The sequence below is a fragment of the Actinokineospora guangxiensis genome (genome assembly GCF_042657845.1).
Classification (GTDB): Bacteria; Actinomycetota; Actinomycetes; order Mycobacteriales; family Pseudonocardiaceae; genus Actinokineospora; species Actinokineospora guangxiensis.
This window is the reverse complement of record NZ_JBHSKF010000013.1, coordinates 1-57,425: the sequence shown is the minus strand read 5'-3', so window position 1 is coordinate 57,425 and position 57,425 is coordinate 1. Positions and strand designations below refer to the sequence as shown.

Genomic DNA, 57,425 nt, shown 5'->3' with positions numbered 1-57,425 from the left:
CATGCCGTCGACGCTAGGGACGTCCACCGCGCCGGTCGTCGCCCTCGGACGGGATCTTCGCCTACCCCGCTGGGGGTAGCCGGGGATCAGCCCATGGGGTGGCGACCGCGGGCCGGTCCCGCCGCTAGGTTGGCCCGGTGCACGCCGAACCCCGGGCCATCCGCTTGGACGTGCTGCTGGCCGCGGTCCTCACCGCGCTGACCGTGATCACCGTCGACGGCCACGGCGACGGCAGGCACGGGATCGCCGTGCACGTGCTCGCCGCGCTCACCGTCGCCCCGGTCGCGCTGCGGCAGCTCGCCCCGGTGCCGGTGTCCGCAGTCGTCCTCGGTGCGATGGCGGCCTACGGCGTCGCGGCCGGCGGCGAGTTCCCCAACGCCGGGGTCGGCGCGCTGATCTGCGTGTTCACCGTCGCCACCATGCGTTCGCGCCTGGTGGCGGGGCTGGTGGCCGGGGCCGCCGCGCTCGTGGTGGTGTTCGTGTCCCTGCGGCTGGCGCCCGGGGTCGGGTGGTCGGAGGCGGTGCAGGCGGTCCTGGTCGTGTTGGGCGCGTGGGCGCTCGGCGAGGGGACCCGGCGCTGGGCCGAGCGCGCCCAGCGGATGGCCGAGCGGGCGGCGCGGGCGGCGGCCGACGAGCGGGTGCGCATCGCCCGCGAGCTGCACGACGTCGTGGCCCACCACATGGCCGTGATCTCGCTGCAGGCCGGGGTGGCTCGGTTCGTGCTGGACACCGACCTGGCGACGGCGCGGCAGGCGATCGACACCGTTGGCGACACCAGCCGCGAGGCGCTTGCCGAAATGCGCCGCCTGCTCGACGTCCTGCGCCTGGACCACGACGCGGTCCGCGCGCCGCAGCCCGGCCTCGCCGCGCTCGGCGACCTGGTGGAGCGCGCCCGCGGCGCGGGGCTGCGGGTCGAGGTCGCCGTCACCGGGCAGCGCCGCGACCTGCCGTCCGGGCCCGACCTGTGCGCCTACCGGGTCGCGCAGGAAGCGCTGACCAACGTGCTCAAGCACGCGGGCCCGGCCCGCGCCCGCATCGACCTGGAGTACGGCGAGCGCACCTTCGCGCTGCGGGTCACCGACGACGGCCGGGGTGGCCCGGCGACCGCCGCGCCGACCTCGCACGGCATCCGCGGGATGCGCGAGCGCGCCGAGCTCTACGGCGGCGCGCTCACCGCGGGCCCGCGGCCCGGCGGCGGCTTCGGCGTGGAACTGCGCCTGCCCGCGGGGGCGGCATGACGGCGATCCGCGTCCTCGTCGCCGACGACCAGCCGCTGATCCGGGCCGGTCTGGTCGCCCTGCTGACCGCCGCGCCCGGCTTCGAGGTCGTCGGCGAGGCCGCCGACGGCGCCCAGGCCGTGGCCTTGGCGGCCGAGACCGCGCCGGAGGTCGTCCTGATGGACATCCGCATGCCGGTCATGGACGGCATCGCCGCCACCCGCGCGATCCTGGCCGCCGCGGGCGAGGCCGCGCCGCGCGTCGTCGTGCTGACCACCTTCGACCTGCCCGAGTACGTCTACACGGCGCTGAGCGAGGGCGCGGCGGGCTTCCTGGTCAAGGACACCCCGCCGGAGCGCATCCTCTCCGCCGTGCGCACCATCGCCGCGGGCGACATCCTCATCGCCCCGCACATCACCCACCAGCTGATCGAGACCTACGCCCGCCACCACCGCGCCGACGCCCTCCCCGCGCGCGAGCTGGACGCGCTGACCGCCAGGGAGACCGAGGTGCTGCGCCTGGTCGGCAACGGCCTGACCAATGGCCAGATAGCGCAGCGCCTCGTCCTCAGCGAGGCCACGGTGAAGACGCACGTCAAGCGGGTGATGGGCAAGCTGGGTCTGTCCAGCCGCGCTCAGGCCGTGGTGGTGGCCTACGAGAGCGGTCTGATCGTGCCGATGTCGGGGCCGTCATAGCCCCTGGCGGTCGCCGAGCGTGGCCGCCGTCTGGTCGTGGCTGTCCACTGAGGATCGTAAGCGTCCATCCAGGTGACTCTCCCGGAAACCGCAAACACGGCGACGCGCTCCGGCGTAGTAGTCGCGTACGAGGTTCGCCTAGCCCTTGGGGAGAGCATGAGCAGAACCAGGAGAAGTCGTCTGACCATCGGGGTGGGGGTCACGTCCGTCGTCGCGGCGATGGTCGTTCCCGCCCCCGTCTCCGCCGCCGAGGCGGGGTCAGCGCCCGTGCGGGGGCACGGGTCCACCGTCACGCTGGTGACGGGGGATGTCGTCACCGTCGTCGGAAAGCGCGCCAGGGTCCGTCCCGCCGAGGGGCGCGAGGGCCTGCGCTTCCTCCAGCGCACCGACGCCGAGGGCGATGTGCACGTCATTCCGTCGGACGTGCTGCGCGACGTGGCCTCCGGCCGCGTCGACGGCAGGCTGTTCGATGTCTCGGGCCTGATCAAGGCCGGGTACGACGACCGGCGCAGCCGGGTCACGCCGCTGATCATCGTCCACGACGGCCCGAACGTGGCGGGCGCGTCGGGGCAGCGGGCGCTGCCCAGCATCGGGGCGGTGGCGCTCAAGGCCGACAAGTCGGTCCCGTTCCTGGCCGCGGCCCGCACCGCGGGGGTGGAGCGGATCTGGCTGGACGGGCCGGTCCGCGCCACCCTGGACCGCAGCGTCCCGCAGATCGGGGCGCCCGCGGCGTGGGCGGCCGGGCACACCGGAGCGGGCACCACCGTCGCCGTGCTCGACACCGGCGTCGACGCCACCCACCCCGACCTCGCCGGGGCCGTTGTCGGCGCGCAGGACTTCAGTGAGAGCGGCAACACCGACGACTTCCTCGGCCACGGCACGCACGTCGCCGCCACGGTCACCGGCGGCGGCAAGTACCAGGGCGTCGCGCCGGATGCCAAGCTGCTCAACGGGAAGGTGCTGGACGACCACGGCTTCGGGACCGAGTCCGGCATCATCGCCGGGATGGAGTGGGCCGCGGCCGAGGGCGCGGACGTCGTCAACCTGAGCCTCGGCTCCTCGATGCCCTCCGACGGAACCGACCCGATGTCCCAGGCGGTCAACCGGCTCACCGCGGAGACCGGCGCGCTGTTCGTCGTGGCCGCGGGCAACTCCGGTCCCACGTCGGGCTCCATCGGCAGCCCGGCCGCCGCCGACGCCGCGCTGACCGTCGGCGCGGTCGACCGGACCGACGCGCTCGCCGACTTCTCCTCGCGCGGCCCGCGCAAGGACGGCGGGGTCAAGCCCGACATCACCGCCCCCGGCGTGGACATCGTCGCCGCCAAGGCGGCCAACGGTGTCATCGGCGCCCCGGTGGGCGACAAGCACGTCGCGCTCTCCGGCACCTCGATGGCGTCCCCGCACGTCGCGGGCGCGGCGGCCATCCTGGCCGGTCAGCACCCGGACTGGTCGCCCGAGCAGATCAAGGCCGCGCTGATGGCCAGCGCGGCGGCCAACCCCGACCTGTCGGTCTACGAGCAGGGCGCGGGCCGGGTCGACGTGGCCGCGGCCATCGGGCAGCGGCTCACGACCTCCCCGCCGAGCGTCGCCTTCGGCACCGCCCGCTGGCCGCACGACGACGACCAGCCCATCAACCGCACCGTCACCTACCGCAACAGCGGTGACGCGCCGGTGACCCTCCAGGTGAGCGCCGATCTGCGCGACGCGGACGGCAACCCCGCGCCCGCGGGCCTGCTCACCGTCACGCCTGCCCAGGTCACGGTGCCCGCGGGCGGCGAGGCAGAGGTCGCGCTGACCGCGGTCACCAACCTCGACGCCCCCGACGGCCACTACTCCGGCGCGATCACCGCGACCGGCGGCGGCACCGAGGTGCGCACCCCGATCGGCCTCAACAAGGAGGTCGAGAGCTACGACGTCACGCTCACCCACCTCGGCGCGGACGGCAACCCGGCGGCGGACTACGTGAGCATGCTCGTCGGCCTGGACGAGCCCGGCGACTACAGCGGGTACGACCCGTCTGGCACGGTCGCTCTGCGCGTGCCGAAGGGCCGCTACGCGCTGTTCGCGTTCCTCATCACCGCCGCGACGGGGGACAGCCCGCAACTGCTGACCCTGGTCGGCGAGCCCGAGGTGGTGATCGACCGGGACGCCGCGCTCGTGGTGGACGCCCGCAACGGCAGGGAAGCCGAGATCGCGGTGGACCGGCCCGACGCGCGGGTGGGCTTCGGCCAGGCCTACATCGACGTGGAAACCGGGTCGGGCGGCATGGGGTTCGGGGTCTTCGGGCCCGGCTTCGACGGCATCACCTTCGTGCCCACCGCCCGCAAGACCCCCGGCAAGGCGACATTCGGGCTTGAGGCGCGACTGGCCCGGCCGAGCGGGGAGTACGAGTACGTCGGCAGCCCGTACCAGTACAACGTCGGCTGGACCGTTGACGGCGGCATCCCGGAAAGCCTGGCCAAACGCTTCACCGACCGCTCTCTGGTCAAGGTCAAGAGCTCGGCCGTGGGGACGGGCAACGGGTTCTTCGACCTCATGGCGGGCGGCAAGCTGCCGTACTCGGTCACCGAGTACTACAGCCCCGACATGCCGTGGTACAGCTACTTCGACGAAATGAGCGGTCCGAACGTACAGCTCCCGTACACCACGCAGAGCCTGGCGCGCCCGGAACCCCTCACCAGGGCGACCACCAGGCGCTGGAACGCCGCCGTGTTCGGCCCAGCGCTGCCCACCGGGGGCTGGCCCGACCAGTGGGCGGGGCGCATGGGCGACGAGCTGTTCGCCTCGATCCCCATGTTCACCGACCAGTACGACGACCACGCGGGCTCCTCCCAGGTGGACACGGCCTGGACGACGCTGCACCGCGGCGACCGGCTGATCGCCGAGTCCGAGTACGACGGCAGCGTCTACGGCGTCGACCCCGGCGGCTCCGGCGCCTACCGCCTGCGCACCGAGGCGACCCGGTCGGTCTCCCCGCTGTCGACCAAGGTCAGCGCCGACTGGACCTTCCGGTCGACCTCGGGCGACGACCCCACCCCGCTCCCGCTGATCGCTGTCCGCTTCGCCCCGAAGCTGGACGACGCCAACCGCGCCAAGGCGGGCGTCCCGTTCACCGTCCCGGTCTACGTGCAGCACAACGGCTCTACGGCGGAGAGCGTGCGCACACCGTCGGTGCAGGTGTCCTATGACGACGGCAGGACCTGGAAGCGCACCTACCTGATCAAGCTGGGCTCCCAGTGGCACGCCCTGCTCGTCCACCCGAAGAAGGCCACGTTCGTCTCCTTCAAGGCCCAGGCGCACGACGGCCAGGGCAACTCGGTCGACCAGACCATCATCCGCGCGTACGCGCTCAAGTAACGCGAGAAGGGGGCGCCGTCCGGCTTTGGCCGGGCGGCGCCCCTCGCGTGTAGTCGTCTCCGGGGCCGGAGTCGGCTCTCAGGGTGGGTGTGGGAGTGTTCGGCCACCGCGAGGCGACGCGTCGAGCGGACGCACCCCAAGGAGACCTCCCCGATGTCCGTGCTGGCTCGGCTGAGCCTGGCCAACCGAAGCCTCGTCGGGCTGCTCAGCCTGCTGGTCGTCGGTTTCGGCGTGCTCGTGCTGCCCTCCATCAAGCAGCAGCTCTTCCCATCGATCGAGCTGCCCGCCGCCGTCGTGATCGCCCCCTACCCCGGGGCTGCGCCGGACCTGGTCGACAGCCAGGTCGCCGAGCCCGTCCAGGCGGCCGTGCGCGGCATCGACGGCGTCGAGCAGGTCTTCACCCGCTCGGCTGAGAGCTCGGCGACGGTGCAGGTGACCTTCACCTACGGCACCGACATCGACGCCGCAGTCACGCAGCTGCAGCAGGCCGTCAACCGGCTCCAGCCGCGCCTGCCCGACGGCGTCGAGCCGACCGTCGCGCAGGGCAGCACCGACGACATCCCGGTCATCGCCCTCGCCGCGACCTCCGGCGACGACGACATCGCCGCCGCGGCCCGGCTGCGCGCCGAGGTCGTGCCCGCGCTGGAGGCCATCGCCGGCGTGCGCGAGGCGACCGTCAGCGGCGAGCGGGACCGTCAGGTCACCGTCACCGTGGACTACGCCAAGCTCGGCGCGGCGCGCGTCGACCCGCAGGCGCTGACCGCCGCGCTCGGGGCGGCGGGCGCGGTCGTGCCCGCCGGGTCGGTCGCCGACGCGGACAAGACCCTCACCGTGCAGGTCGGTGGTCCCGTCGCCTCGCTGGACGAGCTGCGCGGCCTGCTGCTCACCGGGCAGGCGGGCCCGGTGCGCCTGGACGACGTCGCCGACGTCGAGTCCGCGCCCGCCGCCGCCACCGTGCTCACCCGCACCGACGGCGAGCCCACCCTCGGCATCAGCGTCACCATGACCGCCGACGGCAACGCCGTGGAGATCTCCCAGGAGGTCCGCGGCAAGCTCGCCGAGCTGGGCGCGGCGGCGGACTCCACGCTCACCGTGGCCTTCGACCAGGGGCCGGAAGTGGAGAAGGCCATCAGCGGCCTGACCACCGAAGGGTTGCTCGGCCTGCTGTTCGCCGTCATCGTCATCCTGCTGTTCCTGATGTCGCTGCGGTCGACCCTGGTCACCGCGGTCTCCATCCCGCTGTCGGTGGTCGTCGCGCTGATCGCCCTCTACACCGTCGACCTGTCGCTGAACCTGCTCACCCTCGGCGCGCTCACCATCGCCGTCGGCCGGGTCGTGGACGACTCGATCGTCGTGCTGGAGAACATCAAACGGCACCTGAGCTACGGCGAGGACAAGCAGCGGGCCGTGCTCGAGGGCACCCGCGAGGTCGCGGGCGCGGTCACGGCGTCCACGCTGACCACCGTCGCGGTGTTCCTGCCGATCGCGTTCGTCGGCGGTATCGCGGGCGAGCTGTTCGGGCCGTTCTCCATCACGGTGACGGTGGCGCTGCTGGCCTCGCTGCTGGTGTCGCTGACCATCGTGCCGGTGCTGGCCTTCTGGTTCCTCAGGCGCCCGGCCGTGCCCGACGACCCGGAGGAGGCCGAGCAGGCCAGGCAGGCCGCGCTGGAGGAGGAGCGGCGCAGCCCGCTGCAACGTGCCTACGTCCCCGTCCTGCGGTTCGCGACGACCCGGCGCTGGCTGACGCTGCTGGTCGCCGGGGTGATCTTCGGCGGCACGCTCGGCCTGGCGGGCGCGCTGCAGACCAACTTCCTCGACAACGCGGGCGGCACCGCGCTGCAGGGCAGCCAGAAGCTCCCCGCGGGCACCAGCCTCGCCGCGCGCGACGACGCGGCCCGCAAGCTCGAAGCCGTCCTCGCCGACACCGGCGAGGTCCTGACCTACCAGGTCACCGTCGGCACCGACACCTCGCTCGCGGCGTTCGGCTTCGGCGGCAGCGGCGACACCCAGGTCCGCGCCACCGTGCGCGAGGGCACCGACGTCGACGCGCTGCAGACCCGCCTCACCGACACCCTCAACGGCACCCCCGGCGCGGGCGAGGTCGCCTTCGGCGCCGCCGCCTCCGGCTTCGGCTCGGACACCATCGACATCCTCGTCACCGCCCCCGACGCCGGCGTGCTGGGCACCGCCGCCGAGCAGGTCCAGGCGGCGGTGACCGGCGCGCCCGGCGTCGGCGAGGTGACCAACGACCTCGCCGTCAGCGCCCCGCGCGTGCAGGTCGACGTCGACGCGACCGCCGCGGCGGCGCGCGGGCTCAGCGAGCAGGCCGTCGGCCAGTTCGCCGCCCAGGCGCTGCGCGGCGTCCCCGTCGCCGAACTGCCCGTCGACGGCGAGCCCCAGCAGGTCCTCCTGCGCACCGGAGCCGCCCCCGCCGACGTCGCCGCCCTGCGCGCGCTGCCGCTGCCCGGCGGCGTCACCCTCGGCCAGGTCGCCGAGGTGACCGTGGTCGACGGCCCCGCCCAGGTGCGCCGCACCGACGGCGCCCGCAGCACCACCGTCTCGGCGAAGGTCACCGGTTCCGACCTCGGCGCGGTCACCGAGGACCTGACCGCCCGCCTGGACGCCCTGGACCTGCCCGCGGGCGCGGAGTACTCCCTCGGCGGCGTCAGCGCCGAACAGGCCGAGACCTTCGCCGACCTGGGCCTGGCGATGCTCGCGGCCATCGCCATCGTCTTCCTGATCATGGTGGCGACCTTCCGCAGCCTCGTGCAGCCGCTGATCCTGCTGGTGTCGATCCCGTTCGCCGCGACCGGCGCGATCGGCCTGCTCCTGCTCACCGGCACGCCGCTCGGACTGCCCGCGCTGATCGGCATGCTGATGCTCGTCGGCATCGTGGTGACCAACGCGATCGTGCTGATCGACCTGGTCAACCAGTACCGCCGCGACGGGATGCCGGTGCGGGAGGCGGTGATCGAGGGCGGCAGGCGCAGGCTGCGCCCCATCCTGATGACCGCGGCGGCGACGATCTTCGCGCTGCTGCCGATGGCGCTGGGCATCACCGGCGAGGGCGCGTTCATCGGCAAGCCGCTGGCCGTCGTGGTGATCGGCGGACTGATCAGCTCGACGCTGCTCACCCTCGTTTTGGTGCCCACCCTGTACTCGCTGACCGAAGGCCGGAAGGAGCGCAAGCAGGCCGCGGCCTGAGCGGTCCAGGACTGGTGCGCGGGTCGGCGGTCCGCGCATCGGTTCCGACCGCGGTCCCCGACGCCTCACGGCGCTCCTCATCGCCGGTCTTCGCCTCGGCTGACTGGCCTGTCGGCTCGGCACCGGCAGGCGGCAGGCGGTGCTGGCACATATCAGGCGCCCGCCCGCGCGGCGGGCGGTGCGGCCACCTCGATCACGGCGCTGTCGGTGGAGGTCATGGCGACGACGCTAGGCCTGGCTCCGCCGCTGCCGCTTCTCGATTCCTGACCGGTAGCGCGGCGAGGTCGCGGTCGATCGCGGCGGTCTCCGCGCCGTTGCCGAGGGCGGCGTAGATGGCGCGCGCCTGCCGCCACGAGTCCGCGGCGATGTCGTGCGCGCCGAGCCGCGTCTGGGCGGTGCCGACGGCGCGCAGGGTGTGTGCCTCGACGTGCGGCAGCCCGTGGCGGCGCTGCACGGCCAGCGACCGGATCAGCCGGTCGAGCGCCGTTTCCGGGTCGCCGCGCAGCAGGTCCGATGTGGACATGGCGCGCAGGGCGAGCGCGGCGCCGATCTCGCTGGACATCGCCTCGGCGAGGGCCAGGGCTGCGGCCAGGTGCTCGTCGGCGTCGGGGAGCCCGGCCAGCGCCGAGATCTCGCCCAGCTCGATCAGCATCAGCAGCTCGCTGGAGCGCACGCCGAGCGCGCGGGTCAGGCGCAGGCCGTCGGCCAGGATCGCGGCGGCCTCGGCGTGGCGGTCCTGGTCGCGGCGGATGATCGCCAGCGTGCGCAGGGCGACCAGCTCGTAGGCGTTGTGCCTGCGGCCGCGCGAGCGCGCCAGGATGTCGGCGAAGCGCTCGGCCGCGGTGTCGATGTCACCGCGCAGCCGGTGCACGAGGCCGAGCACGCTGAGCGCCACCAGGTCGACGATGCCGCCCGGCTCCGCGTGCTCGCGGGCGGCCCCCGCCAGCCCGGTCGCCTCGTCGAAGGCCCCGTGGTTGATCGACGCGACGGCGATGAGGACCCGCGCCTCGGCGCTGCCCCGCACCAGGCCCGCCGCCTCGCTGATGGCCAGCGCGCGCCGCGCGTGCTCGGCCATCGCGGCCCCGCGCACCACCGGCAGGCTGTAGCGGTAGGCCAGGTTCCTGGCCATGGTGAACGCGCCGACGCCCGTCGGGCACGCGGCCAGACACGCCGTGTGCGTCTCGTCCCAGTCGTCGTAGCGCTCGCGCGCCTCGTAGAAGCCCGCGCACGCGTCGGCCAGCCGCCACGCCTGCTCGGCCCACCCGTCCCGGCAGGCCCGCAGGATTGCGGCGCGCAGCTGCGCACGCTCGGCCTCGAACCAGGTGACCGGCTCGTCCAGCAGGCCCGGGGGAATGGCGGGCAGGGCGCGGGGTGCTTCCGCGGGCGGGGGCAGGGTGCGGAAGGGCAGGGCGCCGTCGGCGGCGAGGGCGAGGGCGAGCCAGGCTTCGGTGGCCCGCTCGACGCACGCCCGCCGCTGCTCACCGGGCAGCTCGGCGGCGGCGCGCTCGCCCGCGTAGAGGCGGATCAGGTCGTGCATGCCGAAGCGGGGCTCGCCGGTGGGGTCGGTGCCGACGGCGGTGAACAGCCGCGCGTCGACCAGTTCGTCGATGGCCAGCTCGGCCTCGGAGAGCGACATCCCGGCGGCCACCGCCGCCGTCCAGCAGGCGACGGTGTCCAGGCCGAGCAGGCCGGTGACGAGGAAGACCCGCAGCGCGGGGGCGCCGAGTTCGGCGCAGGTCAGGTCGAAGCAGGCGCGGACGCCGGTGTCGCCGCTGGTCAGCAGGTCGAGGCGGGCGTGCCGGTCGGCGAGGCGCTCGGCGAAGCGGGCCAGGCGCAGGTCGGGGCGGCGGGCCAGCCGGGCGCCCGCGATGCGGATGGCCAGCGGCATCCGGTCGCACAGCCGCACGACCGCGCGGGCGTCGTCGTCGTCCCACTCGCGGGACTGCCCGCCCGCGACCTCGTGCAGCAGCGCCAGGGCCGCCGCCGTGGGCAGGCCGCCGACGTCGACCCGGTGCACGCCCGCCAGGCCGGGCAGCCGCGACCGGCTGGTCACCAGGACCCCGCAGGTGCCCGCGCCCGGCACCAGCGGGCGCACCGCGGCCTCGGTGGGCGCGTTGTCCAGCACCACGAGCACGCGGCGGCCCGCGCTGCGGCTGCGGTAGAGGGCGGCGCGCTCCTCCAGGCCGTCGGGCACGACCGAGCGGTCGACGCCGAGGCCGACGAGGAACTGCGCCAGCACCTCGGCGGGCTGCGCGGTGCTCAGGTCGGCGAAGAGCTGGCCGTCGGGATAGCGCGGGACGAGGTCGTGCGCGGCCCGCAGGGCGACCGCGGTCTTGCCGATGCCGCCGATGCCGGAGACCACGCAGACCGGCACCGGCCGCGCGCCGCCCGGCTCGCCCAGCAGCTCCGCCAGGGCCGCCAGCTCGCGCTCGCGCCCGGTGAAGCCGACGACGTCGGCGGGCAGCTCGGCGGGCGGCCACCACTGCTGGGCCTGCGCGGCGGGCTGGGGGACCTTGGGGGCCGAGGTGATCCGGTGGGCGCCGCGCCACCTGGCCTGCTCGTCGCGGTCGGCGCCGAGCGCGGCGACGATGTCGACCAGCAGGTCGACGTCGATTCGCTTGCGACCGGGCTGGAAGCACTCGTAGACCGTCACCCGGCCGGGCCGGTCGCCCTCGGGCAGCCCGCGCGCCGCCCGCACGGCGGCGACGCTGTCGCTGATGCGGCTGAACGACGGGTTCCCCGCCCAGGCCCGCAGCTCGCGCAGGCGGGCGCACAGGTCGTCCAGTGTGGTGACACCCTCGGGCGACGGCCGTCCTGCCGGGTCGTGCCCGTCGCCCACCACTGCACCCCTCGCCCCGCCGATCCGGTCCCGGGGACATCCAACCACGACGGTCGCGGGGCGAGCGCGCCAATCCTGCAGAATACGCCCCGGTAAACGCCGGAGCGACATTTCCGAACGAACCCGAATGACCCGATTCGTTACCTGGGCGATTTTCCCGAAAGCGCCCGTCGCGGTTCAACCCGCCGACTAACATCCGTACCAGAGACGGCGCAGAAGTGGGAGAGCCATGACCGATCAACCGCACGGATATCCTCCGCAAGGCAACCAGCCGCCTGTCAGCGGCTCCTTCCCGACGGTCGGATATCAAGGCTCGGGCTACCCGGTCTCGGGCCCGCTGCCCGCGCAGACCCCCGGCGGCGGATTCCCGGCCTCGGCCCCGGCCCCGAAGAAGGGCCGCGGCCCGCTCATCCCCGTGCTGGCCGTCGTGCTCGCCGTGTCCCTGGCCGCGGCGGGCGTGATGCTGTTCCTGTGGCTCGGCGCCGCCGACGACGTCAAGACCGCCGAAGACCGCCTCCAGCAAAGCACCACAGCCCTCTCCGACCGAGGTGCGAAAGCCGACGAAGCCGTCGCCACCGCCGAGAAGGCCGAGTCGGACCTGTCCAAGGTCGAAACCGAGAACCGCGACCTCCAACAGGAGATAACCACCCTCAGAAAGTGCGCCGAACCAGTCCGCGACGCCCTGGCAGCGGCAGCGGCGAAGAACGACACGGCACTGAGCAGGGCCGTCCGCGGCATGCTCGACAACTGCTGAGCCCGGGAGCAACACGATGACCTACCCCACCCAGAGCTGGTCCGCCCAGCCCCCCGCGCCTCAGCAGCAGGCCCCCCGAAGCAAGACCCCCGTCATCACCCTCGCGGTCTTGGCCGTCGTGGTCGCCGTAGCCGCGGTCCTGTTCACCGTCTTCTACTTCAACGCCCAATCCGAGGCCGACCGCCTCACCTCGGCCCAGACCACCGCCGAAGCGGACCTCACCCGGGCGAACGACCGCCTGGAGCAGGCCGAGACCAAGGCCGAAGCCGCCCAGAGCGACCTGACCAAGGCCAAGAGCCGCACGTCATCCCTGGAGTCCGAACGGGACGACCTGGCCACCTGCACGGACGCGGCAGGCCGGTACCTGGACACCAAGCCGGACACCCCCCAGCGCGACGAATGGTTCAAGAAGATGCTGGAACGGTGCCGCAACACGTGAGTTCGTGGCTCGGTGGGCGAGGCCTGCCGGGTGATCAGCCCCGCCCTGCCGAAGTGTCGGTGGGGCGGGGCTGATGTGTGGGTGGATGTGGTTTGGGCTGGATGGGGGAGTGGTTGGTGGGTGGCAGGGCTTGGGCAGGCGGTTGGCGGTAGCGGTGTGAGCTGGTTTGGCCGGCCGGCTCAAGGCTTCAGCTCCCTGCCAAGTGTCCGATGGGGTGGATTCGCCTCGGCGGGGCCCCTGCGAACAGGACCTACCGAGTCCTCTCCTTCGCATACAACGACTTCGACCACGCATACCCCACCACGGTCAACACCACACACCACCCCAAAGCCCACCAAACACTGTCCCCCACAGGAGTCCCGAACAACATCCCCCGCATAGTCTCGATCACCGGAGTGAACGGCTGGTGCTCAGCGAACACCCGCAACCACCCAGGCATCGAGTCCGTCGGCACGAACCCACTTCCAAGGAACGGCAGCAGCATGAACACCATCGGCGTGTTGCTCGCCGTCTCCACCGACTTGGCCGCCAGACCGAACCCCACCGACACCCACGTCAGCGCCACCGTCACCAGCAGCAGCAACCCGGCGGTCCCCAGCCACCCCAGCAGTCCGGCGCTGGGCGAGAAGCCCACCAGCAACGCCACCCCCGTCACCACCGCCAGCCCGAGCACGGTCTGAATCACGGTCCCGATCACATGCCCGGCGAGCACGGAAGCCTTGCTGATGGCCATCGTCCGGAACCGCGCGATGATTCCCTCGGTCATGTCCATCGCGACCGACACCGCGGTGCCGAGTGCCGCGCTGGCGACGGTGATCAGCAGGATGGCCGGGGTCATGTACCCGATGTACTCCGACCGCCCCCCGCCGATCCCGTTGCCCAGGGTGCCGCCGAAGACGAAGCCGAACAGCAGCAGGAACAGGATCGGCTGGGCCAGCAGCATGATGGTCAGCGACGGGTACCGCTGCATCCTGCGCAGGTTGCGGCGCAGCATCGTCGTGGAGTCGCGTACCGCGAAGGACATGGTGGTCATGGGACCAGCTCCCGGGTAGGGCCGGTCCGCTGACCGGTCAGGCTGAGGAAGACGTCGTCGAGGTCGGGGGTGTGGACGGTGAGGGTGTCGACCGGGACGGCGGAGGCGTCGAGTTGGGCGAGGACCGCGCGCAGGGCGGGGACGGTGCCGTCGGTCGGGACGCGCAGGGCCAGGGCCTCGGTGTCCGGAGTGGACCCGGCGAACAGGTCGGCGGCGCGGTGCAGCGCGGTGGGGTCGGCGAAGCGCAGGCGGAGGTGGCCGCCCGGTACGCGGCGCTTCAGCTCGTCCGGTCGGCCCTCGGCGACGACGCGGCCGCCGTCGAGGACGGCGACGCGGTCGGCGAGCTGGTCGGCTTCCTCCAGGTACTGGGTGGTGAGGAAGATCGTCACCCCATCGGCGACCAGGCCGCGGATGATGTCCCACATCGTGCGCCTGCTCCGCGGGTCGAGTCCGGTGGTCGGCTCGTCCAGGAAGATCACCGCGGGGTCGCCGACCAGGGTCATCGCCAGGTCGAGTTTGCGGCGCATGCCGCCGGAGTAGGTCGCCGGGGTCTTCCCGGCGGCCTCGGTCAGCTCGAAGCGGCCCAGCAGCTCGGCGGCCCGCGCCCGGCCCTCGCGGCGGGGCAGGTGGTGCAGGTCCGCCATGAGCTGGAGGTTCTCGGCGCCGGTCAGCAGGGTGTCGACCGCGGAGAACTGGCCGGTCAGGCCGATGGCGGTGCGGATGCCGTCGGGGTCGGTCGCCAGGTCGTGGCCCGCGACCGACACCGTGCCCGCGTCCGGTCTGATGAGCGTGGACAGGATGTTGACGGTGGTCGTCTTGCCCGCCCCGTTGGGGCCGAGCAGGGAGAACACGGTGCCGGGCGCGACATCCAGGTCGATGCCGTCGAGCACGGCCTGCGAGCCGTAGGACTTGCGCAGTCCGCGCGCGGTGATGGCGGGTGTGCTCATGGTGGTCCCCTCAGGTCAGGAGCGGCGGATGGCGCGGCGGATGACGATGTCGCCGAAGGACGTGGCGGCGTGGACCTCCAGCTTGTCGACCGTCTCGTCCGGCGACGTCGACTCGGCCATCTCGTTGCGCACGTGGCCGAAGCGGGTCTTCACGTCCAGCCAGGCCGCCGACCCCTCGTGGATGCCGATCTCGATCTCGCCCATGGCGGTCTCCAGGGAGAGCGCGCCGCGCACGGCGTCGAGGACCCGCACCGCGCCGTTGGCCGTCTTGGCCTCGACGGAGCCGTCGGCGTGCTCGACGACGATGTCGCCGTTGGCCGAGCGCACCCGCACCGGTCCGCCGACCGAGCCGATGGTGGTGGTGCCGTTGGAGTTCTTGACGACCGCGCCGCCCGCGACCGCGCCGAGGCGCACCTGCCCCGAGCTGGTGGTCAGCTCGGCGTTGCCGTCGATGCGCTCGACCACGATGTCGCCTGCCCCGGTGGCGGCGTTCAGCTCGGCGACGTGCTCCAGCACGAGCTTGCCCGCGCCGGACTTGTAGCGGCACTCGGCGAGCCTGCCCGCGGTGTTCAGGTCGCCGACACCGGCGCCGCCCTCGACCCGCGAGCCGGTGGGCAGCTCGACGGTGACGTCGATTGAGCGGGTCTTGTTGGAGAAGTCGAGCGCGCCCCGGCGCGGTCCCTTCACGGTGAGCGTGGTGCCGGAGAACTCCACGGTGGTCTGCTCGGCGGCGCGGACGTCGGAGGGGTTGGTGGGGTCGGTCGGGCGGACCTCGACGACGGTGTCGGCGCGGTCGCTCGCGATCACCGTGACGAGCCCGACGGCGGGCTCCAGGTGCGCGGTGATGGGTCCGGGCGTGGCGAAAGAAGGCATGGCTGTCCCCTCGGATGTGGTCTTGGTGGTGTTTGTGCTGGTCAGGCGGCTAGGTCAGCGGACCCAGCCGGTGTAGCGCTGGGAGGTGCGGGTGCCGCTGGAGACGGCGGGCGGCGGTGTGCTCGCGGAGGTCAGCGCGGCGCTCGCCGCCCGGACGATCCAGGCGTTGACCGACCGGCCGCGCTCGGCGGCGGCCTCCTCGATGCGGGCCTTGAGGTGCTCGGGCAGCCGCAGGTTGATGCGCACCATGACCCCGTCCTCGTCGCCTGCGGATTCCTCTGGCTCCGGTGGTGCCACGGATGGTGCCACGGGTGGTGCCACAGAGTGTGCCGCCGGCTCGGCAGGTGCGGGGGTGACCGCGAAGGTCGCTTCGCCCGCCCGCAGGCGGACCTCGACCGACCCGGGCGCGAGGTCGCGGGTGATCTCGTCCGCGGCTGCGGAGAGGGCATCGAGCAGGGTGAGTCGGATGGCCGACGCCAGCGGTGCGGTCAGGCGCTCGGCGAGCGCTCGGGCATCGTCCCCGCCCGCTTCGGCGGCGATGGCGAGTTCCCGGCGGACGGTGTCGACGTAGGGCGTCAGATCCATGGCACCACTGTGGCACACGTTTGGTGCCACAGCAACCCTGAATGGCTCCTCGGGGTGCCGTAGGGGGCAACCCCGCGCGGAGTGCCAACAGTCCACGCACCGTGAGCTGCTCCCCACGGACGAGTGAGGCGGGCGTCTCACCGCCATCAAGACCGCGTAAAGGTCCGCCGCCTGGGTGTCAAGGAGCCGTCAGGTGTCGCGGACGGTGACCGCGGGCGCGGCACGCTCCCAGCGTCGGAGTCACTCGGATGTAGCGGAAGGGAGCGCGTCATGGCCGACCTGGCCTACGCGTTGCTGCTGATAGGGGTTTTCGTGGTGCTCGTGCTGGCGGTGCGCGGACTGGAGCGCAGGTGAGCGGGGTCGTCGCGAACGCGGTCGGCGGCGTCGTGGCGCTGGGGCTGCTGGTCTACCTGGTCATCGCGCTGGTGAAACCGGAGAAGTTCTGATGTCGCCCACCGCCGCCGGTCTGGCGCAGGTCGGCATCCTGCTGGGCGCGCTGGCGCTGGCCTACCGCCCGCTCGGCGACCACATGGCGCGGGTGTTCTCGGCCAAGGAGCACACCAGGGCCGAGCTGGCCGTCTACCGGCTCGGCCGCATCGACCCGGACGCCGGGCAGCGCTGGACGACCTACGCGTTCGGCGTGCTCGGCTTCTCCTTGGCGGGCATCGTCCTGCTGTACCTGGTGCAGCGACTGCAATCCCTGCTGCCGTTCGCCTTCGGCCGCGGCGATGTGCCGCCCGGGATGGCGTTCAACACCGCCGTCAGCTTCGTGACCAACACGAACTGGCAGTCCTACGTGCCGGAGACGGTCATGGGGCACACGGTGCAGATGGTCGGCCTGACGGTGCAGAACTTCGTCTCCGCCGCCGTCGGCCTCGCGGTCGCGATGGCGCTGGTGCGCGGGTTCGTCCGCACCCGCACCGACCGGCTCGGCAACTTCTGGGTCGACCTGGTGCGCGGCACCCTGCGCGTGCTGCTGCCCATCGCGTTCGCCTTCGCCGTCGTGCTGGTGATCACCGGGGTGACGATGAGCCTCCAGTCCGGTGTCGCCGTCGACGGCCAGACCGTCGCGCAGGCCCCGACGGCGAGCCAGGAGGCGATCAAGCTGCTGGGCACCAACGGCGGCGGCGTCTTCAACGCCAACTCCGCGCACCCCTTCGAGAACCCCAACTCCTGGTCCAACCTCATCCAGATCTTCCTGCTGACGGTCATCCCGGTCTCGCTGACCCGCACCTTCGGCACGCTGGTGGGGGAGCGCAAGCAGGGCTACGTCCTGCTCGGCGTCATGGGCGCGATCTGGTCGGCGATGCTGGCGCTCATCTGGGCGGCCGAGGCGAGCGGGCTGCGGCCGCTGGAGGGCAAGGAGCTGCGCTTCGGCGTCCCGGCGTCGGCGCTGTTCGCCAACGCCACCACCGGGACCTCGACCGGCGCGGTGAACTCCATGCACGACAGCTACACCGGCCTCGGCGGCGGTGGCGCGCTGCTCAACATGCTGTTCGGGGAGATGACGCCCGGCGGCGTCGGCACCGGTCTCTACAGCATCCTGGTCATGGCGGTCATCGCCCTGTTCCTCGCCGGGCTGATGGTCGGCCGCACGCCGGAGTACCTGGGCAAGAAGCTCGGCCGCCGCGAGGTGACCGCCGCCGCGGTGTCCCTCCTGGCCATGCCCGCGGTGCTGCTCATCGGGGCCGGGACCGCCGCCGTGCTGCCCGGCACTGCCGCCGCCCTGAACAACCCGGGCGCGCACGGCCTGTCCGAGATCCTCTACGCCTACGCCTCGGCGTCGAACAACAACGGCAGCGCGTTCGCCGGGATCACGGTCACCTCCGACTGGTTCCAGGCGTCGCTGGGCGTCTGCATGCTCATCGGACGGTTCCTGCCGATCGTCGCCGTGCTGGCGCTGGCCGGTTCCCTGGCCGAGCAGCCGAAAGCACCCGTCACCGCAGGCACGCTGCCGACCACCGGGCCGCTGTTCGCCGCGCTGCTGGGCGGCGCGGTCGTGCTCGTCGCCGCCCTCACCTTCGTCCCCGCCCTCGCCCTCGGTCCCATCGCGGAGGCCATGCTGTGACCACTCGTCCGCTGCTGGCGTCCGCCCCGGACGCCCTGCGCAAGCTCCACCCGCGCCACCAGCTGCGCAACCCCGTCATGTTCGTCGTGTGGGTCGGCTCCGTGCTGGTGACCGTGCTCGCGATCGGCGAGCCGTCGGTGTTCACCATCTCGGTGGCCGCCTGGCTCTGGCTGACCGCGCTGTTCGCCTGCTTCGCCGAGGCCGTCGCCGAAGGCCGCGGCAAGGCCCAGGCCGACTCGCTGCGCAAGACCAAGACCGACGCCGTCGCCCGCCGCCTGCGCGGAGACAGCACCGAAGAACGCGTGGCGGGCACCGATCTGCGCGTCGGCGACCTGGTCGTCGTGGAGGCCGGTGAGCTGGTCCCCGGCGACGGCGATGTGGTCGAGGGCATCGCGACGGTGGACGAGTCGGCCATCACCGGCGAGTCCGCCCCGGTGGTGCGTGAGTCCGGCGGCGACCGGTCAGCGGTCACCGGCGGCACCACCGTGCTGTCCGACCGGATCGTCGTCAAGATCACCGCCAAGCCCGGCGAGACCTTCGTGGACCGGATGATCGCCCTGGTCGAGGGCGCCGAGCGGCAGAAGACGCCGAATGAGATCGCGCTGACGATCCTGCTCTCCACGCTGACGGTCATCTTCCTGCTCGCCGTGGTCGCGCTGCAGCCGTTCGCCGTCTACTCCGGCGGCGAGCAGTCGGTGATCGTGCTGGCCGCGCTGCTGGTCTGCCTCATCCCGACGACGATCGGCGCACTGCTCTCGGCCATCGGCATCGCGGGCATGGACCGGCTCGTGCGCCGCAACGTGCTCGCCACCTCCGGCAAGGCGGTCGAGGCCGCCGGCGACATCGACACCCTGCTGCTGGACAAGACCGGCACCATCACCTGGGGCAACCGCAGGGCGACCGAGCTGATCCCCGCGCCCGGCGTCGACGTGGCCGCCCTCGCCGAGGCCGCACGGCTGTCCAGCCTGGCCGACGGCACCCCGGAGGGGCGCAGCGTGGTCGAGCTGTGCGCCGAGCGCCACGGCCTGCCCGCGACGACCTCCGAGGCGGAGAAGGCAGGCGTGTTCGTCCCGTTCTCCGCGCAGACCAGGATGAGCGGCGTCGACATCGGCGGGCGCAGCATCCGCAAGGGGGCGGCGGGCGGGTTCGACCTCGCGCCCGAGGTGCGGACCGTCGTCGACGAGGTCTCGGAGGATGGCGGGACCCCGCTCGTGGTGGCCGACGGCGACGCCGTGCTCGGCGTCATCCGGCTGTCCGATGTGGTCAAGCCGGGCATCTCCGAGAGGTTCGCCGAGCTGCGGTCCATGGGCATCCGGACCATCATGGTGACCGGTGACAACCCGCTGACCGCGCGGGCCATCGCCGCCGAGGCCGGGGTGGACGACTACCTCGCCGAGGCCAAGCCCGAGGACAAGATGGCGTTGATCCGGCAGGAGCAGGAGGGTGGGCGGCTGGTCGCGATGACCGGTGACGGCACCAACGACGCCCCCGCCCTGGCCCAGGCCGACGTCGGTGTCGCGATGAACACCGGCACCTCGGCGGCCAAGGAAGCCGGGAACATGGTCGACCTGGACTCCGACCCGACCAAGCTCATCGAGATCGTGGAGATCGGCAAGCAGCTGCTGATCACCCGCGGCGCGCTGACCACGTTCAGCGTCGCCAACGACCTGGCCAAGTACTTCGCGATCCTGCCCGCGATGTTCGCCGCCATCTATCCGCAGCTCGGTGGCCTCAACGTGATGGGTTTGGCGACCCCGGAGTCGGCGATCCTGTCGGCTGTGGTGTTCAACGCGCTGATCATCGTCGCGCTGATCCCGCTGGCCCTGCGCGGTGTGCGCTACCGTCCGTCGAGCGCTTCGGCGCTGCTGCGGCGCAACCTGCTGGTGTACGGGCTCGGCGGTGTCGTCACGCCGTTCCTCGGCATCTGGCTGATCGACCTGCTCGTCCGACTCATCCCCGGGATTGGGTGACCCCGATGTCCACCTTCGCCAAGCAAGCCGCCGCGGGGCTGCGCGTCCTGCTCGTGCTCACCGTCATCACCGGGGTGCTCTACCCGGCCGCGGTGTGGGCCACGACCCGCCTGCCCGGGCTGCACGCCAACGCCGAGGCCGTCGGCACCACGCTCGTCGGGGTCGACCGGGAGGGCGACCAGTGGTTCCACACCCGGCCGTCCACGGCGACCCTGCCCGCCTCCGGCGGGTCCAACAAGGGCGAGCTGAACCCGGACTACGACGAGGTCGTCGCTGAGCGCCGTGCCGAAGTCGCCCGGCGCGAGCGGGTCGCTGAGTCCGCGGTGCCGCTCGACGCGGTGACCGCGTCGGCGTCCGGCCTCGACCCGCACATCAGCCCCGAGTACGCCGCGATCCAGGTCCCGAGGGTCGCCCGCGCCACCGGACTGCCCGAGCAGCGGGTCCGCGACCTGGTCGCCGCGCACACGGGCGGGGTCTTCACCACGACGGTCAACGTGACGGCGCTCAACCGCGCCCTCGCCGCGGCGGGCTGACGCGGTGCGGGGAGAGCTGCGCATCCACCTCGGGGCCGCGCCCGGCGTCGGCAAGACCTTCGCCGCGCTGGGCGAGGCGCACCGGCGGCGCGGGCGCGGCACCGATGTCGTCGTCGGCGTGGTGGAGACCCACGGCCGGGCCAAGACCGAGGAGCTGCTGACCGGCCTGGAGATAGTGCCCCGCAAGCGGTTCCACCACCGCGGCGTCACCGTGGCCGAGATGGACGTTGACGCGATCATCGCCCGCGCGCCGGAGGTGGTCGTGGTGGACGAACTGGCGCACACCAACGCGCCGGGCTCGCGCAATGCCAAGCGCTGGCAGGACGTCGACGAGCTGCTCGCCGCGGGCATCGACGTCCTGTCCACTGTGAACATCCAGCACCTGGAGTCGCTCAACGACGTCGTCCGGCGCATCACCGGCGCGCGCCAGCAGGAGACGGTGCCCGACGAGGTGGTGCGCCGCGCCGACCAGATCGAGCTGGTCGACCTCACCCCGCAGGCGCTGCGGCGCAGGCTCGCGCACGGCAACGTCTACCCGGCGCACAGGATCGACGCCGCGCTGGGCAACTACTTCCGCGAGGGCAACCTCACCGCGCTGCGCGAGCTGGCCCTGCTGTGGGTGGCCGACCAGGTCGACGTCGCGCTGCGCCGCTACCGCGCTGAGCAGGACATCACCGAGACGTGGGAGGCCAGGGAGCGGGTCGTCGCGGCGATCACCGGGGGCGGCGAGAGCGAGACCCTGATCCGCCGCGCGCGCCGGATCGCCCAGCGCGCGGGCGCGGACCTGATGGTGGTGCACGTGCTGCGCGGCGACGGGCTCGCCGGCGCCCCGCCCGAGCAGGTCGCGACCTGCCGCCGCATCGCCGACGACCTCGGCGCGAGCTTCCACACCGTCGTGGGCGACGACGTGCCCGCGGCGCTGCTGGAGTTCGCCCGCGGGGTCAACGCCACCCAACTCGTGCTCGGCACCTCGCGGCGCTCGCGGCTGGCGCGGGCGGTGGACGAAGGCATCGGCGCGGCCGTCGTCCGGCGCTCAGGCGCCATCGACGTGCACATGGTCACCCACGCCGAAGCGCGCCGCGGCCCACGGCGGCACGGCGAGGCCGATGCGCTCAGCGGCAGGCGCAGGGCCGCGGGCTGGGCGGTGGCGGTGGGGCTGCCCGCCCTCGTCACCGCGCTGGGGCTGCTGTGGCAGCGGGACGTGGAGTACTCGGCCGACGTCGTCGCCTTCCTGCTGGCCACCGTCGCCGCCGCCGTGGTCGGCGGGCTGGGCCCCGCCCTGCTGGCCGCGTTCCTCGGCGCGGGCCTGCTGAACTTCTTCTTCACCCCGCCCTTCCACAGCCTGGCCGTCGCGACCCCGGAGAACCTGATCACGCTCGGCGCCATGGTCGTGGTCGCGGTGCTCGTCGCGCTCGTGGTGGACCGCGCGGCGCGCCTGGGGGAGCAGGCGGCCAGGGCACGCACCGAGGCGTCCCTGCTCGCCTCCTACGCCCGCACCGTGCTGACCGCCCCCCGCCCGCTGGACCGGCTGCTGGAGAAGGTCAAGGAGAACTTCGGCCTGGAGTCCGTCGCCCTGCTGGAACGCCAGGACGGCCGGTGGGAGCGCATCGCCTGCACGGGGGAGCAGCCGTGCGACCGCCCCGAGGAAGCCGACGCCGCTGTCGCGGTCACCGCCGACGTGCACCTGGCGCTGCGCGGCAGACCACTACCCGCCGCCGACCAGCGGGTTCTGGAGGCCGCCGCGGGCCAAGCCCTGCTGGCCCTGCGCCAACAACGCATGGCCGCCGACACCGCCGCCGCCGAACGCCGCGCCGAGGCCACCGAACTGCGCACAGCGCTCCTCTCGGCCGTCGGCCACGACCTGCGCACCCCACTGACCTCCATCAAGGCCGCCGTCGGCAGCCTGCGCGACCCCGACCTCCCCCTCTCGGCAGAGGACACCGCCGAACTGCTGGCCGCGGCGGAGGAATCCGCCGACCGCCTCACCGCCCTGGTCGACAACCTCCTCGACTCCTCCCGCCTGGCCACCGGCACCGTCGTCCCAGCCCTGCGCCCGATCACCTACGACGAGGTGGTGGCCCGTGCCCTGCGCGGCCTCGACCACCAGACCGTCACCACCGACGTCCCCGAAGACCTGCCCCCGGTGCTGGCCGACCTCGGCTTCCTGGAACGCGTGGTCGCCAACGTCATCGACAACGCCCTCCGCCACGCCCACTCACCGGTCACCGTCCGCGCCGACACCCACGCCGACCGAGTCGAACTACGCGTCGTGGACCACGGCCCCGGCCTGCCCAAGAAGAGCGCCGACACCGCCTTCGCCCCTTTCCAACGCCTGGGCGACCGCTCGGCCACCCCCGGCACCGGCCTGGGACTCAGCGTCGCCAAGGGCTTCACCGAAGCGATGGGCGGCGAGATCCACGCCGAGGACACCCCCGGCGGCGGCCTGACGATCGTCATATCCCTCCCCGCCGCGCCCCCCAGCGCGCCGTTCCCCACCACCGGTCCGACGGCCCAACCCGACCCTCCTGCCACCGGTCCGACGGGATAGCGCGACTTCACCCCATCGGACCCACCCCTCAACTCACGGAGCCCCAAACCACCGCTCCAACGCCACCTCCACCCCACCCTGATCATCCCCCACCCACACCACATGCCCATCCGGCCGCACCAACACCCCCGGAACATCCACCTCACCCACCGCACCCACCACACGATCAACCCGATCCCCCCACCCCCCAACGGACAACCCCCCAGCCTGATCAAGCAACACCCCCCGCCCAGACCGCATCAACTCATACAACCGCCCATCCCCAACCGGAACATCCCGCAACCGCCGCCCCACCAACGAATGCCCATCCCCACAGTCATACCGCACCGACACCGCCGTGATCTTCTCGATCAAGTACCGGTTGACCTCATCAAACTCCACCAGCTCAGCGAACAACCCGCGCACAGCCCGCGGCCCCGGCTCGGTGGACATCAGCTCCATCATCGCCCGCGTAGTGCTCAGCACGTCAGCGGCCACCGGATGCCGCTCAGCCTCATAGGTGTCCAGCAGCCCCTCAGGCGCCCACCCACGCACCGAGGCCGCGAGCTTCCACCCCAGGTTCACCGCATCCTGAATACCGAGGTTGAGCCCCTGCCCCCCAGTCGGCGGATGCACGTGCGCGGAGTCCCCCGCCAGCAGCGCCCGACCGACCCGGTACCGCTCGGCCTGCCGCGTGGCGTCACCGAAGCGCGAGAGCCACCGCGGCGAGTGCACTCCGAAGTCGGTCCCCGCGGTCTTGATCAGCTGTGTCCGGAAGTCCTCCAGGGTGGGCGCGGACCGGTCCTCGCTCACCCCGTCGGCAGGAACCACCACCCGGTAGCCGCCGGAGGGCAGTGGGCCGAGGCCGAAGCGCTTCTGGGTCTTGCGGATCTCGGCCACGATCGCGGTCAGCTCATCCAGCGGGGTGGTCGCCTCCATCTCGCCGAGCAGGGTCTCGTGCTTGGCGGGCTCGCCGGGGAAGGCGATGCCGAGCAGCTTGCGCACCGTGCTGCGGCCGCCGTCGCAGCCGACGAGGTAGCGGGCGCGCAGGCTCCCGTCCGCCAGGTGGGCGGTGACGCCGTCGTCGTCCTGGTCGAGGCCGATCAGCTCCTGCCCGCGGCGCAGCTCCACGCCCACCTCGGCGGCGTGCTCGGTGAGAAGGCGTTCGGTCGCCGTCTGCGGGATTCCGAGCACGTAGCCGTGGGCGGTGTCCATGTGCTCGGGCCATGGCCGGTCGATGCCCGCGAAGAATCCGCCGACGCGGTACTCGGTGCCCTCGGCGAGGAAGCGCTCCAGCAGACCGCGCTGGTCCATGATCTCGATGCTGCGCACGTGCAGTCCGAGCGCCCGGACCTGTTTGGTGGGCTCGGTGTCGCGTTCGAGGACGACCACGCGCAGTCCGTGCAGCCGGAGTTCGGCCGCCAGCATCAGACCCGTTGGCCCGGCTCCGACGACGATCACGTCAACCATCAAACCGCCTGTTCGCTGTAGGTGCGTTTCCCTGATCGTGGCCCGGCGATCTCGCCGCCGACTGGTCACGGCCGGTGATTCTGAGGCACCACAGGGGTCTTGCCGCAAGACCCCCTGTGCGCTATATGTTGAAGTGGGAAGACACGGGGTGTGTGGCCCATCAGCCGCCCCCGCTTTCCCCGATCTCTCCGGAACCGGTCCCGCACCCGCGCTGACTTGCGGGGAAGCGCTTTCTCGATCCAGCGTCGAGAGGCTTGACGCGGCAATGCCGGGTGGCAAGAATCGCCACTCCCGGTACCTACCCACTCACCCGCCAAGGGGGAGCAGTGACCTACCTGGCGTCCGAAGCGCGGCACACCGCGATGGCACACCGCAGATCAGGGCGCAGCGGCCTGCTGCTCCCGGCCGTCTCGGTGGGACTGTCCAAGAGCTTCGGTGAGGACAGCGACCTGCGCCGCCAGCGGTCGGTGCTGCGCCGGGCGTTCGACCTCGGCGTGACGCACTTCGACACCGCCGACCACCACGGGCCTCCGCCCGGCAGCGCCGAGTCCAACCTCGGCCGCGTCCTCGCCCGCGACCTCGCAGGCCACCGCGACGAACTGGCCATCTCCACCAAGGCGGGCGCCCGGGTGTCCGACGGGCCGCACGGCGCGGGCGGGTCGCGCAAGCGGATCGTGTCGGCGCTGGACGCGTCGCTGCGCAGGCTGGGGGTGGACTACGTCGATGTCTTCTACCACCACCGCCCCGACGCCGGGACGCCCGTCGAGGAGACCATGGCCGCCCTCGACCACGTGGTGCGCCAGGGCAAAGCGCTCTACGTCGGGCTCGCCGACTACCCGGCCGACGAGACGAGGGAGGCCGCGAAGATCCTCGACGGCCTCGGCACCCCGCTGACCGTCCACCAGCTCGGCTACTCGCTGCTGGACCGCTGGCCGGAAGCCGACCTGCTCGGCACCCTCGCCGAAGCGGGCGCGGGCGTGGTCTCGCACTCCCCGCTGGCCGACGACGTGCTCGCCGAGCGCTACCTCTCCGGCCTCACCTACGACACTTTCCCGCCCGCGGGGGCCACCCGCGGTGTCGACTCGTCGGTGCCGAGCACCCTGCGCACGGTGCACGCCCTGGACGAGATCGCGGCCAGGAGGGGCCAGAGCCTGCCGGGGATGGCGATCGCCTGGGCGCTGCGCCGCTGCACGTCGGTCGTCGTCCACGCCCAGACCCCCGAGGAGGTCGAGGCCGCCGTCGCCGCCACCGAGGCCCTCGACTTCGCCGGCGACGAACTGGCCCAGATCGACCTCTGCCTGCGGTCCTGATTACCGGGGCCCGCGCGGGGGTACGGCTGGGGAGGGAGCACGGACGTCAGGAGAGGCCGATGACGGATCGCAGACTCAGCAGACACGAGCAGCGCCAGCTCGACGACATCGAGCAGCACCTCCGAGGGGAACTCGGCGACCTCGCCGACGCCTTCACCCCGGTCCCCGACCCCGTCGACCCCGGCGTCCGCGCGACCCTCCTGGCCTTCGGCGCGATGATGACCGGCATCGGGCTGCTCATCGACAGCCCGCTCCTGGCATTCGTCGCGATGGTGGCCTCCGCCGTCGCCGCCGCTGTTCCCAGCACCCGCAAGTCCCCCGTCGAGCCGGAGCGTCCCGATCCGCTGACACCCGCCACCTGAGCGGCTCAGGGCTTCCAGGGCGTGACGTCGAGCCCGGGGTCGCGCAGGGCGAGTCCGCTGACGGTCGCGGGCGTCCAGAACGGGTGGCCGGGCGGCGGGAAGCCGAAGAGGGCGAGCTGGCGCGGCGCGGCCCGCTCGACGAAGCGGTGCCAGGCCGGGCTGTGCGAGCGGTTGGCCGAGGCGGCGCGCTGGCCCCAGTCGTTGGCGCTGGGCCGGAAGCTGAGGTGACAGGAGTAGCGCGCGCCGCGCGGGCAGGTGAGGGCGGTGCCGCGGTGGAAGGTGCCCAGCTCGAAGGCGACGACCGTGCCCGCTGGTCCGACGGCGGGAACCTCGTGGTCGTAGAGGTGCGGCGCGGCGGGGGCGAACTGGTGGTCTCGCCGAGCGGGCTCGGCGCGCGGGTACCAGGTGGGGGCGGCGGCCGCGCCGGTGTACCTCGCCCATGCCTCGGCGGAGTAGAGGCGCAGGTCGTCGGTGCCGAGGAAGACCTCGGCGAGGCGGATCAGCGCGTCGTGGACCGCCAGCAGGCTGACCTCGGGAGAGGAAGCGGTCCCGCCTCGGGTCGGTGGCGTCGTGGAAGCCGTCCGCGCACCCTGGCCGAGCGGCACCCGGCACGGCAACCGGAACAACGGGGGGGCGGCGCCGACGGCGCCGCCCCCCCGCTCGAACCACTACGCTGGACGGGTCTCCAGCGCCTCGATGATCCGCGGGCGCAGCTCGGCCGCGCGGACGACGGCGTCGACCGAGCCGACCTCCACCGCGCGCTCGATGCTGTGGATGCGGTCGAACTCGCCCGCCACCTCGCTCAGCTTCTCCGCCCGCACCGAGGCGCGGACCTCGTCCAGCTCCGCGGTCAGCGCGGCCCGGTCGGCGCCGGAGGCGGCGGCGCTGCGCGCCTCCAGCTCACGGACCCGGGAGTCGGCCGCCGTGCGGGCCGCCACCTCGCGGGTGAACACGACCGCCGCGGCGGGCGCGCCGCCCAGGACGGAGGCGAAGGAGCCCTCCACCGCCAGGACGGTCATGTTCGGGTTGAGCGCCTTGGAGAACACCACGAACGCGCCGCCGTGGTACCGCGAGATCACGCAGAACACGATCGGCCCGTCGAAGTTGACCACCGCGCGGCCGATCTCCGCGCCGTACTCCAGCTGGAGCTTGCGCATCGACTCCGGGGAACCGTCGAAACCGGACAGGTTCGCCAGCACCACGACCGGGCGGTTGCCGCTGGCGGCGTTGATCGCGCGCGCCACCTTCTTGGACGACCGCGGGAACAGCGTGCCCGCGGTGTAGGTGTCCGGGCCGTCGGTGGGGGGGAAGCCGCGGCGGTCCACCGGGCGGGACTCGATGCCCAGCAGACACACCGGGATGCCGCCCAGGTGCACGTCCTGCACGACGGCGGTCTCCGCGTCGGCCATGCCCTTCCAGCGCTCCAGCACCGGCCGGTCCTGGTCGGACAGCGCGCGCATGACCGTGCGGATGTCGAAGGCCTTCTTGCGGTCCGGGTTGTCGGTCGCGGAGAAGATCTGCCCGACGGTGGTGAAGTCGCTGCCCGCCACCTGGTGCGGGTAGTCGGTGACGTCGCGGTCGCGCGGGTCGTTCGACTCCACCCGGCGCGGGCCGGACTCGCCGGGCGCGACGTAGGTGTGGTCGTAGTACGACATCAGCAGGTCCCTGGCCGAGACCAGGTCAGGGGCCCAGTACTGCGCCTGCCCGTTGGGGCCCATCACGCGGTCGTAGCCGCCGATGCCGAAGTTGTCCTCGGCCGACACGCCGCCGGAGAAGTCCAGCGACTGCTTGCCGGTGAGGACCATCGCCGACTCCGGCGTCATGACCAGGATGCCCTTGGTGTGCATGAGCATCGTGGCCTCGGCGTTCCAGTACGGCTGGGCGCCGACGTTGATGCCCGCGACCACCAGGTTGATCTCGCCGCCCGCCTGGGTGAACTCCACGATGCGCTTGAGCGCCGCCGCGACCCAGTCCATGTTCTCCGTGCCGGACTCCATCGAGATCCGCGCACCGGCCGACAGCGCGTACCACTCGACGGGCACCGACAGGCGTTCGGCGAGGTCCAGCGCGGCGATCACCCGGCGGCACTCGCCCTCCGAGAGCGCGCCGAGGGAGTCCGTCGGGTCGCCGAGGAGCACGACCCGGGTGACGCCCTGCGGGTGCCGTTCGGTCGGGGTCGTCACGACGCCCGCGACCATGGCCGCGGTGTTGTGGCCCTTCGGTCGGTCCACCGGGACCAGGGTGTGGGTGTCGTCCAGGTCGTACTCGGCGAACTCGCCGATCATGCCGGTGATCTCGTACGGGTAGACCGTGTTGCGGCTGGCCGCGCGCAGCACCTTCTGGCGGTAGCCGTCCAGCGGCGGGATCGGGGTGTCGGTGGGCTCGCCGACCGACAGCTCCGGGTTCCCGGTCGCGTCGTAGGAGATCCGCACCGCGATGCGCACGAGTTCGCCCGCGGCGTCGCGCTGGCGCAGGATGAACTCGATCTCCTCAAGGCCCGCGCCCGCCGTGGTCGGCAGGATGCGCTTGGCCAGCGTCGAGAGCTCCGCGCCGGTGATGTCGCTGACCGGCCAGACGTAGACGACGATCCGGTTGGTGCTGAACCGCGCCTTCATCGAGCGCCGCGACTGCGCGCGCCGGATCGAGTCCAGGCAGGTCGCCAGGGTGTTCTCGGCGGTGGGCAGGGCGGCCAGGCGGCCCTCCTGGTCGCGCAGGGCGACCAGGTCGCGGATCTGGCTGAAGGCCACGATCCGCTCGTCGGCGCGGTTCTCCTTGGCGACGCAGTGGAACAGGTACACGTCCTCGTCGGCCGAGGGCAGGCGCGTCATGTCGAACTCGCGCAGCCGCTCCAGCTGCATCCGCTGCGCGATGTAGGGGTGCAGGCCGCGGATCAGCCGGTCCTCGGCCATCCCGGCCTCCGACGGGCGGAACGTGACGTGCTGGTGCATGACCGAGTCGCTGCGGCCGGCGACGGTGAGCGTGAGCCGCTGGACCTGCTCGGGCAGCGGGTGCGCGCTCACCACGGCGGCGACGGCCGCGGCCAGGGCCGCGTGGTCCTCCGGCTGCTCGCGCCAGGCGAGGTAGATGTCGGCGGCCAGCGTCCCGGTGTCGGCGGCCAGGGCGGCCAGGTCGCGCAGCGCCTCGCCGAGGCCGTCGAAGTGGGCGGCGGTCGACACGACGGTGAAGTCCGTGCGCTCGGCGGTCACGAACACGTGCTCGCCGACGGTCTTGGTGCGGACGTCGACCAGGCGCTTGTTGCCGTAGTAGCGGCGGGTCAGCACCTCCAGCATGATCGTGTTGTCGCGGGTGTTGCGCTCCAGGTACTGGCTGAGCAGGCGCACCAGCGGCTCGGTCGTGCGGACCATGCGCCCGACGCGGTCCTCGCGGTCCCGCGCCTCCGGGTTCGCCGTCAGGTAGCGCACGTGGTCGCGGACCTCGGCGTAGCTGCGCGCCCGGTTGCGGATCAGCAGCGGCACGCCCAGCCAGGCGAACACGACGCCGCGGGCGAGGTCGGAGACCACCGGGAAGCGCACCTGCGTCGCCGGGACCAGGTCCTCCAGCGCGAGGCCGACGGTCTCGCGCAGCGCCTCGTCGGCCGGGGGCTCGGCCAGCCAGGTCCGCAGGATCGCGACGACGACGCCCGCGTCCGCGGTGGCCCGCTGCAGCGCGAGGAAGATGCGGAACACCGCGGCTTCCAGCTCCGGGGTGCGGTCGAGGCTGGTGACGCCGTAGTGGCTCAGCGCCTTGGACAGCTTCGCCTGGAAGCGCTCCGGCAGGCCGGAGCGCTCCACGTCCAGGCTCTGCAGGTAGGTGTGGAAGTACTCGCGGGCGCTGTGCACGTGGCCGTCGCCGAGGAAGTCCTCACCGGCGGGCCGGTTGCGGCTGAGTTCGGCGAGGTCGGCGAAGGCGGTCAGCAGCGCGACCTCGCCCGCCAGCGGGCGCCTGCCCGTCTCGGCGGCCTGCTTGCGCGCGGCGAGGTAGTCGCGCAGCACGCCGCCGTCGTCCTGCGGGTCGATGTCGAAGCCGAGCAGCTGGCCGGTCAGGTCCTGCAGGCCGCGCTGGACGCGGTCGGCGAGCGAGGTCTCCGCCAGCTCGGCCAGGTCCAGCTCCACCGCGACGTCCTCGGTGGCGTCGTCGGTGTCGCCCTCGGCCAGCGGCTCCAGCCGCAGCAGCGGGGCGCCGGTCTCGACCTGGCTGCCGACCGCGACCGCGCACTCCTTGATCCGGGCGGCGAACGGCGCGCGGAGCACCGTCTCCATCTTCATGCTCTCCAGCACGAGGACCGGGGCCCCGGCCTCCACCTCGGCGCCCACGGCGACCGGGGTGGCGACGACCAGCGCGGGCGCGGGGGAGCGGACCACGCCGCCCTCGTCGCGGCTGACGCGGTGCGCGACGCCGTCGACCTCCACCAGGACCACGGGGCCGGTCGTGCCGACGAGCAGGCGGTGGCGGACGCCGTTGACCTGGATCTGGCCAGTGTGCTGGTCGAAGCGGGTGACCTCGACCTCGGCGGCGCGGGACTGCCCGCCCGCCTCGATGCCGACCCGGAAGCGCCGCGCGCCGACCCGGGAGACGCGGACCCGGTAGGCGACGCCGCGCAGCTTCAGGTCCAGCGGGCGGCCGGAGTCGTGGCGCACCTGCGGGCGGCCGCCGAACGCGGTGGACAGCAGCCGCTGCTGCTCGGCGCGCTCCTCCTCCTCGTAGGCCTGGATCGCGGCGGCGGCGACGGCGACGGCCGAGTTGCGGTGCGCCACCAGGCGGCCCTCGCCGCGGACGCGGTCGATCCAGCCGGTGTCGGCGGAGGCGTCGATCACCTCGGGCTGGTCGAGCAGGTCGAGCACGAAGCTCTTGTTGGTCGCGCCGCCGTCGATGACGACGGTGGTGTCGGCCATGGCGCGGCGCAGCCTGCCCAGCGCCTCGTCGCGGTCGCGGCCGTAGGCGATGATCTTGGCGATCATCGAGTCGAAGTCGGCGGGGATGGTGTCGCCCTCGCTGACACCGGTGTCGACCCGGATGCCGGGCCCGGCGGGCAGGTCGAGGCGGGCGATGCGGCCCGGCGACGGCGCGAAGTCGCGGTCGGGGTCCTCGGCGTTGAGGCGGGCCTCGATGGCGTGGCCGCGCTCGACGGGGGCCGCGCCCTCCAGCTTGTTGCCCGACGCCACCCACAGCTGGGCCTTGACCAGGTCGAACCCGGTGGTCGACTCGGTGATCGGGTGCTCGACCTGCAGGCGGGTGTTGACCTCCAGGAACGCGAACGCCTTGTCCCCGGGGTGGTAGAGGAACTCGACGGTGGCCGCGCCGCGGTAGCCGACCGCGATCGCCAGCCGCTCGGCCGAGGCCTTGAGGTCGGCGGTCTGCTCGGCGCTGAGCACCGGCGACGCCGACTCCTCGATGATCTTCTGGTTGCGCCGCTGCACCGAGCAGTCGCGCACGCCCAGCGCCCACGCCGTGCCCTGGCCGTCGGCGATGACCTGCACCTCGACGTGCCGGGCGCCGGTGACCAGGCGCTCAAGGAACACGACGCCGGAGCCGAACGCGCGGGCCGCCTCCTGACTGGTGCGCTCGTAGGCGTCGGCCAGGTCGGCGTCGCTGGTGATGACGCGGATGCCGCGCCCGCCACCGCCCGCGGTGGCCTTCAGCATCAGCGGGTAGCCGATCTTCGCCGCGGCCGCGGTGGCGGCGGCGAGCGACTCGACCGGGCCGCGGCTCCACGGCGCGACCGGGACCCCGACCTCCTCGGCGATCAGCTTGGCGCCGATCTTGTCGCCGAGCTTGCGCATGGCCTCCGGGCTCGGGCCGACGAAGGTCACGCCGATCTCCTCGCAGAGGGCGGCGAAGGCCGGGTCCTCGGCGACAAAGCCCCAGCCGACCCAGGCGGCGTCGGCGCCGGTGGCCAGCAGCGCCTGCTTGAGCACCTTCAGGTCGAGGTACGGGCGCGCCGAGGCGGGGCCGAGGTCGTAGGCGACATCGGCCTCGCGGACGAAGGCGGCACCACGGTCGACGTCGGTGTGCAGGGCGATCGTGTCGATCTGCGCCCCGGTCTCCCCGGCCAACTCCCGGGCCGCGTGGATGAGCCGCATGGCGGCCTCACCCCGGTTGACGATCGCGATACGGCGGAACATCCGACCGACCATTCCCTTCTGTGACGTCGCCCCGAGCAGGTGTGGTGCTCGAACAGGTGCGTGCACACTCTGCCCGGTCACCTGACACGCGCGGCACCCGGATGGACAACGTCACGAGTATCACGGCCGGGGGTGGCACGTCAGCGGGATGTCGGAATCGGCATCACCGCACGCCAAGCGGCACTCTGCTCGATCCGGGACGGTCGGCGCGCAGTTTCTCGGGCCAGGAGAAGGTCAGCGGCGAGTCAGTCGAGGACCACTCGTCTGCAAGCTCGCGCAGCGTCGTGAACGCCGCGGCCACCTCCCCGTCGCGCCACGGGAAAGGCGTCTCGGCCATCGATCCCCACGCGGAGCGCACGACGCCCGCGGAGAAGGGCTCGCGGTGCTCGGCGAAGTGGTGCAGGGCCCCGGCGAGGATCTCGGCGACGTTGAGGGAGCGTCCGGCGGACTTGAGGACCTGGTCGCTGTGCGCCTTGGCCGTCCGCTTCGGCTTGCCGTCGGCGACGGTCATGTTGTCGAACACGGCGCCGGCCGCGACGCACCCGAAGACGCCGGTGCCGATGCCCAGCTCGCGCTCGGTCACCGCGTGCGCCATGTCGTGCGGGACCCGCCATTTGCGGGTGAAGGACGGCATCAGCAGCACGACCCCGTCGACCCGCTCCACCCGGGTCAGGGCCTCGCCGCGGGGGTCGTGGTGGAACTCGACGCGCATGGCTGGAGTGTGGCCGGACGCCGGGGCAGGGGCCACCGGGTTTCCGGCGGACCGACTGGAGTTACTGACTGGTAAGGCAGAAGTTACCCGCACGTAGGGTGCGGTCTGTTGTGGAGGGATGCCTGGTCAGGGCGTTTCCGTGCCCAGCCAGCTGTTGCCGGGTGCCTGCGGGTCGCGGCTCGTCCAGTACTCGATGATCGCGCCCTCGAACTCCGCGGCCGAGATGCGCCCGTCGCCGTCGATGTCGAGGTGGGCGAAGGCGGCCGCGGCGTCGGGCTCCGACAGATTCGGGAAGTGCCCGCGCTGGAACGCCAGGAACTCGGCGGGGGTGAGGCCCCCGTCGGCGTCCACGTCGGCGATCTCCAGGAACGACCTGGCCAGCGCGCCGAGCGTCGCGGAGGCGGCGGCGGGGTCGTCGGCGAGGGCGCTGGTCGAGGTGATGAAGTCCGCGCGGGCGATGCCCCGCGCGCCGCCGGTCACGTGCGGCAGGTGCACCTCGCGCCAGATCCGCAGGTAGGTGTCGATGATGCGCCGCTCGGCGTCCGAGCCCTCCGGGTGCCCGAGCCCCTCGGCCACCCGCCTGCCCATCAGGACGTGGTCCCGCTCGTCGAGCCACCCGTCACCGTCGGCGTCCAGGTGGTCGAATCCGCGGCTGATCTTGGTGGCGAGCAGGTCGTCCCGGGTCACCGCCCCAGCATCGGATGATCTTGCAGGTCCGACAAGGGGGCTCACCCGTTCGGTGCGCCCGCCGGGCGCGCTGCGTGGCGGCGGGCGATCAGGCATGATCCGGACAGAGGCTTCCGCGCCGCCCCCCGGGTGCGGCGCGGTCACCGAGCGGAAGGCTGGAACCGGTTTTGCTGGAGATCGACGCGCTCACCTGGGGCGTGACCATCGGCCTGGTCGTCCTGCTGCTCGCCGTGGACCTGGTGCTCGCCGCCGTTCGTCCGCACAAGGTCGGCTTCGGCGAGGCCACCGCGTGGTCGGTGTTCTACATCCTGGTCGCCGTGGGCTTCGGCGTCTGGATGTGGATGGCCCACGGCAACCAGTACGGCACCGAGTACTTCGCGGGCTACATCGTGGAGAAGTCGCTGTCGGTGGACAACCTCTTCGTCTTCGTGATCATCATGACGACGTTCGCCGTGCAGGAGGAGCACCAGCACAAGGTGCTGACCTTCGGCATCGTCCTCGCCCTGATCATGCGCGCCATCTTCATCTTCCTCGGCGCCACCCTGCTGTCGCTGTTCTCGTTCATGTTCCTGCTGTTCGGCCTCCTGCTGATCTTCACCGCCGTCCAGCTCTTCCGGCACCGCGACGAGGACCCCGACGTCGAGAACAACGCCGTCGTGCGCGGCGCCCGCCGCTTCATCCCGATCTCGGCGGACTACGACGGCGGCAAGCTGTTCACCAAGGAGAACGGCAAGCGCATCGGCACGCCGCTGCTCATCGTCCTGGTCGCCATCGGCGGCGTGGACCTGCTCTTCGCCCTCGACTCGATCCCGGCGGTCTTCGGCGTCACCGAGGAGCCCTTCATCGTCTTCACCGCCAACGCTTTCGCCCTGCTCGGCCTGCGGGCCCTGTTCTTCCTGGTCAAGGGGCTGCTCGACCGCCTGATCTACCTGTCGACCGGCCTGGCCCTGATCCTGGCGTTCATCGGCGTGAAGCTGATCCTGCACTGGCTGCACGTGGACATCTCCGAGAGCGTGCCCGAGATCGCCACCCCCGTCAGCCTCGGCGTGATCCTCGGCGTCCTCACCATCGTCACCGTCGCCAGCCTCGTCAAGACCCGCAATGACAAGACGGTGAAGGCCAAGGCAGGGTCGCTGCGCGCGAGCAAGCGTCCCGCCGACGAGCAGCGCTAGGGCCGCCCCGCCCAGTCCGCCGCGTGGGACGCTTCCATCACTTGCTTAACTAAGCGAGGGTGGGGGCATGAACGACATCGTGGCGCTGCGGGCCGCCGGAGTGGCCCTCGTCCTCGACCTCGCGGGCGACACCCTTCCCAGGGTCCTGCACTGGGGGCAAGACCTGGGCGAGCCGACCGACGACCTCCGCCTGGCGGCCACCCCGCACCCCATCGGCTTCTCGGTGGACGGCCAGGTCGAGGTCTCCGTGCTCCCGGAACAGTCCGCCGGATGGCAGGGAACCCCCGGCCTCCAGGGCAACCGCGCGGGCCGGGACTTCTCCCCGGCCATGCGGGTCCGCTCCGTCACCCGCACCGGCAACACCCTCACCACCGAGGCGGCCGACGCGGGCCTGGTGCTCGTCCACACCATCGAGCTGACCGAACAGGGCCTGGTCAGGCAGCGGGCCACCCTGACCAACCACGCCGACGCCCCCTACTCCCTGGACGCTCTGACCCTCTTCCTCCCCGTTCCGCCCACAGCCGTCGACCTGCTCGACTTCACCGGCCACCACCTCCGCGAGCGCGCCCCCGTGCGCACCCCCTTCACCCAGGGCCTGCGCACCAGGGAGAACCGCACCGGCCGCACCGGGTACGACGCCGCCTACCTGCTGGCGGCGGGCACGGCGGGATTCGGCAACCGCGCCGGCGAGGTCTGGGCGGTGCACACGGCCTGGTCCGGCAACCACAGGACCATCGCCGAGCGCACCTACCACTCAATCTCCCTGCTCGGCTCCGGAGAACTCCTCGCCTCCGGTGAAGTGGTCCTCGCCCTCGGCGAGACGTACACGACCCCGTGGCAGTACGCCGCCTACGGCGTCGGTCTGGACGAGGTGTCCGCCCGCTTCCACGACCACCTCCGCGCCCGCCCCACGCACCCGACCTCGCCCCGCCCGGTCGTGGTCAACACCTGGGAGGCTGTCTACTTCGACCACGACCTCGACCGCCTCAAGGCGCTGGCCGACGCCGCCGCCGAGGTCGGCGCGGAGCGGTTCGTGCTGGACGACGGGTGGTTCGGCGCCCGCAGGAGCGACCGGACCTCGCTCGGGGACTGGGACGTCTCGGCCGAGGCGTGGCCGGGCGGACTCGCGCCGATCATCGAGCACGTCAGCGGGCTCGGGATGCGGTTCGGGCTGTGGGTGGAGCCGGAGATGGTCAACGAGGACTCCGAGCTGGCCAGGGCGCACCCGGACTGGATCATGGCCGCCGGGGACCGGCTGCCCCGCCGGGCCCGCCACCAGCAGGTGCTCGACCTGGCCAACCCGGCCGCGTTCGCCCACATCCTCGGCAAACTCGACGCGCTGCTGAGCGACCACGACATCGCCTACCTGAAGTGGGACCACAACCGCGACCTCGTCGACGCGGGCCACCGCCCCACCGGGCGCGCCGGCGTGCACGGCCAGACGCTGGCCGCCTACCGGCTGCTGGACGCAGTGCGCGCCCGCCACCCCGGCGTCGAGATCGAGTCCTGCTCCTCCGGCGGCGGCCGCGTCGACCTGGGCATCCTGGAGCGGACCGACCGGGTGTGGGTGTCGGACTGCATCGACGCCGCCGAGCGGCAGGAGATCCAGCGCTGGACCAACGCCCTCATCCCGCTGGAGCTGATGGGCACCCACGTCGGCGCGCCCACCGCGCACACCACCGGGCGGGCGCTGCCGATCGACTTCCGGGCGGGCACCGCGCTGTTCGGGCACTTCGGCATCGAGTGGGACATCACCACGGCCGATCCCGGCGAGCGGGCCAGGCTGGGGGAGTGGGTGGCGCTCTACAAGCAAGTGCGCGGGCTGCTGCACACCGGCACGGCGGTGCACGCCGACCACCCCGACCCGGCCCTGCGGGTGCACGGCGTGGTGGCCGCGGACGGATCGGAGGCGCTGTACGCGATCGTCGCGCTGACCACCTCGCAGCTGTATCCGCCCGGACCGGTCAGCCTGCCGGGACTGGACCCCGACGCCGTCTACCGCGTCCGGCCGCAGCCGCCCGGCGACGTCACCGACGGCAACGCCTTCCACTGGGGCGTCCCGCTGCCGTGGTGGACCCCGCGAGGCGTCTCGCTGACCGGACGCGCGTTGGACGCGGGCGTGCTCCAGGCGCCCGTTCTCCACCCGCAGCGCCTGGTCCTGCTGCGGGCGACGCGCACGTAGGCACTCTCCGGCTTTTGCTCCCGCGACCAGCCCGCTGTCGCCTAGGCTGCTGATCCATGGACGGGACAATCCTCGACCCGGATGGGGCGCGCGCGCACCTGGCGGCGTGGAAGGGGCGCATCGACAAGATGGCCCAGGACACCGAGGCCATGCGGCAGCGGCTCCAAGACCTGCGGATCACCGAGAGCGACCCGCACGGGCTCGCCGAGGTGACCATCGACTCCACCGGCGCGCTCGTCGGGCTCACGCTCACCGATCGCATCGGCAGGGTCGCGCCCGAGGTCGTCGCGGAGGCGGTCATGTCGACCCTCGGCCGGGCGCGCACCGCACTGGCCGACCGGTCGCGGGAGGTCATCGAGGAGACCGTCGGCACGGAATCCCCCGCCGCGCGGGCCATCGCGCAGAGCGTCGACCAGCACCTGCGGCGCGATCTCGGCGGAGCCGCTCCCGAGGAGCCGCCGGCCCGCCGCCCGCGCGCGGACGCGGCCGACGACGAGGACTACGACCCCTTCTCCGGCTACCGGGGGTGAGGCATGGGCTTCCGGGTCGAGATCGAGCAGTTGCGCGTCCACGCGCAGAACGTGCAGGCTGTCCGGGACCGCTTCGCCGCCGTGCAGGCGGCCAGCGGCAACATCAGCCAGAACGACCAGGCCTACGGACTGCTGTGCGGGTGGATCTCGGCCGTGCTGGAGGGCAGGCACCAGAAGCAGGACGAGCTGATCGCCTACGTCGCCGAGAACCTCGACATCGCCGCGCGCGAGCTGGAGCTGAGCGCGGACGCCTACGACACCGTCGACAACGGTGAAGCCGACCGCCTGAACCAGATCGGCCTGGTGGAGATGCCATGACCGACGGCTCCCTCATCGCCCCGGTCGAGTCGACGCGCGACCCGTGGACCGGGTCCAGCTTGGCCGACGGCATCGAGGACCTCGTCAGCGCGATCAAGAGCGAGGACTGGGTCAGCGGCGCGCTCGCGGGCGCCGGACTGGCCGTCGAGGGCGCGGCCACGGTGATCGACCCGTTCAGCGCGCTGCTGGCCAACGGGCTCGGCTGGGCGATGGAGTACTTCGAGCCGCTGCGCCAGGTGCTCGACGAGCTGACCGGCATGCCCGACGTGGTCCGCGCGCACGCGGCGACCTGGAACAACATGGCCACCGAGCTGCACGCCATGTCCGCCGACCTGGGCACCCACCTCGGCGGCGACCTCCCCGGGTGGACCGGCGACGCCGCCGACTCCTACCAGTCGCTGATGGCCAACAACGTCAACGCCATCGGCGGGCTCGCGGCGGTCTCGGCGGGCATGGCCGCGGCGACCGAGGGCGCGGGCGGGCTGGTCGAGATGACCAGGGAGATCGTCCGCGACCTGATCGCCGACCTGATCGCCAGGGTGATCGTGTGGGCGGTCGAGGCGCTGCTGGTGGTGACTATCCCGGTGATCGCCGCGCAGATCGTCGCCGCGGTGGCGAAGTGGGCGGGCCGCATCCTCAACTACACCACCTCGCTCGTGCAGAGCATCACCAACCTTTCCCTGCTGCTGGACGGATAGGCCATGACTCCACGACCACGCCGCCCCGGCAACGGCGGCGGCGACGGTGGCGACGGCACGTCGAGGCCGTCGCGGCGCTCCGGGAGCGTCGACTCCTCCTCCAGCATCTCCGGCGCGCAGCAGACCACCGAGGGCATCGCCCAGCAGGGCAGGCCGGGCCGGGGTTCGAGCACCACGCAGCCGAACCAGACCACCCAGCCGAACGAGACCGGCTCGGGGTCGGAGTCGAGCAGGCCTGAGTGGCTGCGGCGGCAGATCGAGGAGGGCAACGAGTTCAACCGCAGGCGCGAGCCCTATTACGAGGAGCAGGGCGGCGCCAACGAGGTGCACGTCGAGCCGCGCTCGGACAAGGGTCAGTACCCGCGCGTGGACTCCTACGTCCCGGGCGAGGAGATCGTCAGCCGCAAGCACACACAACTGTCGAACGTGCAGGAGAGCACGGCATTCGGCTATCTCCGCGAACTCGCCAACACCTACGGTCCGGGAACGGTCGTCGCCGACACGCCGACGAACCGCCGCGACCTCGGCGACGACGCGATCGGACTGCCGATGGAAGGCGACATGGTCCTGGAAGTCCCGGTCCAGCAGAATGGCGTTCCCCCGGCTGTTCTCGCCGAAGCGAGAAGGCTCGGTATCATTATCAGGGACGAGAATGGCACCACCTACTGATCCGGAAGCCGGGACATGGTCAACTACTGCTTCAAGTGGAACTACGCGGACAACGCCCCCGGCGAGCCGCTGACCGAGGCGCAGGCGCGGGTCAAGCACGAGGCGGGCGAGGAGTACTCGGCGGTCATGCCGCCCAGGTCGGGCGCCCAGTCGCCGACGCTGGTCACCCCGGTGTGGAAGACCGGCGTCGTGGTCGTGACCTTCCTCGACAACCCCGGTCGCAAGGCCACCGAGTACACGTTCATGAGGAAGACCGAGGAAAGCCTCTTCCTCGCCCGCGCCCACATGTGGACGTATCCGAATGATGAGCCGGGCCTGCGCCTGGCCGACGCGATCGCACACGAAACGGTGCACTATCGCGAAGACGGATACGTCAAGCGCGTCATCAAGAACAAGGTCGACCGCACCCAGGAAACCATCGAATACACCGACGTCCCGATCGCCAACAACTGGGAAGCGATTCCCGCTTTCGGCGACTACCGCTCCCTGGCCCGCTTTGAACGCGACGAACAGGTGACGAACCGCATCAATTGATGGCCGCGCGTAACGAGTTGACGTCGCTTCCTTGGGCGACGAAGTGGCGTGTGGGAAGCATTCAGGCAGTACGGATCGACTGACGGGCGGCTGGTGCTGGCGGCGGACGTGACCTGCTGGCTGAGCCCGGTAGCGCACACCTGTCCGCAGCGGATCCTGTGTCACACCTATGGCCGCGGCAAGGACCAGCACATGATGGGTGCAGGGCTGGCCCTACTCGGTGATCGTCGCCCTAGAAGTGGGCCGAGGCTCGTGGACCGCGCCGCTGGACGCGGTCCGGCTCGCACCCGGCGACAACACCGCGAACGTGACCGCGCGGCAGATCTGTGACCTGATGGCCTGACTGACTGCATCTGGGCAATGGTCGCCGGGAGACCCCGACATCGTGCTGGTCGAATGCGCTCCGACCGCATTCTGCACCGCTCAGCGCCCACGCCAGCGGTCGGCGCGATGGGCTGGCCCCGCCGCCACGGCGACGAGTTCGCATTCGGCGACCTCGCCACTTGGGGCGAGCCTGATGTCATCGCCGAGATCACGACGCGGCTCAACGGACCCACGCTGATCCGAGCTTGGGACCGGCTGCACCCGCGCTTGAAATACCGCATCGCCTGGGCCGGCCACGACGGAACCCTACCAATCATCGAAGGCACCGTGATCCGGCTGCAGGTCGACCGGCTGCCGTCCGGGTCGATCCCGAAAGCCGTCTGGCTCTGGCACTCGGCCGCCAGCCTCCACCAAGACCAGGTCGATCTGGCTTGGCAGGCGTTCCTGCGCCGCTTCGACATCGAGCACACCTTCCGCCTGCTCAAACAGACCCTCGGCCGGAGCATCCCGAAACTCCGCTCACCCCAGGCCGCCAACGGCTGGATCTGGCTACTAATCACCGCCCACACCGAACTCTGCCTCGCCCGCGACCTCACCACAGACCTGCGCCGGACTTGGGAGCAACCCCGACCAGCTCACCGGCTCAGCCCAGCACGAGTTCACCGGGAGTTTCGGAACCTGCGTCCACAACTCGCCTGTCCGGCCTGTGTCCCCAAACCCTCCCGACCAGGCCCCGGACGCCCGCCGGAACACACAACCACCAGCCCGCTACACGCCATGACGTCCACACCGTGACCAGCACAAACGAATAGGAACCCCAGCATGGCAAGAAATCCAAGTCAAGTAACCCGCGACCCACCGAACAGGTTCAAACTCAAGCTAGGCCGAGTCTGCCGCTCCCACGCTACCGCTCCTCGCCCAGCGGCAACCCCTCGCTGTCATGGCGGGGTTGGCAGGCCCGCACCGAGGAGTCCCCGATCTCCCACTGAGAGCAATGGCGACGGTTACCTCCTGACGTAGATGCTGCTGTTCGAGTGATATTTCGGCGCGGCGCTCCGAGTTGCGGACGACGAGCCGCTACAAACGTGTGGTGACCGAGGCGTACCCGTTCCGGAGACAGCGCGGCTTTCGCTCCCTCGTGCCGGAAAGCGCTTGGGCTGAGCTTGTGCGACACGGCGTCTGTGTGCCCCACCACGCGAAGGACGAACTGCTGCGCCAAGGGGAGAGTGGCACAGGGGTGATGCTCTCACTGTCCGGGCGACTGAAGGTGTCGTACGCCGAACCCGACGGCGATGAGATCGTACTGGCGCTTCGTGGGCCAGGCGACCTGGTCGGTGAGCTGTCGGTCCAAGACGGGTTACCGCGTTCGGCGACCGTTCGGGCGGTCGAACGGGGCGCGACATGCAGAATCCAAGGACGTCGTTTTGTTGAACTTGTGCAGAGAATTGGCTTGGTGTCGCAGCTGGACTACTACATCTCCGGGAAGCTGAGAGAAAGTGCGCCTCACGCCTGGCAGCTTGCACATCGCACGACAGCCTCGCGGCTCAGCGCGTTGATCTTTTCGATCATCGAAGCGGCTGGCCCGGACCACCCTTCACCCACCATTGTTCCGATGACCCAGGACGAGCTGGCTGCCGCGCTGGGTCTAGTGCGCTCCGCGGTCACCCCGGTTCTGAAGGAATGGAAGGTAACCGGGCTGGTTCGGATCCTCCGGGGAGGGCTAGAGGTCGTGGACTTTCCGATGCTGGTCAGCAGAGGAGTGTCTAGTTCTGGACAGAACGAGACGGCTTCGGGGGGCAGGCTGTCTCCTCGTCAAGCAGGTACCAGCACGGAGGAGTATCGGTGACTTCAGAACTCGCGGGGGCAACCCGCTCGATCGACGAGTACGTGGGCATCTTGGCCGTCGACGTTCGTCACTTCAGTCAGCACAACGACGCCGGACAGGAACTCATCGTTGATCGGCTTCCCGAGATCCTTCAGCAGGTCGCGGACCGAACTGGCCTTGACGCCTTGTGGGGACAGCACCGGTTCAAGGCGTTTCGAGGAGATGGCTACGTTGTGGGATTTGACCGACACTTGATCTGTCTGGTCGTGGACCGGTTCTTCGACGCTCTGCAGGGCGAGTTGCGACGTCGATCCGGAGAGTTTCGTGCCGCTGGCGTCGAGTTCCGCGTGCGCACCAGCCTGCATCTGGGGCCAGTGACGTCCTTCGACGCCCTCTTGATGGACTCGCCACCCGGCCGGGTGCTGATTGAGACAAATCGCATGGTTGACGCAGGTGCTGTTCGGGCGCTGCTGGACAACTCTGACCCCGACGTCACCTTCGTCGCCTCAGTGCTGTCCAGCTCCGTCATGGAGGATGTGATCGTGGCAGGAGCGACAACCCGTCGACCGAGTGAGTTCGTAGAGGCGCCTTTGGGCGTGGCGGCCAAGGAGTACTCGGGAAGGGGCTACCTGCGGGTGCCCGCGCCCTCCGGTGACTTGCTCAGGTATGGCCTGTTGCACGGCCAGCCGGAAGTTCCTGTGGAAGACGCCCCGGAAGCAGCACGAGTAGAAACTGTTGGCGACCAGATTGTCAACCACGTGGGTGAAAGTGCGCACGACGTCGTCCAAGCGCGGGACATCGGAGGCGGAACTCATCACGACGTGGCGCGGGACAAGACCAAGAGCATCGAGGTAGTTGGGCACGGCAACGTCACTGCCGGGAACAACGTGCACCAGACGTCCGGGGATCAGGTGTTCTCGGGTACTTTCAACACCGAAAGTGACGCCAACTTCGGCCCGTCGAGCGGTCGGCGTATCGGCGGCGGCAGCGGTCCGGAACCACGGTGACGATCGTGGACCACTACGACGTCGACCAGTTCAACGTTCTTGATCCGCCCTCGCGACAGCCCATAACGGCAGCTGGCCGCGATCGGCAAGACCCCGGCCCCTTCGTACGTACCTCGCCGGTCTCCGAACAGGGTGAGCCTGGTCTTGCCACGGCGGTGCGTGACGAGGCCAAGCCGGTGGCCGACACCGTCGCACCAAGTCTGAGAAGCCAGATCGAGGGGCACGGCAACGACACCGCATTCGGGAATCTCCACAAATCTGTGGTGACAATCGAGACAGCGCACTTCAACGACCAACTCTTCCAACTGGCTGAAGCCCGGCCCAGGAAACGCAGCGGACGCGGACTTCAAGACCGGGCTGGCCTCCAGTACATGACCAGCCGATACGTGGCACCGTCGGGCCTGCTCGATGCATCGGAGTGTGGTGCGGAGTCTGCGCTCAGCATCCTGCGCCGGGAACAGGTTCTACTGCTGACGGCGAAGGAAAACAGAGGCGGCCAGTTCGTCGCCGGGCTACGCTTGGGGCACGAACTTCAGTTAGGTCGCCCTGAACTCGTTGTACGCGAAGAGCTTATAGATCGACTGAGTGACGACGACCTGCTGATTGACAACGAACCTGCCGTAGTGGTGGTGGACCTCCGTGCTACGCCACTTGACGAACTCCAAGTCGTACGTCGGGACTTGGTGGAACTTGTCAAGCAGTTCGTTGCTCACCACAGCTACCTCGTCCTCATCATCCCAGTTGACCGCGCGCGCGAGTTCGGGGAGTTTCTGCACGGTCGACTGCATTTCCTGGAATGTCCAGAGCCCGTTCAAGTTCTCCAGCGGCATCTGGAGGGTATTTCACTTGATCTGGACACAATTCTGCCAGAACTCGGCGACTGTTTGCGTGACTTGTGGCCGCCAGTCGTGAAGGAAATCGCCGACGCGACACGCGGCGAGATCCTGGGTGGGCAACTACCGAAGCTCGCGCTGAAAAAGGTGTTGCGCGAGCGACAGGATCAGCCGGGACCGAGCCTGCGGGAGGAGGTTCGGGCGAAGCAGTTGGAGGGCTCGGTCGACTGGTTGGCCCTGATACTGGCCACAGCTCTCCTAGAAGGGGCCTCGCCTCACCACATCGCGGAAGCCGCCGACCAGATGCTGGACCTCAACGGAACAATACGAGAGAGCACCTCGCCCCTGCTGATGCCCTCGCCTTACGCGAGGTTGGCCGAGTTGGACTATGAGCCGTTCGATGTCGCCACCTGCCGATTCCGGCCGGTGGGAAGAGGGACGGAGGTGTTCCGGTACTTCTGGCATGAGCACCGAGACCTCCGAACGACATTGCTGAAGTGGATTGGCGATTTGCCCCGGCAGATCTTCGACCTGACGCGCGACGAACTTGAACGCTTCGCCGATCGGTGCGCTGAACTATCTGATTGCGGGGGAATTGAAGCGGTACTGAAGCTGGCCGAGAACTGGGCCCGGACCAAACCGGGAACGATCTCCGAGGACAAGGCAGCCGACCATGGACGGGCTCGTTACTGTCGGTCGATCGCCGTTCGGCTCTTGACCACGACGGCGACAGACCCAACAGCGGGTGCCCGGGTTCGTGAAAGGCTTCTCGCTTGGTCGAAGGGGGAGAATCCTGACTTGCAACTGCTGACGGCCCAAGTGTGCGAAGGTATCGGAGAGGCGTTCCCTCGGATCGCGCTGAACAGGCTGAAACATCTGGCAGATTCCCGAGACCAGCTTGTGCGTTACGCCACCCGGCATGCCACATTCTCGATCGGCGAGGACCTCGGCACATCAAGCTTCCTGCGGCACGTCATGGATTGGCAGGACAAGGCCGGGCCAGCCAGACTGCGTCTCTTGGTGGAGAGCACCGCCACGGTATTTGCTCAGGATTCCCAGAACGTTGACCCCAAGTCCGTGGCTGACTTCTGGCGGCGAGCCCTGAGCGTGATGCCCGTAGAAGACTTGTACCCGGCAATCGCAAACTGGCTCGGTGCTGCGGCCGAGGCGCCCGTCGATCGATGGGACCGGATGATAGATCCTCTCGTGATTGTCACAGATGGGGACCTGCGGCTCATCGGCCTCATGCATCACGCGGCCCGGCAAGCAGTTCGGCACGGACGTGCGGAGCAGAACGGTGCATGGATCGATATATCCGAACGGCTCTCGTGTCGGCTCGACGAGATTGATCCCCTGACGCCGAGCTAAGGAACGATTGTGGGCGCGTGGAGATTGTGGCGGCATAAGCAGGAAGAAGAGATATGTCCGCAGGAACAGGCCCCCAGTGCGGATCATGCGGCTGAGATGGCCGTCAGGCTGGCGAGTGCGGATGAGACGCTGACTTTCGATGTCCGTCTCCTTGTGGAGGCCAAGAGTCCACACGCATCCTCCCAGTCCACGCTGTTAGATATCGCCGGGGAAGGTGTTGTTCGGCGCGCGGAAAGGATAAGTAGACAATATACAGTGACCGACGCGATTCGACTACGAGGGGCGTTGACTACTGCACTGCACAGTTGGTGTGTCGTGCCGGGTACCGGTGTGCTCTCTCGGGGCCGTTGCACGTCGATCGACGTAGATGCCGAAATCGTCGCATCGGTGGCGGCCCGGGAGCTTGCCGAGAAGCGCTCATTCGCGGCCTCTTGGCAGGACGAACGACGAGTGCAACAAGCCGAGCAGGTGCGCTCACGACTCCTCGACCCACTCCGGGCAACAGCCTGGTGGTTCGTTGAAAACCAAGACAAGCCAGAGCGCCTCGAAGAGGTCGCGCTCGCGTTTGACAAGGCGCGCGCGATACTTGCACCTACGGCGGCCTCGGACTCTCCCGGACAGCTCATCGACAACATCGTGGCAACATCTGATCCAGCCGCGAAGTGTAATCTGCTTAGGTTTCTGGTGCGATTCTGCCGTGATTATCAACGAGAAGAACTTGCTCTGTTAGAGCAATGGCTGCGGCACAGCGAAGGAGGCGTGGAGTATGATCGTTAGTCCAATGGTTTCAACTGTTGTGCACTTTCAGGCGTGTGGGCGATTCATTCGTGGCCAGAGTTAAGTGGAGGTGGAGTTCTGATCAGTCTTTGGGTGGAAGGGTCTGGTGCTGGGATCATTCTCACGGCGGCCAACGAACCTGTGCGTAGCAGATTGGGGGTCAGCAGCTCGACCGACAGACCCTTGAGGTCAAACGAGCGGCTTCCTCGGGCGATGTCAGCTTGACTGCGCTCTGAGCGCAGTCCCCGCTGCAGTTGATGCCGCACGCGCGAGATGCCGCAATGTGCACCGCCCCGACGCGGGTGTGACGGGCATTCGAGCTGAGTTGAGCGCGAGTGCGGGTCGTGCGGGGGTTGGTGAATTTGGCGGTGTCTTCTGCGGCAGCGGAGTTGCCTGGCTTTAGCTATCCGACCATAGTGGTCGCAGTCCCAGTCTTTCCGCTTCTAGCCCTATGGGAACGTCTCCAAGCTTTGTGGGACGTTCAATGCTAAACGCCCGATGGTGGTTTGTCAGGCCATCGGGATGCGCACGTCCGAGAATGTCACCGGGGTCGGCTTCGGGCCCACGGGGCGGGGGGCGGCGTCAGTGAGCTGCGGGGAGTTCGCGGGGCGGAAGAGGGCGGGGACCGGAAGAGGTGCGGGGTGAATGGCGGTGGCGGTGCGGTGGCTCGGGTTGTGCACGGGTGGCTCTCCAGTCGGGTGGGGTGCTTGATCGTCTCGTGGGTTGCGGGGCATGTACCCCGAAAGTCGCCGGATGCCACACTTTCGTTCCAGGAAAGTTCCGCGACGTCAGGCGAGCGGGTCGTGGCACCAGTTCATCAGCGAGTAGCGCCACGCCGTATCGCTGACGTCGCCCTTCGGGCGCTGGGCTAGGTGACGGTGCACGTAGCCGACGACCTTGCGCACGTGGGCCAAGTCGTCGTCGGTGAGGTCGCCCGCCTTCTTCTCCAGCAGCGTGGCTATGCGCCTGCCGGACGCGTGCTCCGTGGACTCCCCGCCGTCCTTCTGGCCGACCGCTTTGGGCTCATCGGTGCCGAGCCAGTCCCGCAGCTTGGCGGGGGGCCATGTTGACGGCGTCGGCGAACTCGTCGCGGGTCTGCGTGGTGTCGGTCATCCGTCCGGGTACTCAGTGGTGGGGAGGCGTCAACCGCCAGGGAAGCGGGTAGCCGGGGGCATGGCCGAGAAGAGCTTCGCCAAGGGCGACAAAGTGGAGTGGAACACCCACGGCTCCACCGCCGAGGGCACCGTCGAGGAGAAGATCACCGAGGACACCGAGGCCGCGGGCCGCACGGTCCGGGCCGATGAGGACAGCCCGCAGTACCGCGTGCGCAGCGACAAGAGTGGTCGAGACGCGGTGCACAAGCCGGACGCGCTGAAGCGCAAGAGCTAGCCGACCAAGCAGCGGTGTGCGTCACACCGCTTGCCGACCGAGGTTTGAGTCATCTAAACTCAAACTATGTTCACCAGGGATGACGCACTCGCCGCCGTTGAAGGAGCCACCTCGGCGACCGGTCTGTTCGGGGTTGACGCCGACGCGGGCAGGCGCCGCTACCGGGCGTTCGCCGCCGCGCTGCACCCCGACCGCAACCCCGGTGACCCGCGTGCCCATGCCGCCGCCGCGCGGCTCACCGCTCTCTTCGCGGACTGGGCCCCCGGCCCGCGCGTCACCACGGCGACGTCCACTTACGACCTCACCACGCCGCACGCGGTGGGCAGCGTGGCCACGGTCTTCCGCACCACGGGCCCTTCAGTGGTCAAAGTGGTCCGCGACCCCGCGCTGGCCCCGCTTCTGCACGCCGAGTGGGCCGCCCTGCGGACGCTGGACACCTTCACCGAGCGCCACCGCTGGCTGCGGCCCTACTACCCGCGCCTGCTGGACTCCTCCGGCCCCGTCGCCCGCGGCGAGCGCGCCTTCACCGTCCTCGACGCGCTCACCGACGGCTTCGCCACCCTGGCCGACGTGCGCGCCGCGTTCCCGCGCGGCCTCGACGGTCGGGACTACGCCTGGATGCACCGGCGGCTGCTGCGCGCCGTCGCGGGCGCCCACCGTGCCGGGGTCGTGCACGGCCACATCACCCCCGACAACGTGCTGATCCACCCCGAGCAGCACGGCGTGGTGCTCGTCGGCTGGTCGTTCGCGGTCTCCGACGGCGAACTCCCGCTGGCCACCGACCGCGGCGTCGCCTACCCGCCCGAGATCCACAAGGGACGCCCCGTGACCGCCGCGACCGACGTCCACATGCTGCACACGATGATGGCCGACCTCCTCGCGCCGTCCGAGACCCGCCAGCGCACCTTCGCCGCCTGGTGCGCGCAGGACGACCCCGCCCGGCGGCCCGACGCCGTCGACCTCCTCGACGAGTACGACGACCTCCTCGACGACCTCTACGGCCCGAGGACCTTCCGCCCCTTCGCGATGCCCGAGACAGGAGCCTGACATGGGATACGGACACTGGGACGACAACGCCTACGCCGCGAGCAAGACCTTCCGCGCGGCCAAGGGCGAAGACGACTTCGGCTACACCGCGAGCCTGCGCGGCCGACCCTCCGACGAGTGGAAGGTCGCGCCGCAGCTCGACCCCCGGGGCGCGGTGCGCGAGTGCCGCGACTCGACCGACCACGCCGACTCGACCCCCATCGCGGTCCTCTTCGACGTCACCGGCTCGATGCGCCGGGTGCCGCGCGTCATGCAGGGCAAGCTGGGCAAGCTGCACGGTCTGCTCAAGCGCAAGGGCTACCTGGCCGACCCGCAGATCCTCTTCGGCGCGATCGGCGACGCCGACAGCGACCGGGTGCCGCTGCAGGTGGGGCAGTTCGAGTCGGACAACCGGATGGACGAGCAGCTGCGCCAGATCTTCCTGGAGGGCGGTGGCGGCGGGCAGAAGAGCGAGTCCTACGAGCTGGCCGCCTACTTCATGGCCCGCCACGTCGTCACCGACGCATGGCGCAAGCGCGGCCGCAAGGGGTACCTGTTCATCGTCGGTGACGAGCTGAACAAGCCCGCCCTCACGAGCAAGCACATCCGCGCGGTCATCGGCGACGACGTGCACGAGGACATCGATCCCGCGTCGGTGTACCGGGAGCTGGCGCGCAAGTGGCACGTCCACTATGTGCTGCCGAACCAGTCGTCCTACTACAACGACCCCGACATCGCCGAGCACTGGGCGGACCTGCTCGGCCAGGGCTTCCTGAAGCTGGACGACCCGGGTGCGGTGTGCGAGCTGATCGCCGCGGCCATCGGCATCCAGGAGCAGGCCGTCGACCTCGACCAGGCGCTGGTCGACCTCGCCGACATCGGCTCGGTGGCCGAGCGCGCCGCGGTGGGCAAGGCGCTGGTGCGGGTCGGGGCGGGCGTCGCGGCCGCCCCGGCCCGCACCTCGACGCTGCCCGACCTCACCGGTCCGACCGATGTGGCGCTCCGATGAGAGGGCATGTCGTGGTGGTCGGGCTCGGGTTCGGCGATGAAGGCAAGGGTGCGGTGGTCGACGCGCTCTGCGCCGCGCGCCCGACCGAGGCCGTGGTCCGGTTCAACGGTGGTGCGCAGGCCGCCCATAACGTGATCGTGGGCGGCACCCACCACACCTTCAGCCAGTTCGGGTCGGGCACCTTCGCCGGGGTGCCCACCCACCTGTCCCGGTTCGTGCTGGTGGAGCCGTTCGCGCTGGCCGAGGAGGCGCGGCGGCTGGCCGCGATCGGGGTGGCCGACCCGCTGCGGCTGGTGTCGGCCGCCGGGTCGGCGCTGCTGACCACGCCGTTCCACATCCACGCCAACCGCGCCCGCGAGGACGCCCGCGGCGACCGGCGGCACGGCTCGTGCGGCAAGGGCATCGGCGAGACCGTCTGGTACTCCTTGCTCGGGGCGGCCGCGCCCGGCGAGGTGGTCGAGGGCCAGCGGGTCATCGGGGCGCCGGGGGAGGCGCCCCGGGTCGCCGACTGCGCCGACCCCGCCGCGCTGCGCCGCAAGCTCGACGCGCTCGCCCGGTTCTACGCCCCGCTGGCCGAGCCCCGGCACACCGTCGCGGAGCTGGTCGGGGTCTACCGCGACTTCGCCGCCGCCGTGCGGATCACCGACGCCGCCGAGGTGGGCAGGCTCGCCGACCGGGGCAGGCTGGTCATGGAGGGCGCGCAGGGCGTCCTGCTGGACCAGCACCACGGCTTCCACCCGCACACGACGTGGTCGAGCACCACGCCGGTCAACGCCAGGGAGCTGCTGGAAGGGCGCGAGCACACCGTCATCGGCGTGACGCGGACCTACCACACCCGCCACGGAGCGGGTCCGCTCCCGACCGAGGACGCGGCCCTGCTGGAGCGGTACCCCGAACGCCACAACGGGACCGGCGAGTACCAGGGCGCGTGGCGCGTCGGACACCTGGACGCGGCGCTGCTGGACCGCGCGATCGCGGTGTGCGACGGGGTCGACGCCCTCGCCGTGACCCACCTCGACGCGCCGACGCCCAGCGTGGTCGCGGCACCGGGCGCGGCGCCGGTGCCGCTGGCGGACCCGCTGGCGTTCTTCTCGGCGCGGCTGCCGGTGGCGGTGACCGCGAGCGGGCCCGCCCGCGCGGACTACCGGGTCGGGGAGCCGGTGGGCGCGGGCGCCGGACGGGGCACAATCAGCGGGTGATCGACCTGACACCGGTGTCGGTGGACGTGCTGGCGCTGCGCTTCGACCCGGACGAGCGGGCCGTGCTCATCGGGGTGGCGCCCCGGGCGGCCGAGCCGTTTCTCGGCGAGCAGGCGCTGCCCGGCGTGCTGCTGGGCAAGGGGGAGCGGCTGCGGGACGCGGCGGTGCGGGCGGTGTCGAGCAAGCTCGGCCTCCCGGCCGGGGCGGTCACCGCGACCGGCCAGCTGGCCACCTTCGACGAGCCCTCCCGCGACCCCCGCGGCCCGACGCTGTCCATCGCCCTGTGGGCGACGCTCTCGACGGGCGGCGGGGACGTGCGGTGGAGCCCGCTGGCCTCTGTCCCGCCGCTGGCCTTCGACCACGACCGCATCGTCGCCGCCTGCCGCCCGATGCTGGCGGACAAGCTGTGGCGCGACGTCGCGTTCAGCGCGGGGCTGATGGGCCGGGAGTTCACCACGGCGCAGGCCCTCGACGTCACCGAGGCGCTGACCGGGGACCGCCCCTACCCGGCCAACCTCGGTCGCTCGATGGAACGCCTCCCCGGCCTGCGCCGCACGGCCGAGCACGCCGCCGCGCTGCCCAAGGGCGGCAGGCCGCCGTCGATGTGGCGGTGGGAGGACTCCTAGGCGGACCTGGCGGCGCGCAGCAGTGCCGGGTCGTGGGCGTTGACCATGAGCAGGTCGGGCTCCGGGCTGGTCCACAGCTCGCGCAGCCTGGTGTGGTTGGCGCGGACCCGCCGCCGGTCGTGGGCGACGAGCGCCTCGGCGGCGGCGAGGCCCCTGGCCCCGCCGGTGAGCTGGGCGTGCCCGTAGAAGGCGTCGCCCACGTGCAGCACCCAGCGCTCGCCCGCGTCCACCGCGACGGCGGCGTGGCCCCGGCTGTGGCCGGGGAGGCTGATCAGGACGATGCCCGCGGCGACCTCGGTCAGCTCGGTGGCGGAGGGGAAGCCGCGCCACGCTTCGGAGTCGCGGGGCGTGTGCGGGACGAGCGTCATCCGGTGCTCGCGCACCGAGGGGCGGTACCGGGCGCGCTCCAGGCGTCCGGACGGGTTCCTGGCCGCGTCCGCCTCGGCGCCGGTGACGTGGACGTGCGCGTCGGGGAAGTCCGCCAGGCCGCCCGCGTGGTCGCCGTCGAAGTGGGTGAGGACGATGTGGCGGACGTCCTGCGGCGCGTGGCCGAGCGCGCGCACCTGGTGGACGGCGGTCTCGTCCGGGTCGAGGGCGGGGCGTACCAGGTGGCGGATCGGGCCGACGCGGGTGGCGGGGTCGGCGATGTCGCGCAGTCCGAAGCCGCTGTCCACCAGCACCAGGCCGGCGTCGGTCTCGATCAGCAGGACGTGGCAGACCAGCCCGCCGCGCACGCCCGGCGGGCGCAGGGTGCCGCAGTTGAGGTGGTGGACTCGCACGGTCAGTCGTCCAGCGCGGGGGCGGTGGTGGCGAGCAGGCGGGGATCGGGCTCATCGCCGGACATCGCGATCAGGCCGAACACCGCTTTGCCGAGGGTCAGCAGATCGCGCGGGTTGCGCTTGTCCAGCCCGCCGATGAGCTGCTTGAGGACGGTGAGCTGGTCGAAGTAGACGCGCTCCACCACCAGGTTCTCCTCGTCGTCGAAGAGGAAGTAGGCGGTCATCCGGGTGCGGTGCGCCGAGCCGGTCGGCGGGATCCTGCCCAGCGGTCCGAGGTGGGTGCCCATCAGCCAGAACTCCACCACGACCGCGTCGTGGGCGTGCCGGAGGGCGATGATCTCGTGGCGCTGGTCGGGGAAGGCGACCCGGGTGTCGTGGTAGTACTCGCGGACGTCGCCGTCGCCGTCGTGGACGGTCATCGAGGCGATCAGCTCGTAGTGCGGGTGCGGGAACGTCGACAGCGTGGCGTCCCAGTCCTGCGCCACCTCGTCGCGGAAGTGGTCGAGCACCAGCTTCTCCCGGGCGCGCAGCACGTCCTCGGGCGGCAGGGCGAATCGCGACACGTCCCTCTCCTTGTCGGAGTCGCGGGCATCGTCGCCGGGAAGATTAAACCACGTTGTGGGTTTTAACAAGGTGCGCCATCATGCGTCCGTGAACAGCACCGAGCCCGCGCCCCGCCGGGGCAGGCCGCCCAAGGGCGCGTCCAGACTGTCCCGGGACGCGATCGTGGCCGCGACCCTGGCCGTCATCGGCGGCGAGGGCGTCGCGGCGGTGAGCATGCGCACCGTGGCCAAGGTGCTCGGCGTCGACCCGAAGAGCCTCTACAACCACGTAGACGGCAAGGAGGGACTGCTGGACGCGGTCGCCGAGCGCATCCTCGGCGCGATCGAGCTCCCCGCCCCCGGCGGCGACACCCGCGACGACCTCCGCCGCATCGCGCACGCCTTCCGCGCCAGCGCCTTCGCCCACCCGGAGGCCGCCTCGCTGGTGCTGACCCGCAGGCTCGGCTCCACCGCCGCCCTCGCCCCGACCGACGCGGTCCTGCGCGTCCTCGCCGCGGCGGGCTTCCCTCCGGACCGGGCCGTGCACGTCCTGCGCTTCCTCCTCGCGGCCCTCACCGGGGCCCTGCTCCGCGAGCACCAGGCGGCGCCGGACTTCGGGACCGAGGCCACCGCCGTCGACGCGCGCCGCGCCGTGCTGGATTCCGCCGCGCTCCCGGCGGTCGCCGCCGCGGCGGACCACCTCGCCCGCTTCGACCGCGACGCGGAGTTCGCCTTCACCGTCGAGGCCGCCATCGACGCCGTCATGGTCCAGGCGGGCCCGGCCGGATAGGTTCAGCGGATGGGCAGGACTGATCGAGCGAGCCTGTTGGTGCACGCCGACCCGACCCGGGTCTTCGCCGCGCTGGTGGAGGAGCACGCGCTGACGCGCTGGCTGCCGCCCACCGGGATGCGGGGTCGCTTCGAGCGCTTCGACATGCGCGAGGGCGGTTCCTACCGCCTGGTGCTGACCTACGACGACGCCTCGGCCGCGCCGGGGAAGACCTCGGCGGCCGAGGACGTCTCCGAGGTGCGCATCGCCCGGCTGATCCCGGGGGAGCGGCTGGTGGCGCAGGTGGACTTCGAGTCCGACGACCCGGCCTTCGCGGGCACCATGGAGCTGGACTGGAGCGTCAGCGGCTCCGCCGACGGCACGACCGTGGTCTTCGAGGCCCGCGACGTCCCCGCGGGCATCCGCGCCCACGACCACGCCGCGGGGATGACCTCCTCGCTGGCCAACCTCGCCGCCTACCTCGGCCCTTCCTGAGCAGGCGGCGAGGCGGGCGCTCAGCTCTCGTCGGCCTTCTGGTCGTTCTTGACGTAGGTGGGGTGCAGGGCCACCGGCTGCTTCTCGCGCTTGGCGCGGACCCGCAGGTTGAGGAACTCCACGAAGATGGAGAACGCGATCGGGCCGTAGACGTAGCCCTTCGGGATGTGCTGGTCGAAGCCCTCGGCGATGAGGCTGCCGCCGATGATGAGCAGGAAGGACAGCGCCAGCATCTTCACGCTCGGGTGGCGGTTGACGAACTCGCTGATCGCCCTCGCCGAGACCAGCATGATGATCATGGCGATGACCACGGCCGCGATCATGATGCCGAGCTCGTCGACCATGCCGACCGCGGTGATCACCGAGTCGAGGGAGAACACCACGTCGAGGATGAGGATCTGGACGATCACCGAGGCGAAGGAGACGGCCTTGCGCTCCTTGCCGTGCTCGGGGCCTTCGAGCTGCTCGTGGATCTCGTAGGTGGCCTTGGCGAGCAGGAACAGGCCGCCGACCAGCAGGATCAGGTCTCGTCCCGAGATGTCCTGCCCGAACACCGTGAACAGGGTCGCGGTCAGGCCGATGACCCAGGACAGCGAGGCCAGCAGCAGCAGGCGGGTGACCAGCGCCAGCGACAGGCCGATCACCCGGGCCCGCTGCTGCTGGTGGGCGGGCAGCCGGTCGGCAAGGATTGAGATGAAGACGATGTTGTCGATGCCGAGCACGACCTCCAACAGCAGCAGGGTGCCGAAGGCGAGCCAGAGTTCGGGGCTGAGCATCCAGTCCATGTGCGTGCCTGTTCTGTCGTGCTGGGTGAGGGGTCGCGTCCGCGGGGACCGGGCAGCGCTTCGAGCCTGGGGTTCGGGGCTTCTGCGAACGTGCTGGTCGCGGCGGCTCCGAGCGCCGCAACCGTACAGTCCCACGTGATGCTGTCGGAATTGTAGAGGTCTGCACCCTTGTGCGCTGATGAGTCGCACATTCTCCGCAGTGTCCGATCTGGAGAGGGGGAGGCGTTAAGGACGCGCAAGGATTTCGCGCCTCCGCTGTCCCCGGGCGGCCTCCCCGACAACGGTGGGCGTGCTACGGCCGAGGTCCGGTCGAAATGGGGGAGCATGACCACCGCAGATCCCGTCCTGCCCGCGACGGTGGCCAGCCCGGTCCGCTCGTCACCGCCGTCGTCGGCCGTCGGCCGGTGGCTGCTGCGGCACCGGGTGAACCCGGTGGTCGGCCCGGAGAGCGGGGGGTCGCACGCCGAGCCGACGGCGTGGTGGAAAGTCATGTGCCTGACCGGCGTGGACTACTTCTCCACCCTGTCCTACCTGCCCGGCATCGCCGCTCTGGCCGCGGGCGCGCTCTCGCCGCTGGCGACGCTGCTGATCGTGGCCCTGACGCTGCTGGGCATGCTGCCGATGTACCGGCGGGTCGCCGCGGAGAGCCCGCACGGGCAGGGGTCGGTCGCGATGCTGGAGAACCTGCTGCCGTTCTGGCGGGGCAAGGTCTTCGTGCTGGTCCTGCTGGGCTTCGTGGCGACGTCGTGGATCATCACCATCACGCTGTCGTCGGCCGACGCGACCGTGCACATCCTGGAGAACCCCCGCGCACCCGGGTTCCTGCACGGCCACGAGGTGCTCGTCACCATCGTGCTCCTGCTGGTCCTCGGCGGGGTGTTCCTGCTCGGGTTCAGCGAGGCCGTCGGCGTGGCCATCCCGCTGGTCGCGCTGTTCCTGGCGCTCAACGCGGTCGTGGTGGGCGCCGGGGTCGTGGAGCTGCTGGCCCAGCCGGTGGCCGTCGACCGCTGGCTGGAAGCGCTGACCGCGGGGGGTGGCGGACTGGGCGGGGTCCTGCTCCCGGCGATCCTGGCCTTCCCGCTCCTGGTGCTCGGGCTGTCCGGCTTCGAGACCGGGGTGAGCATGATGCCGCTGGTCGCGGCCGAGGGGAAGACCGAGGCCGAGCGGCTGGCCGACCGCATCCGCAACACCCGCAAGCTGCTCACCGCCGCCGCTGTGATCATGTCCGCTTACCTGGTCGCCACCAGCTTCATCACCACGATCCTGGTCCCCGCCGCGGAGTTCGAGCCCGGTGGCGAGGCCAACGGCCGTGCTCTGGCCTACCTGGCGCACTCCCTGCTCGGTGAGTGGTGGGGAACCGCCTACGACATCAGCAGCATCCTGATCCTGTGGTTCGCCGGGGCGTCGGCGATGGCCGGGCTGATCAACATCGTGCCGCGCTACCTGCCGTCCTACGGGATGGCCCCGGAGTGGGCTCGGGCCGTGCGGCCCGTCGTGCTCGTCTACACCGCGGTGTGCGTGCTCATCACGGTCATCTTCGGCGCGGACGTCAACGCCCAGGCGGGCGCCTACGCGACGGGCATCCTGGCCATGATGGTCTCCGCCACGATCGCCGTCACCATCTCCGCGGTGCGCGCGCGGCGCGGGCGGGCCGCGACCGGCTTCGCCGTCCTCACCGTGGTCATGGCCTACGCGCTGGTCGAGAACGTCATCGAGAAGCCCGACGGGATCACCATCTCGGCCTTCTTCGTCCTCGCCATCGTCGTCATCTCCCTGGTGTCCCGGGTCAGCCGCACGACCGAACTGCGCGTCGAGCACATCGAGTTCGACGCGCTGTCCCGGCTTTTCGTCACCGAGTCCATCCGGCACGACGGCGCGCTGACGATCATCGCCAACCGCCGCCAGGCCGGGGACCTGGCCGAGTATCGCGACAAGGAGGCCGAGCAGCGGGCGGCCAACCCCGTCCCGGGCGCCGCGGACGTGCTGTTCCTGGAGATCGACGTGATCGACCCGTCCAGCTTCAGCGACGTGCTGCGTGTCCGCGGCGTCGAGGTGGACGGCCACCGCGTGCTGCGCGCGGAGAGCCCGGCCGTGCCGAACGCCATCGCCGCGATCCTGCTCGCCCTGCGCGACAGCACCGGGGTCCTCCCGCACTGCCACTTCGCCTGGAGTGAGGGCAACCCGCTAGGCCACCTGCTCCGCTACCTCATCCTCGGCCGCGGCGACACCGCCCCCGTCGTCCGCGAGATCATCCGCAGCAGTGAGCCCGACCCGGGCCTGCGACCCGGAATCCACGTGGGGGGCTGAACCCGGCCCTCGGCCCACCGGTTCGGCGGAGGCGCGCAGCGCCGCCGGTGAGCCACGCCATCCACTCGTCGGCCATCGCGCGCCCGCGGGGCGAGTCGGGGGCCGCGCCCTCCCGCGCCCGTTTCGAGGACGTCCAGCATCGGAGTCGAGGACATCAGCGGTCCGGCCCGCGCGTGCAGGTCTCGCGCTCCTCCTCCGCCATGTCGACCAGCCTAATGACAGCGCGTTCCATTACCCCTATCGGGTGAAGCTCGGGTCTGTGACCAGGCCTTGGTCACGCGCCGGGAACTTGTTCGCCCAGTGACCAATCCGTCGCCCGCTGTCCGTCCGAATGCGACGTGAAGGCAGGGAACGCTAGAGAGCCGCGGAGTCGTGGCTCTGTATTGGAGTGAGATCACGATGAAGTCCTCTGTTCGCAATGCCGTCGTCGTGGGCAGCATCGGTGCGATGGCCCTGGTTCTGTCTGCTTGTGGCAGCGACGACGCGGCCGCCCCGGGTGGCCAGGCCACGACCACGACGGCGATGGCCCCGATGACCACGACGACCACCGCGGCGATG

49 protein-coding genes (1 of these 49 running past the window's edge) are annotated in these 57,425 nt (G+C 71.2%); 34 read left to right on the top strand and 15 right to left on the bottom strand.

The window, feature by feature from the left end; translation table 11 throughout:
- Positions 1-3: the start of a serine hydrolase domain-containing protein gene (locus tag ACFPM7_RS22720; RefSeq protein WP_378249743.1), read on the bottom strand. It extends 1,182 nt beyond the left edge of the window; 3 of the gene's 1,185 nt are visible here — the first part of the coding sequence; it begins with the start codon at positions 1-3; its stop codon lies beyond the left edge, outside the window.
- A gap of 134 nt (positions 4-137) precedes the next feature.
- Between ACFPM7_RS22720 and ACFPM7_RS22715 the strand changes: the two genes are divergently transcribed.
- From ACFPM7_RS22715 to ACFPM7_RS22700, 4 genes are all read left to right on the top strand, one after another.
- Positions 138-1,238, top strand: a complete 1,101-nt coding sequence (locus tag ACFPM7_RS22715; RefSeq protein WP_378249741.1) for a sensor histidine kinase — start codon at positions 138-140, stop codon at positions 1,236-1,238.
- Positions 1,235-1,912: a response regulator gene (locus tag ACFPM7_RS22710; protein WP_378249740.1), complete on the top strand. Its 678-nt coding sequence runs from the start codon at positions 1,235-1,237 to the stop codon at positions 1,910-1,912. Before ACFPM7_RS22715 ends, ACFPM7_RS22710 begins: the two co-directional genes overlap by 4 nt.
- Before the next feature lie 156 nt (positions 1,913-2,068).
- Positions 2,069-5,269 carry a S8 family serine peptidase gene (locus ACFPM7_RS22705; protein ID WP_378249739.1) on the top strand — a complete coding sequence of 1,067 codons (3,201 nt, stop codon included), beginning with the start codon at positions 2,069-2,071 and terminating at the stop codon, positions 5,267-5,269.
- A gap of 153 nt (positions 5,270-5,422) precedes the next feature.
- Positions 5,423-8,473 carry an efflux RND transporter permease subunit gene (locus ACFPM7_RS22700; RefSeq protein ID WP_378249737.1) on the top strand — a complete coding sequence of 1,017 codons (3,051 nt, stop codon included), beginning with the start codon at positions 5,423-5,425 and terminating at the stop codon, positions 8,471-8,473.
- Between the two features lie 214 nt (positions 8,474-8,687).
- Here the strand turns inward: ACFPM7_RS22700 and ACFPM7_RS22695 are convergent, their stop codons facing one another.
- Positions 8,688-11,312, bottom strand: coding sequence for an ATP-binding protein (locus ACFPM7_RS22695; protein WP_378249736.1), 2,625 nt, complete (start codon positions 11,310-11,312; stop codon positions 8,688-8,690).
- 229 nt (positions 11,313-11,541) lie between these two features.
- Here ACFPM7_RS22695 and ACFPM7_RS22690 point away from each other — a divergent pair, with 229 nt between their 5' ends.
- A complete protein-coding gene (locus ACFPM7_RS22690) occupies positions 11,542-12,066 on the top strand; it encodes a hypothetical protein (protein ID WP_378249735.1) in 525 nt (174 codons plus the stop codon).
- A gap of 16 nt (positions 12,067-12,082) precedes the next feature.
- Complete coding sequence (locus ACFPM7_RS22685; protein WP_378249734.1) at positions 12,083-12,505, top strand: hypothetical protein; 423 nt, start codon at positions 12,083-12,085, stop codon at positions 12,503-12,505.
- A 250-nt stretch (positions 12,506-12,755) separates the two neighbouring features.
- On the opposite strand, the gene ACFPM7_RS22680 is transcribed toward ACFPM7_RS22685, so the two are convergent.
- The 4 genes from ACFPM7_RS22680 to ACFPM7_RS22665 are packed head-to-tail and all read right to left on the bottom strand — an operon-like array spanning position 12,756 to position 15,943.
- On the bottom strand, positions 12,756-13,538 hold the full coding sequence (locus tag ACFPM7_RS22680; RefSeq protein ID WP_378249733.1) for an ABC transporter permease: 783 nt from the start codon (positions 13,536-13,538) through the stop codon (positions 12,756-12,758).
- Positions 13,535-14,485, bottom strand: coding sequence for an ATP-binding cassette domain-containing protein (locus ACFPM7_RS22675; RefSeq protein WP_378249732.1), 951 nt, complete (start codon positions 14,483-14,485; stop codon positions 13,535-13,537). The genes ACFPM7_RS22680 and ACFPM7_RS22675 overlap by 4 nt, the downstream gene beginning before the upstream one ends.
- A gap of 15 nt (positions 14,486-14,500) precedes the next feature.
- The gene (locus ACFPM7_RS22670) at positions 14,501-15,358 is read right to left on the bottom strand and encodes a DUF4097 family beta strand repeat-containing protein (protein ID WP_378249731.1); all 858 of its coding nucleotides are present in this window, start codon (positions 15,356-15,358) and stop codon (positions 14,501-14,503) included.
- A 54-nt stretch (positions 15,359-15,412) separates the two neighbouring features.
- Complete coding sequence (locus tag ACFPM7_RS22665; RefSeq protein WP_378249730.1) at positions 15,413-15,943, bottom strand: toxin-antitoxin system HicB family antitoxin; 531 nt, start codon at positions 15,941-15,943, stop codon at positions 15,413-15,415.
- 350 nt (positions 15,944-16,293) lie between these two features.
- On the opposite strand from ACFPM7_RS22665, the gene kdpF reads away from it, so the two are divergent.
- The 5 genes from kdpF to ACFPM7_RS22640 are packed head-to-tail and all read left to right on the top strand — an operon-like array spanning position 16,294 to position 23,062.
- Positions 16,294-16,389, top strand: coding sequence for a K(+)-transporting ATPase subunit F (gene kdpF / locus ACFPM7_RS22660; protein ID WP_378249729.1), 96 nt, complete (start codon positions 16,294-16,296; stop codon positions 16,387-16,389).
- Positions 16,389-18,011: a potassium-transporting ATPase subunit KdpA gene (kdpA, locus tag ACFPM7_RS22655; RefSeq protein WP_378249728.1), complete on the top strand. Its 1,623-nt coding sequence runs from the start codon at positions 16,389-16,391 to the stop codon at positions 18,009-18,011. The genes kdpF and kdpA overlap by 1 nt, the downstream gene beginning before the upstream one ends.
- Entirely contained in the window at positions 18,008-19,981 is a 1,974-nt protein-coding gene (kdpB, locus tag ACFPM7_RS22650) for a potassium-transporting ATPase subunit KdpB (protein ID WP_378249727.1), read from the top strand. The genes kdpA and kdpB overlap by 4 nt, the downstream gene beginning before the upstream one ends.
- 5 nt (positions 19,982-19,986) lie before the next feature.
- Positions 19,987-20,514, top strand: a complete 528-nt coding sequence (locus ACFPM7_RS22645; protein WP_378249726.1) for a potassium-transporting ATPase subunit C — start codon at positions 19,987-19,989, stop codon at positions 20,512-20,514.
- A gap of 4 nt (positions 20,515-20,518) precedes the next feature.
- Positions 20,519-23,062 (top strand): DUF4118 domain-containing protein, encoded by a 2,544-nt coding sequence (locus tag ACFPM7_RS22640; protein ID WP_378249725.1) that lies wholly within the window; start codon positions 20,519-20,521, stop codon positions 23,060-23,062.
- A gap of 33 nt (positions 23,063-23,095) precedes the next feature.
- Here the strand turns inward: ACFPM7_RS22640 and rox are convergent, their stop codons facing one another.
- Positions 23,096-24,511 carry a rifampin monooxygenase gene (gene rox / locus ACFPM7_RS22635; RefSeq protein ID WP_378249724.1) on the bottom strand — a complete coding sequence of 472 codons (1,416 nt, stop codon included), beginning with the start codon at positions 24,509-24,511 and terminating at the stop codon, positions 23,096-23,098.
- 326 nt (positions 24,512-24,837) lie between these two features.
- Here rox and ACFPM7_RS22630 point away from each other — a divergent pair, with 326 nt between their 5' ends.
- Both ACFPM7_RS22630 and ACFPM7_RS22625 read left to right on the top strand, forming a co-directional pair.
- Positions 24,838-25,821: an aldo/keto reductase gene (locus ACFPM7_RS22630; protein ID WP_378249723.1), complete on the top strand. Its 984-nt coding sequence runs from the start codon at positions 24,838-24,840 to the stop codon at positions 25,819-25,821.
- A 59-nt stretch (positions 25,822-25,880) separates the two neighbouring features.
- Positions 25,881-26,183, top strand: coding sequence for a DUF3040 domain-containing protein (locus tag ACFPM7_RS22625; RefSeq protein WP_378249722.1), 303 nt, complete (start codon positions 25,881-25,883; stop codon positions 26,181-26,183).
- A gap of 5 nt (positions 26,184-26,188) precedes the next feature.
- Here ACFPM7_RS22625 and ACFPM7_RS22620 read toward each other — a convergent pair whose 3' ends face one another.
- The 4 genes from ACFPM7_RS22620 to ACFPM7_RS22605 form a co-directional block, all read right to left on the bottom strand.
- A complete protein-coding gene (locus tag ACFPM7_RS22620; protein WP_378249721.1) occupies positions 26,189-26,788 on the bottom strand; it encodes a hypothetical protein in 600 nt (199 codons plus the stop codon).
- 63 nt (positions 26,789-26,851) lie between these two features.
- Entirely contained in the window at positions 26,852-32,305 is a 5,454-nt protein-coding gene (locus ACFPM7_RS22615; protein WP_378249720.1) for an ATP-binding protein, read from the bottom strand.
- A 163-nt stretch (positions 32,306-32,468) separates the two neighbouring features.
- Entirely contained in the window at positions 32,469-33,017 is a 549-nt protein-coding gene (locus tag ACFPM7_RS22610) for a hypothetical protein (protein ID WP_378249719.1), read from the bottom strand.
- A gap of 126 nt (positions 33,018-33,143) precedes the next feature.
- Complete coding sequence (locus tag ACFPM7_RS22605; RefSeq protein WP_378249718.1) at positions 33,144-33,704, bottom strand: EF-hand domain-containing protein; 561 nt, start codon at positions 33,702-33,704, stop codon at positions 33,144-33,146.
- Positions 33,705-33,871: 167 nt separating this feature from the next.
- On the opposite strand from ACFPM7_RS22605, the gene ACFPM7_RS22600 reads away from it, so the two are divergent.
- The 13 genes from ACFPM7_RS22600 (at position 33,872) to ACFPM7_RS22540 (ending at position 45,941) form a co-directional block, all read left to right on the top strand.
- Positions 33,872-34,876, top strand: a complete 1,005-nt coding sequence (locus ACFPM7_RS22600; protein WP_378249717.1) for a TerC/Alx family metal homeostasis membrane protein — start codon at positions 33,872-33,874, stop codon at positions 34,874-34,876.
- 67 nt (positions 34,877-34,943) lie between these two features.
- The gene (locus tag ACFPM7_RS22595; protein WP_378249716.1) at positions 34,944-37,058 is read left to right on the top strand and encodes an alpha-galactosidase; all 2,115 of its coding nucleotides are present in this window, start codon (positions 34,944-34,946) and stop codon (positions 37,056-37,058) included.
- Positions 37,059-37,114: 56 nt separating this feature from the next.
- Positions 37,115-37,588, top strand: coding sequence for a YbaB/EbfC family nucleoid-associated protein (locus ACFPM7_RS22590; RefSeq protein WP_378249715.1), 474 nt, complete (start codon positions 37,115-37,117; stop codon positions 37,586-37,588).
- A 3-nt stretch (positions 37,589-37,591) separates the two neighbouring features.
- Entirely contained in the window at positions 37,592-37,906 is a 315-nt protein-coding gene (locus tag ACFPM7_RS22585; protein WP_378249714.1) for a type VII secretion target, read from the top strand.
- Entirely contained in the window at positions 37,903-38,604 is a 702-nt protein-coding gene (locus ACFPM7_RS22580; RefSeq protein WP_378249713.1) for a WXG100 family type VII secretion target, read from the top strand. The genes ACFPM7_RS22585 and ACFPM7_RS22580 overlap by 4 nt, the downstream gene beginning before the upstream one ends.
- Before the next feature lie 3 nt (positions 38,605-38,607).
- The gene (locus ACFPM7_RS22575) at positions 38,608-39,273 is read left to right on the top strand and encodes a hypothetical protein (protein WP_378249712.1); all 666 of its coding nucleotides are present in this window, start codon (positions 38,608-38,610) and stop codon (positions 39,271-39,273) included.
- A gap of 15 nt (positions 39,274-39,288) precedes the next feature.
- Positions 39,289-39,807: a hypothetical protein gene (locus ACFPM7_RS22570; protein ID WP_378249711.1), complete on the top strand. Its 519-nt coding sequence runs from the start codon at positions 39,289-39,291 to the stop codon at positions 39,805-39,807.
- Positions 39,808-40,006: 199 nt separating this feature from the next.
- A complete protein-coding gene (locus ACFPM7_RS22565) occupies positions 40,007-40,150 on the top strand; it encodes a hypothetical protein (protein ID WP_378249710.1) in 144 nt (47 codons plus the stop codon).
- A 53-nt stretch (positions 40,151-40,203) separates the two neighbouring features.
- Positions 40,204-40,926, top strand: a complete 723-nt coding sequence (locus ACFPM7_RS22560; RefSeq protein WP_378249709.1) for a hypothetical protein — start codon at positions 40,204-40,206, stop codon at positions 40,924-40,926.
- 295 nt (positions 40,927-41,221) lie between these two features.
- The gene (locus ACFPM7_RS22555; RefSeq protein WP_378249707.1) at positions 41,222-41,977 is read left to right on the top strand and encodes a Crp/Fnr family transcriptional regulator; all 756 of its coding nucleotides are present in this window, start codon (positions 41,222-41,224) and stop codon (positions 41,975-41,977) included.
- Positions 41,974-42,963, top strand: a complete 990-nt coding sequence (locus ACFPM7_RS22550) for a hypothetical protein (protein ID WP_378249706.1) — start codon at positions 41,974-41,976, stop codon at positions 42,961-42,963. The genes ACFPM7_RS22555 and ACFPM7_RS22550 overlap by 4 nt, the downstream gene beginning before the upstream one ends.
- Before the next feature lie 5 nt (positions 42,964-42,968).
- Positions 42,969-45,164, top strand: coding sequence for a hypothetical protein (locus ACFPM7_RS22545; protein WP_378249705.1), 2,196 nt, complete (start codon positions 42,969-42,971; stop codon positions 45,162-45,164).
- Positions 45,165-45,173: 9 nt separating this feature from the next.
- Positions 45,174-45,941 carry a hypothetical protein gene (locus ACFPM7_RS22540; protein ID WP_378249703.1) on the top strand — a complete coding sequence of 256 codons (768 nt, stop codon included), beginning with the start codon at positions 45,174-45,176 and terminating at the stop codon, positions 45,939-45,941.
- 788 nt (positions 45,942-46,729) lie between these two features.
- Here ACFPM7_RS22540 and ACFPM7_RS22535 read toward each other — a convergent pair.
- Complete coding sequence (locus tag ACFPM7_RS22535) at positions 46,730-46,990, bottom strand: DUF3140 domain-containing protein (RefSeq protein WP_378249846.1); 261 nt, start codon at positions 46,988-46,990, stop codon at positions 46,730-46,732.
- Positions 46,991-47,114: 124 nt separating this feature from the next.
- Here ACFPM7_RS22535 and ACFPM7_RS22530 point away from each other — a divergent pair, with 124 nt between their 5' ends.
- The 5 genes from ACFPM7_RS22530 to ACFPM7_RS22510 all read left to right on the top strand — a co-directional run bounded on the left by ACFPM7_RS22530 (position 47,115) and on the right by ACFPM7_RS22510 (position 51,190).
- Positions 47,115-47,330: a hypervirulence associated TUDOR domain-containing protein gene (locus ACFPM7_RS22530; protein WP_378249702.1), complete on the top strand. Its 216-nt coding sequence runs from the start codon at positions 47,115-47,117 to the stop codon at positions 47,328-47,330.
- Between the two features lie 66 nt (positions 47,331-47,396).
- Positions 47,397-48,377 carry a protein kinase family protein gene (locus tag ACFPM7_RS22525; RefSeq protein ID WP_378249701.1) on the top strand — a complete coding sequence of 327 codons (981 nt, stop codon included), beginning with the start codon at positions 47,397-47,399 and terminating at the stop codon, positions 48,375-48,377.
- A 1-nt stretch (position 48,378) separates the two neighbouring features.
- A complete protein-coding gene (locus ACFPM7_RS22520) occupies positions 48,379-49,365 on the top strand; it encodes a hypothetical protein (RefSeq protein ID WP_378249700.1) in 987 nt (328 codons plus the stop codon).
- Positions 49,362-50,564 carry an adenylosuccinate synthetase gene (locus tag ACFPM7_RS22515; RefSeq protein WP_378249698.1) on the top strand — a complete coding sequence of 401 codons (1,203 nt, stop codon included), beginning with the start codon at positions 49,362-49,364 and terminating at the stop codon, positions 50,562-50,564. Before ACFPM7_RS22520 ends, ACFPM7_RS22515 begins: the two co-directional genes overlap by 4 nt.
- Positions 50,561-51,190, top strand: a complete 630-nt coding sequence (locus ACFPM7_RS22510) for an NUDIX hydrolase (RefSeq protein ID WP_378249697.1) — start codon at positions 50,561-50,563, stop codon at positions 51,188-51,190. Before ACFPM7_RS22515 ends, ACFPM7_RS22510 begins: the two co-directional genes overlap by 4 nt.
- Here ACFPM7_RS22510 and ACFPM7_RS22505 read toward each other — a convergent pair.
- A complete protein-coding gene (locus tag ACFPM7_RS22505; protein ID WP_378249696.1) occupies positions 51,187-51,969 on the bottom strand; it encodes an MBL fold metallo-hydrolase in 783 nt (260 codons plus the stop codon). The genes ACFPM7_RS22510 and ACFPM7_RS22505 overlap by 4 nt on opposite strands.
- A gap of 2 nt (positions 51,970-51,971) precedes the next feature.
- A complete protein-coding gene (locus ACFPM7_RS22500; protein WP_378249695.1) occupies positions 51,972-52,532 on the bottom strand; it encodes an ester cyclase in 561 nt (186 codons plus the stop codon).
- Between the two features lie 88 nt (positions 52,533-52,620).
- Here ACFPM7_RS22500 and ACFPM7_RS22495 point away from each other — a divergent pair, with 88 nt between their 5' ends.
- Positions 52,621-53,301 (top strand): TetR/AcrR family transcriptional regulator C-terminal domain-containing protein, encoded by a 681-nt coding sequence (locus ACFPM7_RS22495; RefSeq protein WP_378249694.1) that lies wholly within the window; start codon positions 52,621-52,623, stop codon positions 53,299-53,301.
- 9 nt (positions 53,302-53,310) lie between these two features.
- On the top strand, positions 53,311-53,775 hold the full coding sequence (locus ACFPM7_RS22490; RefSeq protein WP_378249693.1) for an SRPBCC domain-containing protein: 465 nt from the start codon (positions 53,311-53,313) through the stop codon (positions 53,773-53,775).
- Positions 53,776-53,795: 20 nt separating this feature from the next.
- Here the strand turns inward: ACFPM7_RS22490 and ACFPM7_RS22485 are convergent, their stop codons facing one another.
- Complete coding sequence (locus tag ACFPM7_RS22485; RefSeq protein ID WP_378249692.1) at positions 53,796-54,560, bottom strand: TerC family protein; 765 nt, start codon at positions 54,558-54,560, stop codon at positions 53,796-53,798.
- Between the two features lie 324 nt (positions 54,561-54,884).
- On the opposite strand from ACFPM7_RS22485, the gene ACFPM7_RS22480 reads away from it, so the two are divergent.
- Complete coding sequence (locus tag ACFPM7_RS22480) at positions 54,885-56,867, top strand: amino acid transporter (protein ID WP_378249691.1); 1,983 nt, start codon at positions 54,885-54,887, stop codon at positions 56,865-56,867.
- The last annotated feature ends 558 nt before the right edge of the window (positions 56,868-57,425 follow it).

What these genes read in the sequence shown, in the direction of transcription:
- ACFPM7_RS22675 (WP_378249732.1), bottom strand. Translation starts at nt 14,485, where the DNA reads ATGAGCACACCCGCCATCACCGCGCGCGGACTGCGCAAGTCCTACGGC.
- ACFPM7_RS22680 (WP_378249733.1), bottom strand. Translation starts at nt 13,538, where the DNA reads ATGACCACCATGTCCTTCGCGGTACGCGACTCCACGACGATGCTGCGC.
- ACFPM7_RS22685 (WP_378249734.1), top strand. Translation starts at nt 12,083, where the DNA reads ATGACCTACCCCACCCAGAGCTGGTCCGCCCAGCCCCCCGCGCCTCAG.
- ACFPM7_RS22705 (WP_378249739.1), top strand. Translation starts at nt 2,069, where the DNA reads ATGAGCAGAACCAGGAGAAGTCGTCTGACCATCGGGGTGGGGGTCACG.
- ACFPM7_RS22670 (WP_378249731.1), bottom strand. Translation starts at nt 15,358, where the DNA reads ATGCCTTCTTTCGCCACGCCCGGACCCATCACCGCGCACCTGGAGCCC.
- ACFPM7_RS22610 (WP_378249719.1), bottom strand. Translation starts at nt 33,017, where the DNA reads ATGCGCGTCGAGTTCCACCACGACCCCCGCGGCGAGGCCCTGACCCGG.
- ACFPM7_RS22590 (WP_378249715.1), top strand. Translation starts at nt 37,115, where the DNA reads ATGGACGGGACAATCCTCGACCCGGATGGGGCGCGCGCGCACCTGGCG.
- ACFPM7_RS22665 (WP_378249730.1), bottom strand. Translation starts at nt 15,943, where the DNA reads ATGGATCTGACGCCCTACGTCGACACCGTCCGCCGGGAACTCGCCATC.
- ACFPM7_RS22645 (WP_378249726.1), top strand. Translation starts at nt 19,987, where the DNA reads ATGTCCACCTTCGCCAAGCAAGCCGCCGCGGGGCTGCGCGTCCTGCTC.
- ACFPM7_RS22485 (WP_378249692.1), bottom strand. Translation starts at nt 54,560, where the DNA reads ATGGACTGGATGCTCAGCCCCGAACTCTGGCTCGCCTTCGGCACCCTG.
- rox (WP_378249724.1), bottom strand. Translation starts at nt 24,511, where the DNA reads ATGGTTGACGTGATCGTCGTCGGAGCCGGGCCAACGGGTCTGATGCTG.
- ACFPM7_RS22490 (WP_378249693.1), top strand. Translation starts at nt 53,311, where the DNA reads ATGGGCAGGACTGATCGAGCGAGCCTGTTGGTGCACGCCGACCCGACC.
- ACFPM7_RS22700 (WP_378249737.1), top strand. Translation starts at nt 5,423, where the DNA reads ATGTCCGTGCTGGCTCGGCTGAGCCTGGCCAACCGAAGCCTCGTCGGG.
- ACFPM7_RS22625 (WP_378249722.1), top strand. Translation starts at nt 25,881, where the DNA reads ATGACGGATCGCAGACTCAGCAGACACGAGCAGCGCCAGCTCGACGAC.
- ACFPM7_RS22560 (WP_378249709.1), top strand. Translation starts at nt 40,204, where the DNA reads ATGCGCTCCGACCGCATTCTGCACCGCTCAGCGCCCACGCCAGCGGTC.
- ACFPM7_RS22530 (WP_378249702.1), top strand. Translation starts at nt 47,115, where the DNA reads ATGGCCGAGAAGAGCTTCGCCAAGGGCGACAAAGTGGAGTGGAACACC.
- ACFPM7_RS22595 (WP_378249716.1), top strand. Translation starts at nt 34,944, where the DNA reads ATGAACGACATCGTGGCGCTGCGGGCCGCCGGAGTGGCCCTCGTCCTC.
- ACFPM7_RS22480 (WP_378249691.1), top strand. Translation starts at nt 54,885, where the DNA reads ATGACCACCGCAGATCCCGTCCTGCCCGCGACGGTGGCCAGCCCGGTC.
- ACFPM7_RS22710 (WP_378249740.1), top strand. Translation starts at nt 1,235, where the DNA reads ATGACGGCGATCCGCGTCCTCGTCGCCGACGACCAGCCGCTGATCCGG.
- ACFPM7_RS22580 (WP_378249713.1), top strand. Translation starts at nt 37,903, where the DNA reads ATGACCGACGGCTCCCTCATCGCCCCGGTCGAGTCGACGCGCGACCCG.
- kdpA (WP_378249728.1), top strand. Translation starts at nt 16,389, where the DNA reads ATGTCGCCCACCGCCGCCGGTCTGGCGCAGGTCGGCATCCTGCTGGGC.
- ACFPM7_RS22690 (WP_378249735.1), top strand. Translation starts at nt 11,542, where the DNA reads ATGACCGATCAACCGCACGGATATCCTCCGCAAGGCAACCAGCCGCCT.
- ACFPM7_RS22585 (WP_378249714.1), top strand. Translation starts at nt 37,592, where the DNA reads ATGGGCTTCCGGGTCGAGATCGAGCAGTTGCGCGTCCACGCGCAGAAC.
- ACFPM7_RS22575 (WP_378249712.1), top strand. Translation starts at nt 38,608, where the DNA reads ATGACTCCACGACCACGCCGCCCCGGCAACGGCGGCGGCGACGGTGGC.
- ACFPM7_RS22525 (WP_378249701.1), top strand. Translation starts at nt 47,397, where the DNA reads ATGTTCACCAGGGATGACGCACTCGCCGCCGTTGAAGGAGCCACCTCG.
- ACFPM7_RS22570 (WP_378249711.1), top strand. Translation starts at nt 39,289, where the DNA reads ATGGTCAACTACTGCTTCAAGTGGAACTACGCGGACAACGCCCCCGGC.
- ACFPM7_RS22615 (WP_378249720.1), bottom strand. Translation starts at nt 32,305, where the DNA reads ATGTTCCGCCGTATCGCGATCGTCAACCGGGGTGAGGCCGCCATGCGG.
- ACFPM7_RS22520 (WP_378249700.1), top strand. Translation starts at nt 48,379, where the DNA reads ATGGGATACGGACACTGGGACGACAACGCCTACGCCGCGAGCAAGACC.
- ACFPM7_RS22515 (WP_378249698.1), top strand. Translation starts at nt 49,362, where the DNA reads ATGAGAGGGCATGTCGTGGTGGTCGGGCTCGGGTTCGGCGATGAAGGC.